We start from the raw sequence: 45,154 nt of genomic DNA on the forward strand, positions 1-45,154 counted from the left end.
GGACTGATAAATGGTATTGGGCAAGTCGTCGGAAGCAGCCTTCGCCAATCGATCTACGAACGCGCAGTTGGTATGGGTTTTCGATTTCCCGTACTTGTACATCCCAGCGCCAGTGTTGATGCGTCTGCTCAGTTGGCGGAGGGTGTACAGGTAATGGCGGGTGCAGTTATACAGGCGGATGCGAGCCTGGGCGTCAACACTATAGTCAATACGAGCGCAAGCGTGGACCATGACTGTAGCGTGGCTGCGCATGTGCACATTGCGCCCGGTGTGACGCTCTGCGGAAGTGTTCAGGTTGCTACTGGCGCGTTCATCGGTGCAGGAGCAACAGTGATTCAAGGATTGGTGATCGGCGAGCACGCCGTTGTTGGTGCCGGTGCGGTGATGGTTCGTGACTTGCCGGCCCGGGGCATTTTATTAGGGCAGACGGCGCGTTGTAGAACTCTGTCGGACGAATAACCATAGAGAAGGTATTAAATGAAGCATTGGGAGTTAACACTCGTCGGACCGGAGTGCTCAATGGAAGAGGCTATCGCCACGCTTGATCGTGTCGCGGTTCGTATCGTTATGGTTGTCGATCAGGATCGTCGCCTGTTGGGCACTCTGACTGATGGTGATGTTCGACGCGCTCTGCTTAAACAGAGGCCATTGGCAACGCCTATCAACCAAATAATGTGTACGACGCCACGGACTGTGGGTCTCGGTTGGAGCAGGGAGCGTATCCTGGCGATAATGGAAACTTATCAGTTGCTCCAGCTTCCAGTCGTGAGCCCTGAGGGGAATGTCATAGGCCTGGAGACATTGCACGATCTGCTGCATAAACCTCGTCGTGATAATCCTGTATTCCTGATGGCTGGGGGCTTTGGAACGCGTTTGCGGCCGTTGACGCAGAACTGTCCAAAACCTTTGTTAAAGGTAGGGGACAAGCCAATCCTTGAATTGATTCTCGAACGGTTTATCAGTTCGGGTTTCCATCGTTTTTTCATATCTACCCATTTCATGCCGGAAATGATACGTGAGCATTTTGGTGACGGTAGCAAATGGGGGGTCTCGATTCGTTATATCCACGAGGAGGTTCCCCTGGGAACGGGGGGGGCTCTGGGGCTATTACCTCATGACGAGATTGACTTTCCACTCTTCATGATGAATGGCGATTTGCTTACTACCCTCAAGTTCGAAAGTCTCCTGAGGTTTCATGAAGAGCATACAGGCTCCGCGACAATGTGTGTGCGTGAGTATGAGCACTGCGTGCCCTACGGCGTTGTTCAGAATGACGGGCACCGCATTCAGTCAATGGTGGAAAAACCGATTCAGCGGTTCTTTATCAACGCCGGGATATACTTGCTTTCTCCTGAATTGGTGAAGAGCGTTGCCCCTGGAACCCGCGTGGATATGCCCACGTTGTTGGAACGGGAAATTGAAGATGGCCGGGACGTCAATATGTTCCCTGTCCACGAATATTGGCTTGATATTGGACGGATGGAAGACTTCTTGAGGGCTCAACAAGAGTTTTCGGGTCTATGAGCGGGCAGCCCACGTATCTGGTCATCGGAAGCGGTAGTATTGCCAAGCGTCATATTGGAAATCTCAAGAAGCTTTTCGCTTCAGCTCGCGTCGGCTGTATTTCTGCGTCTGGCAGGAGGTTATCTGCTGAGGACGTTGGTGAAGATACCCATATTTACGGTTCTATCGACGATGCGCTCGCAGACGACCCGGTGTTTGCGATTATCGCTTCGCCCGCGCCTTTGCACGTGGGGTGTGCTGCTCAATTGCTCAGTCAGAAAGTCCCCGTTCTGATCGAAAAGCCTTTATCCGATTCGCTGGAGCGATTTTCCGATCATCGTGACGTGCTCCTTGCACACAAGGAGCGGATCGAAATCGCCTACAATTTGCGGTTTATGTCATCGGCGCTGAGGTTCAAGGCGCTACTGGATGCGCGCAGTGTCGGTGGGATAAGCAGCATCAGCGTGGATGTTGGACAGTATTTGCCCGACTGGCGCCCCGCCAGTGACTACCGAAAAAACGTATCGGCCCGCCGCGAATTGGGGGGGGGGGTTTTACTTGAGCTCAGCCATGAACTCGATTATCTGGGATGGTTTTTTGGCGAGTTTAAAACGGCCTATTGTGTAGCGCGTAATACGGGGGCTCTGGAAGTTGATGTCGAAGATACAGTGGACGCGCTTCTGGTTCGCACAGACCGGCTAGCGGTGAATGTCCATATGGACTTTCTCCAGCGGGCGCCTGTTCGTACCTGCAAAGTAGTTGGGCAGGAAGGCACGCTGATTTGGGATATTCTCAATAATACTATTACTTTGCACTCTGGTCGAGACGAGCACCGCGTACTGTTTGAAGACGCGAGCTATGACCGCAACACTATGTACCTTGACTTGTTGCGCCACTTCGCGCGAGTAGCGGAAGGTACCGCACTACCTGAAATCGGTCTTGAGGGCGGATTACAAGCGCTCCGACTGATTGAGGCAATGAGAACATCGGCTGCTACTGGCCAGGTCGTCAACATTGGGGATATTCAAGCGTGAGCGTTTACGCCTTCATTTTTGCACGAGGCAACTCGAAAGGGTTGCCGGGAAAAAACATTAAATTGTTAGGTAACCATCCTTTGATTGCTCACTCCATCAGGGTGGCGCAGCAGGTAGTCGGCATCGACAAAATCTTCGTGTCTACCGACTCTGATGAGATCGCGGCCGTTGCGGAGGCATACGAGGCGACCGTGATCAAGAGGCCTGATGAGCTGGCGACGGATACGGCGCCGGAATGGCATGCATGGTGTCACGCAATCAATCATCTTCAGGCGCAGGGGCATAAATTCGATGTATTTGTCAGTTTGCCGGCTACCAGTCCGTTACGTGCGGTAGAGGATGTTGAGCAATGTCTCGCCAGTCTGGATAAGGATTCGGATATTGTTGTAACCGTGACGCCGGCATCCCGCAGCCCTTATTTCAATATGGTTGTTCGTGACACAGAGGGTGTCAGCCAGTTGGTGTGCGCTGCGAATAATATACATCGGCGCCAGGATGCTCCAGAAGTGTATGACATGACCACGGTGGCCTATGTTGCTCACCCAGAATTCATCCTGGCCAATGAGCGCATCTTTTCGGGACGAGTGAAGTCGGTCGTAGTACCGCGTGAACGAGCTGTCGATATAGATGATATTTATGATTTCAAAATTGCCGAAATGCTTCTGGCTGACAGAGAGAAGACCCATGCTAACGAATAAAAAAATATTGATAGCCGGGGCGGGAGGATTGCTCGGCAGCAAGGTATGTGCAGCACTACTGGAAGACGGGGCTCACGTCATCGCGACTGATATCAATGTGGCGTTGATGACAGAGCGGCTGGCACAGCAAGGCGTCGATCTAAACAGTGCATTGCTGACCTGCACAGCGCTCGATCTTAATGATGAACCATTGGTGAAGGCTTTCTTCGCAACTCTCAGTGGCGTCGATGGGGCAGTCAATTGCTCGTATCCGCGAAATAAGCATTACGGCGCCAAGTTCTTCGATGTTACGCTCGCGGACTTCAATGAAAACCTATCGTTGCACCTGGGATCGTCTTTTTTGTTCATGCAGCAGTGCGGCGTATATTTTAAGCGTGAAAAAACACCCTTTTCACTGGTTAACATATCTTCGATATATGGTGTTGTGGCTCCGAAGTTTGATGTCTATAACGATACGCCCATGACCATGCCCGTAGAATATGCGGCCATCAAGTCTGCGCTACTTCACCTCAGCAAATACCTGACCGCTTACCTCGCGGACAGCGGCTTTCGGTCGAACAGCGTGAGCCCAGGGGGGATTTTCGATAATCAACCAGAGCAGTTTCTTCAGCAATACAAGAAGCAAACACTGGGCAAGGGCATGCTTGATATCAGCGATGTGATTGGATCAATCAAATTTTTGCTTTCCGAACACGCTCGTTACGTAAACGGCCAAAATATTATCGTCGATGACGGTTTCAGCCTATAATTTACGCTCAGAAAAGAATAGTAAACTATGTTGAATTTTTTACTGATAGGTGCAGGTCAATTGGGCAGTCGTCACTTGCAGGCGCTTGCGTTATCGAATTTCGCGGATGTGTCTATTCAGGTCGTAGAACCGTCACCGGAAGCTCGCAAGGTTGCTCAAGAGCGGTGGGGGCAAGTTGCTCAGTCTGAATACATTAAATCAATAGCTTTTCTCGCAGACATTGTCGAAGTCCGTAGCGCTATTGATTTTTGCATTGTCGCGACTAACGCCAACTGCCGATTGCAGGTGCTTAAGAATTTGCTGGGTAATACAACTGTTCAAAAGTTAGTTTTTGAAAAGGTACTTTTTCAATCAGTCGAGCAATTGAAGGAGGCTACCCACCTGTTGTCCTCTGTCGAGACCCAAGTCTGGGTGAATTGCCCACGACGGATGTTTCCGATCTATCAGGAGCTTAAAAAGCGCCTTGCGCGTGAGCAGAGTTTGAGTCTGAGAGTGAAGGGCAACAGCTGGGGGCTGGCTTGCAATGCGATTCATTTCATCGACCTGTGGGCGATGCTGGGGGGGCAGGTTGAATATGCGCTCGACATGTCGGGCCTGGACGCAGTGGTTGTTCAGAGTAAGCGCCCTGGCTACAAGGAGGTATCGGGCTCGTTGTCCGGGGGGGCGGGTAAACGAAGCTTTTTGTTGACATCTACCACCCACACAGAAGCAGTTCCGCTCATTATTTGTATAGAAACTGAACACTTCAGTATCGCCGTAAACGAATCTGTCGGGCAGTGCACCGTTGTGACTAAAGAAACCGGGCATAAGGAGATGCTGGAATTTTCGGTTCTCTACCAGAGTCAACTGTCGCATCAGGTTGCAAGGCAGTTACTGTCAAATGAACAGGGTGATTGCGAGTTGACCCCTTTCAGTGAATCCGCTGCATTGCATGAGCCTTTCCTTCGAGGGTTGCTTGAATTCTTCAACAGGCAGGGGGATTACGATCTTTCCCTATGCCCAATCACCTGATCGAGGCTGTTATGATTTTATTAGTTGGTGCAGGTCCCATGGCCGTGCAGTATGCAAAAGTCCTGCAAGGCATGAACAAAGCATTCATTGTTGTAGGGCGCAGCCAGCAATCAGCAAACAACTTCAGTGACAGCGTCGGTGTCCGACCGCTGACCGGTGGAGTCGAGGCTTTTTTTCCATCTGATCAAGCGATTACACACGCGATCATTGCGGTCAGCGTCGAGCAATTGGAGTACACCAGTAAGGTACTTTTAAAAAATGGGGTGAAGAACCTACTTGTGGAGAAGCCGGGCGGCATGACATTGGAAGCTATTGAGCGTATCCAAACGCTGGCCGTGGCCCATAGCGCTACGGTTTATGTCGCTTACAACCGACGCTTTCTCGCATCCGTGATAGCGGCTCGTGAGTTGATTGCTGAAGATGGTGGCGTGACCAGCTTCAATTTCGAAATCACGGAATGGTCCGATACAATTCAGAAAATCTCCAAGGCCGAGGGGGTAAAGGAGAACTGGTTTTTTGCCAATACCAGTCATGTCACCGACCTCGCTTTTTACCTGGGTGGCAAGCCACGGCAGATAGCCACGTTTACAACGGGTGGCCTGCCATGGCACAGCAGGGCCGCTCGATTCTCAGGGGCCGGTGAAACAGCAGATGGCGCCCTGTTTTCATATATAGGGGATTGGCAGGCACCTGGTCGCTGGGCAATCGAGATATCTACTAACAAGCGCAGGTTTATTTTCAAACCTTTGGAAAAGTTACAGGTGCAGCTAATAAATAGTGTTGCAGTGGAAACTCTGGATATCGAAGCTACCTTGGATGCTGAATACAAGCCGGGTTTGTATTTGCAGGTTAAGCATTTTCTGGTTTCGGATAAGACGGGGCTCTGCTCTCTTGAAGAACATCTCGAGAACAGCAAGTTGTATGCACGTATTGCTGCTTATGTCTGAGGTTAATAAAAAGCCTGCCAGGGTACTAAAGTTATGAGGCGGGAAGGGCGCGCTGGCGCCATCAAGTATGTACTGGCTACTTATAGCGAATTCTCACTGGTCGCGTTGCTTACCCTATTTTTTACTAATACGATAAGCCAGCAAGTACTCGCGGATTCCAGTATTGCGTTCATTGTGATTTCCTACAGCACGTTTTTGGCGCTGGGTTTCCACAATGGTGCGATCCGTGATGGAGCAATTAGTAATAGCGTTGAGGAAAAGGAAGATGTTCTGAGGCTTGAGTTATACTTTTCAGCTTTTGTTGCATGTGTCCTCCTGACGGCGGCGATGATTGCGCATCAGAATTTTTACTTGATGGCGGGTCTATTCATAGGTGCGGTGAATCATCTTAAAACGGCTTGTCAAACAGTCTTCAGGCTGTTGGGCAGGGATACACTGCTAAATACATTGAATGTCACTTGGGCGTCGGTGTTCTTTGTGTCGTTTTCATTACTTGCCTGGCTTAGCCAGCACGTCGCGCTAGAGGTGAGGTTCTTCGGAGCTTGGGGAGCATCTGCCGCTTTTGTTATAAGTTTATTTTTTGTTTTCTGCATGATAACGCTCAAGGCATTTAGATACCCGATGATGGCTAGCAAAGGCCTTTTCTTAAAAGTGCTGAATTCTTCGAAATATATGTTTTTGATGGCGAGTGGCTTAGTAGTGCTGTTGACCTCTGATCGTGTGGTGTTAACTATTTTAGGTGCTGCCGAAAAGGTAAGGGCAGACTTCCAGTACGTTGACGTACTGACTAATATTTACTTTCTAGGCATGACGTCGGTTTTGTATTATTTTACGCCAGGGTTGTTGAAACGCTTCAGTGGTGCCGACGCAGTGCGTGATGGTGCATTTGCCGCGATGATGTTGAAATATGTGGCTTACTTGTTAAGTGTCGTCATATTTTTTGCGTTTGCTATCATGGTGTTTTTATTGGTTGTTCATCGATTCAGCTGGGAGCTGGTCGGCATACTCTTATCGATGCTGACGTTGAAGACCGTATTGATCGTCTTGGGTTTTGTATGCAATTTTTACTTGGCTCAACGTTTGGAAAAGGTGTTGGCTGCCGCTTATCTTGGATTGATGGTAGTCGGGCTCTCATTGTCCTTTGTTTATGGTCACTTATTCGTCAATTCAGAAACAATTGTCTTATTGCCCCTGATCAACGCGCTGCTGGTTGGTGCCCTTGTTGTTTTCCTGCTCAAAAGAATAACTACTCAAGGTGCGCATGAAAAAAGTACTTGTATTAACTGACTCCCTGGGTTTGCCTAGATTAAAGCCATCGCTTATCACGGATGAGCAGTGCTGGACCTATCGTCTCGCAGATCATTGCAGCGCAGAGTTTCGCTTCCGCGTGGTCAGTGTGCCTGGCCTGGATACTAATCAATTGATATCCATGGTTGAGGACTATTATCAGTCCATTGACGCGGATGTGATTGTTGTTCAGGTCGGAATTGTTGATTGCTATCCCCGTGCAATTAAGAAAATAGAGTTGTCCCTGTTATTAAGGTTGCCGGGTGTTTTGAACAGATATGTCCATGGGTGGGTAAAACGTAACTATGCCAAGCTTATTACCAAGCGAGGCATTCGGTATGTTCAACTGGATCAGTTCAAAGCCAATCTGCAGCGTCTGCACGAACAGTTTCCACGATCGCAAATATTGGTAGTACCCATTGCGCCTCCCTCCGCGGCGTATATCATGAAGAACCCGTGTATCGAGGCGGCGGTAGCCGAGTACAACGCGGTGCTGAAGGCGAGCTTTCCCAATGGTTTTCTAGCGGATTGCTATCCCAATCAGGTGGGCGACATTTTTTTGAGTGACAATCACCACCTGAATTCCTTGGGGAATGAGCATGTGTATAAAGCAGTGAGTGCGGCTTTGTCTGCTCACCGAGAGCACTAAATATAGGAAGTGGCTTGGCTTATGATATTCCTGGTTGTAGTGTTTATGTTGACGGTGTTTCTGTTATTTAGGAATAAAGAGGTGCTGTGTCCCTCTAACATCGTTTTTGGTAGTTATTTTCTATATTTTGTATTTCCAAGTGTCCTGTTTTATATGTTGGAGTGGGTAGGATGGGTGTATGTCCTACCATGGGGGAAAACGAACGACTGGTCCAAGCTTTCTAATGAGGCTATTTTCTCGTTTGCCTACGTTTTCACATTGTTTTTCTTTTTTACCCGGTTTTTCGAGATTTTTATATCTCAAACTCCGGCGGAAAATTTGTTCCAAAAGTACCGCGTAAGCCCGTCCACTTTGTTTTTTTTTAGCGCAATCATATTGCTCGGTAGCATTTATTTTTTTCAGGTGACGGGGGGGGCAGATGCTTGGTTTGGTAATTACAGCGATACGTATCTGGAAAATAAGAAAGGGTATGGTCTATTAAATTTTCTGTTGATTATGGCTTCGAATTTCTTGGCCTTCGTACTTGGTTTCTACTGGCGAACCCAGCGACGTGTGGGTTGGTTGCTGGTTATATTTGTGTTAGTAGTGTTGGTATTCTGCGGCTTTATTCAAGGTGTAAAAAGTCGGATATTTTATTTTGCGATCTTCTTCAGTGTGCCTTGGCTAAGTGTGGCGAAGCTGACAATAAAGAAAGGTGCGTTAATATTCTTCGGATTCACGCTGGCCTTCAGTTTTGCAATGTATTTCCGTTCAAATGGTTTCTACAGCACGCCAAAAATGCTGCTTGAATATTTCTTGAGCTATTTTAATACAATCTTCTTGCACGATATGATTCTTAGGGATATGTCGCCGGATATCTTTCTCACGGTGAGTTACCCTTTAAACAAATGGTTGACTTTTGTCGGCGTACCGTCTGAAGAGTACATGCATGATATAAGTCGATGGTTAACGTCCATTTATTATCCTGAACAATGGTTTGAAGGCTCGGCTACCCAGCAGTGGCCTATCGAAACAGAGCTGTACTTAAACTACGGCTACTATATTTTTTGGGTGATTCCTATTTTTATATATTCATTGTTTATTTGCGGATTGTATTCGTTGCGGTATCGTCTAGGTCCAGTATGTTTGTTTATTTTTGTTTGTGAATTACTGTTTTTTCTGAGTATGTTCCGTGGAAGTATGTTGCAATGGATTGCGTTGTTTAATATGATGTTTTATGGGGTTTTGCTGTTAAGTGGTCGTTTGCTATTTGTTCGAGTGAATAAAGATGAGTGCTAAAAGTGTTTTCGAGATATCCACGCTGATTTTTCAAGCTTACGTAAATGAGGTGTGTCTTGATCGGGCACTGAAGGAGAAATTTCTTGCGTCCGAGCCCTTTGCTGAAGAACTGCCACTCTATAAGATTATGCCTCTCCTCTCTCTGCGTAAACGTTATGGCAAGCCTGCACTCTGGGCGTTGGCTCTATTGAAATATACGATACTGCCGATGCTGATGCTTGCGTCGTTGAGTAATCTCTTCCTGGCCCTGATATTTTCTACACCTCTGTTCCGTCGTGACGCAGGGCGATTGCCAGGTACGGTGTGTTTGCCTAATACAGCACACCTGAAATTATTCAACTATCTATTCGATGATTTCGATAAACGTATTCGATTTGAGTGTCGTCGGCCTTGGGCGGTATTACAGTATTTGAATGCAAAGGACTATCTATCTGCAGTGGTCATAGCCTGGCGAGTTATAGGGTTGGTTATAGCGCGTGCACCAGAGGAAAAAGTACGGCGTCAGGACCTGATTTTCCATGTTTTGGATCTGCTACCACTTGTATGGTTCTCACTGTTTGTACGTAGGCTTTCACTTCATGACAAGTATATAGTGACCGACTGCAACTTGCAGCGCTGGGACTACGTTGCGACGCACGTAACTAACCAATGTTCAATTATTCAGCATGCTTTCATTCACCCTGATTTGGAATTTGCGCATCCATTTGGTGTGGTTGAGTGTTTGTACATTTTCGATCCCGAGTTCGAGAAAACTTTCTCCCGATATTATCGGTTTGGAAGAACTGGTATTATCACGCCCAAGCTGCAACTTGATGACATGGGTAGCGACAAAGAGGTGCTTTTTTTGGCGTCCTCTTCACCTTATTTACAAGCTGAGATCAATTTTATTGAGCGTGTCAAACGTGAGTTTGATTTTTTTGTGGTGGTCAAGCTTCATCCGCGTCACGTTTACGATGAGTCGGTTTCGCGATTGATTTCCTTGGCCGATTGCGTCGCTGCGCCCACTGTATTTCCAGACTGTGACTATCAGGTCTCTTATGATTCATTTCTGGGATACGAGTACAAAGCGATGGGGAAAAATGTTTTGTTTCTTAAGAATGAGTGTTCCATACAGAAATTCATGGAGCGTCGTAGGGCCAATGGCGAATATTGAATGGAGGGCCTCATGAGCTACCAGATTTGCAAGACGTGCATCATGGACACATCGGATCCCCACATTAGCTTCGATGAGCAGGGCAGTTGTGAGTTCTGTGGAAACTTTCGCACTAATATCCAACCCAACTGGCACGTGGATGCACGGGGTGAGGTTGAGTTGATGAAAGTGGCCGAGCGGATCAAGGTCGCCGGCAAAGGACGCGACTTTGATTGCATAATCGGCTTGAGTGGCGGGCTAGACAGCTCTTACCTTGCATACGTTGCAAAAGAAAAAATGGGGCTGCGGCCACTGCTTTTCCACGTCGACGCTGGCTGGAACACCGATCAGGCGGTCGGCAACATAGAAAAGCTGGTTGACGGGCTGGGTCTTGATCTCTACACCGAGGTCATCAACTGGGAAGAGATGAAAAGTCTGCAGTTGGCCTTTCTCAAAGCTCAAGTTGCTGACCAGGATATCCCGCAGGACACGGCTTTTTTCTCAGGGCTTTACAAGTTTGCGAAGGCGCATAAGATTAAGTATGTGTTGACAGGCGGAAATTTTTCGACTGAGTGCTGCCGTGAGCCAGAGGAGTGGGGGGCCTATCCCGGTATCGACAAGACACTGATTAATGACATCCATAGCCAATTCGGTTCGCGCGAATTGAAAAGCTTCCCGATAGTCGATGTTCTGGCTTACAAGATTTACTACCGATATGTGCTCGGCATGCAGGTTGTGCGCCCGTTGAACTTGCTGCCCTATATCAAGCAAGACGCCGAGGCGACTCTTGAGCGTCTGTTCGGGTGGAAGAGGTTTCAGCATAAGCATCACGAGTCGCGGTTTACGCGCTTCTATGAAGATTACTGGATGCCTCGGAAATTCGGCTATGAGAAGCGTCGCGCTCACTTCTCCAGTCTGATCATGACAGGTCAGATGACACGAGAGGCGGCACTGGACCGTATCTCCCGACCAGAGCTCGACGAGCAGTTTCTTAAGTCAGAGTTTGAGTACGTTGCGAATAAGCTGGATTTGAGCGTCGATGAGCTACAGGCGCTGTTCGACGGCAAGAATAAAACATTCCACGACTACAAGAACAAACGCTTCATGATTGGTCTGGGTGCTCGCGTGCTCGGAGCGCTAGGGCTGGAAAGAAGATTGTTCAGATGATCACTATTATTGATTACGGCCTGGGCAATATTCAGGCCTTTGTAAACGTTTATAAGCGTTTACACATACCGGTAACAGTGGCGCGTTCTGCGCTTGAGCTGCAAGGTGCCTCGAAATTGATCTTGCCAGGTGTAGGTGCATTTGATCATGCCATGGAGCGTTTGAATGCTTCCGGAATGCGCGAAGCACTTGATGAGCTTGTCCTCGTAAAAAAAGTGCCAGTAATAGGTATTTGTGTGGGGATGCAAATTCTTGCGGATGGCAGCGATGAAGGAACGTTGCCAGGCCTCGGCTGGGTGTCGGGGCGCGTCAGGCACTTTCGCTCAGTGCCCGGTTTGGAGCGTCTCGCGCTGCCTCATATGGGTTGGAATGACGTAGAACCGGCGTACCTGAATCCGTTGTTCAAGGGGTTTGAACAGGAGTCGCGCTTTTACTTCCTCCATTCATTCTATTTTGAGTGCGCCCAGCCTTCGCATGCTGCGGCCCGCGCCTCATACGGCCTTGACTTCAGTTGTGCCGTAGCTGTCGATAATGTCTATGGTGTTCAGTTCCATCCGGAGAAGAGCCATCATTTTGGAGTAGGTCTTCTTAAAAACTTCGCGGAACTTTGAAATGTTGAGACCTAGAGTAATTCCTTGTTTGTTGATCCAGGACAGTGGCCTGGTAAAAACCGTGCGTTTCAAAGATCCCAAGTATGTGGGGGATCCGATCAATGCTGTGAAGATTTTCAATGAAAAAGAAGCCGATGAGCTGATCGTTGTTGATATCGATGCGACAGTTAACGGGAAAGAACCCAACTATAAGCAGATCGCGAATTTGGCGGCAGAATGCCGTATGCCCTTGTGCTATGGCGGCGGTATCAGTACGCCGGAACAGGCTCGAAAAATTATTGCGTTGGGCGTGGAAAAGGTCGCCATCAGCTCGGCGGCACTGGCGAACCCACAGCTGGTTACCCGCATTGCCGATGAAATCGGTCGGCAAAGTGTCGTTGTCGTGTTGGATCACAAGAGGCGACTGCTCGGCAAACAGCAGGATGTCTGGACACATAACGGCAAGCGAAATACCAAACGCAGCGTATTGGATGTCGCCGTCGAGATGGAAAAGTTCGGGGCGGGTGAGATTGTTATTAATTCCATCGATAATGACGGTCGAATGAAGGGTTACGACCTTGAATTGGCTGTTGAGCTACGCAAGGCGGTGAGCATTCCCGTTACCATTTTGGGAGGTGGTGGCTCGCTGGAGCATATCGGCGAAGTGATTTCTGCCTGTGGTGTGGTTGGCGTCGCGGCGGGTAGTTTTTTCGTATTCAAAGGTCCATACCGCGCAGTGTTGATCAGTTACCCGAGTGCAGCGCAAAAAGATGCACTGGTGATAGGTGCTTTGAAATCAGACTGATTTTCAGCTCGGCCTTGGCGTATAGAGCTTCGCCTCGCGCCTTCCTGGACATGTTGAAAAGCGCAGGTGGGCGAAGTGGTATAATCCTCGCTTGCGTTGCGCTTTGCTCTCTGAAGGCTGCAGGTGAGCGATGAGGCTGTGACGCGGTGAGGATTGAAGTCTGATTAGTCTCTAGGGGCTCTTTAGTTGCCCGCGAAGTCAATGCTTTTTTGTGAGTCGTGCTCTGACTGATTTAGATTTCATATAAAGGTTTAGGTGAATTATGTTTAATGGAAAAAAACTTCTCATATCAGGCGGTACCGGCTCCTTCGGCAATGCAGTCCTGAATAGATTCCTGGCGACGAATATTGCAGAGATTCGAATTTTCAGCCGTGATGAAAAAAAACAAGATGACATGCGCAAGCGATACCACAATCCGAAGTTAAAGTTTTATATCGGTGATGTGCGCGATTATCAAAGTGTGCTGAACGCTACCCGTGGGATTGATTATATTTTTCACGCGGCAGCGCTCAAGCAAGTTCCTTCGTGTGAGTTTCACCCGATGGAAGCTGTCAAAACCAACGTTATAGGCACCGATAACGTGTTGGAAGCCGCCATTCAAAATGAAATCAAGCGGGTGGTTTGCTTGAGCACCGATAAGGCCGTTTACCCGATTAATGCGATGGGTATTTCAAAAGCCATGATGGAAAAAGTCATGGTGGCCAAGTCACGCAATGTTGACGAATCCAAAACGATCATTTGTGGGACTCGCTATGGTAATGTCATGGCATCCCGCGGTTCGGTAATACCCCTGTTCATTGATCAGATTCGCGCGGGTAAAGCGCTGTCGATCACCGATCCTAACATGACTCGTTTTATGATGACATTGGCGGATGCGGTTGATCTTGTACTTTACGCTTTTGAGCACGGAAAAAACGGTGACCTTTTTGTGCAGAAGGCACCTGCTGCAACTGTCGAAGTGCTCGCGCGCGCATTGACATCCATGATGGGGCAGCCGGAACACCCTATCAATATCATTGGGACCCGTCACGGCGAGAAATTATACGAGGCACTCTTGAGCCGCGAGGAAATGGCGTGTGCCGAGGACCATGGCGACTATTTCCGTATTCCACCGGATTTACGTGATTTGAACTACGGAAAATTTGTGGAGCAGGGCGAGGAAAGAATCTCGACAATGGAAGATTACAACTCTCATAACACAGAGCGATTGGATGTTGAAGGAATGAAAGAGTTGCTGCTCAAGTTGGAGTTCATGCGCGCAATCCAGCGTGGCGAAGCTGACACCCCGGAGGAGTAAGTGATGAAGGTACTGATCACGGGCGCTCAGGGTTTCGTCGCCAGGAATCTCAGCGCTCATCTGCGCGAACGCCACGATATTGAGGTTGTTAATTTCTCTCGGGGTGACAGCGTTTCTTCTCTGGAAGTGATGCTCCGGCAGGTCGATTTTGTGTTTCACCTTGCAGGTGTCAATCGCCCACAGAGCCCTGATGAGTTCAAGACCGGTAATACGGACCTCACCCGCGCAGTCTGTGACGGTATTGTCGCCAGTGGTAGAGAGATCCCGGTGCTTTATACGTCGTCCACTCAAGCTCAGTTGGACAATGTCTACGGCGCGAGCAAGCTGGGCGCGGAGCAAGTGTTGGCGGAATTATCGGCGGAGCACGGAGTGCCGGTGCATATCTTCCGTCTGCCAAATGTGTTCGGTAAGTGGGCTCGTCCTAACTACAACTCTGCCGTCGCAACATTCTGCAATAATATCGCCTGTGGTCTTCCCATCCAGATTAATAACCCAGACGCTGCTGTCACGTTGGTTTACATCGACGATGTCATCGCTCACTTTATTGCAGTAATGGACGGAAAACTGTCTGGAGATCCTTTTGTTGTGGTTCAGCCCACCTATGAAATAACGGTGGGGGCACTTGCGACGCAGTTGGCTGCGTTTCGTGACAGCCGCGAGACACTGGTTACAGAAGCCGTCGGCACCGGGCTAGTGAGAGCGCTCTATTCAACCTATCTGAGCTATGTGCCGCCCGAGCGCTTTACCTACGAGGTTCCCAAGTATGGGGATCCGCGGGGCGTATTCGTGGAAATGCTCAAGACGCGTGACGCCGGGCAGTTCTCTTACTTCACTGCGTACCCGGGAATCACTCGGGGAGGTCATTATCATCACTCAAAGACCGAAAAGTTTTTAGTGATCAAGGGGCAAGCGTGTTTCCGTTTTCGGCATATCGTATCGGGTGAGTTTTACGAGCTGTTCACTTCCGGAGACACACCACAGATTGTGGAAACCGTACCCGGCTGGACTCACGATATTACAAACGTCGGAAATGACGAAATGATCGTCATGTTGTGGGCCAATGAAATATTTGACCGCGAGCACCCGGACACTTACGCGCTGCCCGTGGGCACTGAAGCCTAAATATACGCTCAAGTTGAGGCAGTCATGAAAAAAATGAAAGTTGTAACTGTCGTGGGGACTCGGCCAGAGATCATTCGTTTGTCGCGAGTCATAGATTCGCTGGACAGACATTGTGATCACGTATTGGTCCATACGGGCCAGAACTACGACTATGAACTCAATGAAATCTTCTTTCAGGACCTGGGCATTCGCAAGCCGGATTACTTTCTTAATGCTGCAGGGGTGAGTGGCGCACAGACCATTGGTAATGTGATTATTGCCGTCGACGGTGTGTTGGCAGAAGTCCAACCTGAAGCGCTGCTCGTGCTGGGAGACACCAATAGTTGTATGGCTGTGATTCCCGCCAAACGTCGCAAGATCCCTACGTTCCATATGGAAGCGGGCAATCGTTGCTTTGATATGCGAGTTCCCGAAGAAATCAACCGCCGTATTGTTGACCATACTGCGGATATAAATCTGACCTATAGCACCATTGCACGTGACTACCTGCTGCGCGAAGGGCTGTCCCCGGACATGGTTATCAAGACAGGCAGTCCGATGTTTGAGGTGCTCAATCATTATCGTGCCGGCATCGAAGAATCAGACGTCCTGGAGCGACTGAGCTTGCTGCAAGGCAAGTTTTTTGTCTGCAGTGCGCATCGTGAGGAAAATATCGACTCTGACAAGAATTTCCTCAAGCTGGTCGACGTGCTCAACACCGTTGCCGCTCATTATGATTTACCCATCATTGTCTCAACCCACCCACGGACGCAAAAACGCGTGGATGCGATGGGTATTTCTTTCCATAAAAATGTTCAGCTACTCAAGCCGCTTGGATTCAAAGATTACAACAAACTGCAACTTTCGGCCAAAGCGGTATTGTCCGACAGCGGCACTATCAACGAAGAGTCCTCTATCTTGAACTTCTCCGCATTGAATATTCGCGAGGCACATGAGCGTCCCGAGGGGATGGAAGAGGCTGCGGTCATGATGGTTGGGCTTGAGGTCGATCGTGTTCTTCAAGGCCTCAATATCTTGGAAAGCCAGGGTTCGGGGGATAATCGCACATTGCGACTGGTGGGTGATTACAGCATGCCTAATGTGTCAGAGAAAGTTGCCAGGATCATCCATAGCTATACGGACTATGTGAACCGGATTGTCTGGAAACGCTACTGATGAGTTTATTCAATGCCTGATAACAAACTGAGTATTCTGGTGGTGACGCAATATTTCTGGCCAGAAAATATGCGCATCAACGATCTTGTTCGAGACTTGTCTGAAAGAGGCCATTCCGTGACCGTCCTGACAGGGCTGCCAAACTACCCTGAAGGCGCTGTCGACGCTCGCTATAGCGTAGATCCAGAGAGCTTCATGGCGTACTCAGGCGCAAAGATTGTGCGTGTCCCGTTGGTCCCCCGTGGCAAACGAAGTATCAGCCTGATAATGAACTACCTGTCTTTTTTTACTGCGGCCTCAACCATCGGTGCATGGAAGTTGCGCGCAGAAAAATACGACGCGGTTTTTGTTTATGCGGTGTCTCCCGTTATGGTGGCCATACCCGCCTTGTTGATCGGGCGGATGAAAAAAGCTCCGGTGTTCATTTGGGTGCTGGATTTATGGCCCGAAACCCTTAGAGCTGTCGGAGTGTTACGTCACCCCAGCCTGCTTGCTGTTGTAGGGAAGATGGTGTCTTGGATTTACAATCGTGCGGACTACCTTCTGCTTCAATCCCACGGTTTTCTCGACAACGTGAAGCGCTATTGCACCAAGGACATTGCTCCCGAGCGTCTGGTTTACTTTCCGAGTTGGGCCGAAGATGATTTTTCCGGTGTAACGTCTCCTACGTCATCACTGCTGGCACGTGACGATCAGCTGTTTACCGTATTGTTCGCGGGCAACTTGGGTGAGGCGCAGGATTTTCCTGCGGTTATCGAGGCTGCAAGGGCGCTGAAGGGCAAGGTCGCTGTACGCTGGGTCATCGTAGGTGATGGGCGCATGAGTGATTGGCTTGCAACCAAAGTGAAATCCCATCAGTTGGACAATGTCTTGCTGTTGGGCCGCCACCCGCTTGAGGACATGCCTGCCTTGTTTGCGTCTGCGGATGCGCTGTTGGTTTCTTTGAAGACGAACGATGTTTTCGAGAAAACCATTCCAGGCAAGGTGCAGGCCTACCTAGCCTCCGGTAAGCCCATTCTCGGCATGATCAATGGTGAAGCGGCACGTGTTATTAACGAATCAGGGTCCGGTTTGTCGTGCCCGTCGGGTGATGCCGCGGCGCTTACACGAATAACACTCGAGTTGGCGACTATGAGCGCGAAGCAACTGGAGCGTATGGGCGCTGCCGGCCGTGAATATTATTTGGAACACTATTCAAAGCCTACGTTGTTGGCTCGCTTGGAACAGCTGTTTCGCGGTGCAACGTTACGTAAAGGACGTAAGTAATGTCGCAATCTGTTTTTTTGACCGGCGCGACCGGTTTTGTTGGCAATGCCGTGATGCTGCGCTTGATGCTTGACGGGGCTTCCGTGAAGGCATCTGTGCGCAGTGGTTCAGATCTGAGTGAAGACGGTGTGCATACCGTTGGCTTTGAGTCGTTTGAACAAACCGAGTGGCGCCAGCACCTCACTGGCGTCGATGCGGTGATTCATTGCGCTTCTCGTGTGCATGTGATGAATGATACTGAAACCGATCCGTTGGCCGCTTTTCGCAAGGTCAACGTAGACGGCACGCTGCATCTGGCCCGGCAAGCCGCCGAAGCAGGTGTTCGACGCTTTATCTTCATCAGTTCCATTAAGGTTAATGGTGAGGGCACCCAGCTAGGTAAGCCTTACACCGCGGATAGCCGCCCTGATCCACGCGACCCTTACGGTGTTTCCAAGATGGAGGCGGAGCAGGGCTTGAGGGAGTTGGCGAGCCAGGCTGCAATGGAAGTGGTGATCATTCGTCCGGTATTGATATATGGTCCAGGGGTGAAGGCTAACTTTCTGAATATGATGCGTTGGCTGGACAAAGGTATCCCGCTGCCATTTGGCTCTATACACAACAGTCGTAGCCTGGTGGCACTGGATAATCTGGTCGACTTGATCATCACAACGCTTGCACATCCTCAAGCGGCTAACCAGACATTTTTGGTCAGTGATGGTGAAGACCTCTCGACTACTCAGCTATTGCGCCGTATGGCCATGAGCTTGGGCACGTCGGCGCGGCTTCTACCGGTGCCGGCCTGGGTGCTAACTACAGTGGCCAATACGCTCGGCAAACGATCACTGTCCCAGCGACTGTGTGGCTCCTTGACGGTGGATATCGGCAAAACCCGTTCATTGTTGCAGTGGGCTCCACCAGTGGCGGTGGACAATGCGCTGGACGCTACTGCGAAACATTTCATGGAGCATGAGAAGCGATGACTTCTTGGTGGTTGATTGTTGTCGTTGCTCTAGTGTCTTTTGTGCTGACTGCAGGTCTACGACGTTATGCGCTCGCGCGCAGTATTATCGATATTCCAAATGCCCGAAGCTCTCATTCAATTCCCACTCCACGGGGAGGTGGTGTCGCCATCGTATTGGCGTTCTTGTTGACATTGCCGTTGTTGGGGTGGAGCCACATTGTTTCTTTGGGTGCATTGATCGCCGTAGGGGGAGCAGGAGCACTGATAGCCATTATTGGTTTCATGGACGATCATGGTCACATTGCCGCACGTTGGCGTCTGCTCGGGCACTTCGTCGCTTCTGCCTGGGCATTGTTTTGGTTGGAGGGGCTACCCCCCTTAACGGTCGCTGGCATGACTGTCGATCTAGGCTGGGCGGGCGCTGTCCTTGCTGCCTTTTATCTGGTCTGGATGTTGAATCTTTATAATTTCATGGATGGTATCGATGGGATTGCCAGCGTTGAGGCCATTTGCGCGTGCTTGAGCGCCTGTCTGATCTATTGGGTAAGTGGCTTCGAAAGCCTGATGCTGCTTCCGATTTGCCTGGCGATGGCCGTCGCCGGGTTTCTCTTCTGGAATTTTCCTCCTGCTCGAATCTTTATGGGAGACGCAGGCAGTGGATTTCTGGGAGTTGTCTTGGGTGTTTTGTCAATTCAAGCAGCTTGGGCGTCCCCGGAGTTTTTGTGGTGCTGGTTGATTCTGCTGGGTGTATTCATCGTTGACGCCACGTTCACACTGGCTCGCAGGTGCGCGCGCGGGGATAAGGTTTACGAGGCTCATCGCAGCCATGCCTACCAATTCGCTTCCAGGCGCTATAGGCGGCATATGCCGGTAACGCTGGCAGTCGCAGCGCTTAACTTCTTCTGGTTGCTACCCGTCGCGTTGTGCGTTGTCTTGTGGGGGGTGGACGGCGCATTGGCAACAGCAGTTGCCTACGCACCGTTAGTCGTGTTGGCCGTCAAGTTTCATGCTGGAGCCCTAGAAAGTAACGTCACTGTGGTCAACGGTGAAAGCTGACTAATAGCAAGCCAGAGTTTGACGATAGAAGTAGAATGGCCTGAAAGTAATGAACTGTAGGAGCAGCTAGTGATAGGCGAAGGGACCATGGACACATTACGAACATTATTGTTAGGACTACCACGCCGTAAAAAACGCTTGATCCAGGTTACTACGGATGTGATTGTCGTCTGGGCCGCGTTATGGCTCGCATTCATCGTGCGACTGGGCATCGATGACATGGTCAATCCGTTCATGGACCACATATGGCTGTTCATAGCTGCCCCCGTCGTTGCTATCCCTCTCTTTGTCCGGTTTGGAATGTATCGCGCGGTGATGCGTTACTTTGGTAATGACGCGCTTATTGCCATTATCAAGGCCGTTAGCCTTTCTTCGTTGATTCTCGGGGTGGTCGTTTACTGGTACAGCAACCATCAGAATGTCGTTCCGCGTTCCATCGTCTTCAACTACTGGTGGCTAAGCCTGATTATGGTGGGTGGGCTGAGATTAGCGATGCGCCAGTATTTCCTAGGCGACTGGTTTTCCGCTTCACAGCACGTTCCTTTCACCAATCGTGAAGACAGTTTGCCCCGGGTAGCCATCTACGGTGCAGGAGCGGCGGGTAACCAATTGGTGGCTGCTTTGCGTATGGGCCGTTTAATGCGGCCGGTTGCTTTTATCGATGACGATGGCAGCATCGCCGAGCGTGTGATCTCTGGTCTCCAAGTTTACAAGCCAAGGCATATTCAACGCATGATCGATGCCACGGGAGCTCAAGAGATTTTACTTGCGATTCCCTCTTCCAACAGGAGTCGCCGGCGTGAAATTCTCGGGTTTCTGGAGAGCTTTCCGCTGCATGTACGAAGTGTCCCCGGCTTTATGGACTTGGCCAGCGGCCGAGTTAAAGTAGACGATATTCAAGAGGTCGACGTTGCTGACCTATTGGGGCGCGACCCTGTTCCGGCGCAAGCGGAGCTTCTGGAGCATTGTATCAAGGGGCAGAGCGTATTGGTGACGGGGGCGGGTGGCTCTATCGGCTCTGAGCTTTGTCGGCAGATTATGTCGCTGCGTCCAACCACGTTACTGTTGTATGAGCATAGTGAGTTTAATCTTTACAGTATCCTCTCTGAGCTCGAGCGGCGAATCATCCGTGAGTCCTTGCCTATTAAGTTGCTTCCGATTCTAGGTTCTGTCCGTAATGAGCCCAAACTAATGGGCGTTATGAAGAATTGGAAAGTAGATACGGTATACCACGCCGCCGCGTACAAGCATGTCCCGATGGTCGAACACAACATTGCCGAAGGTATATTGAATAATACGATTGGCACGCTACATACTGCTCAAGCGGCACTTCAGGCCGGTGTCTCTAACTTTGTATTGATTTCTACCGACAAAGCAGTACGTCCGACTAATGTAATGGGCAGCACCAAGCGCTTGGCGGAGCTGACGTTGCAAGCCTTAAGTCGCGAGTTGGCCCCCGTGCTTTTTGGTGATAAGTCTAATGTGTCGCGAGTCAATAAGACGCGTTTTACCATGGTTCGCTTTGGTAATGTCCTGGGCTCTTCGGGGTCCGTAATTCCGCTATTCCACAAGCAGATAAAATCGGGTGGTCCCCTTACCGTCACGCATCCGAAAATAACGCGTTATTTCATGACTATCCCAGAGGCCGCTCAACTGGTTATTCAGGCTGGCTCGATGGGACGGGGCGGTGATGTGTTCGTGCTGGACATGGGAGAACCAGTAAAAATTGTTGAGTTGGCGGAGAAAATGATCCATCTGTCAGGCTTGAGTATTCGTTCAGACAAAAACCCTTACGGTGATATCGCAATTGAGTTCTCGGGTCTGCGACCTGGCGAGAAGCTTTATGAAGAATTACTGATTGGAGACAACGTGGCCGCTACGCGGCACCCCATGATCATGAGCGCTAACGAGGATCACTTATCGTGGGACGTACTGAAAGACAGGCTGGCCGAAATATTGGATGCTGTTGAGCTAGATGATTACACGCGTGTACGGCAACTTCTACGCGAGACGGTGAGCGGCTACTCCCCTGAAGGTGAAATTGTCGATTGGATCTACCAGCAGCGCCGTCTCGAGCCATGAGGCATAAAGGCATATCGTTCAGTCGATTAATTACCTAGAGGTTGGCTTATATTTTTTCGTAATGTTGATCCCCGCAAGCGAGCCGGACGGCACTCTTGTCAAGCTGGTAGATGAACTATTGGACCTGATGCAACGTAAGCGATCCATAAACCCCACCTATCCCAAGGTGGGTCAACGGTTTACCGTGGCTTCTCCGGTGAGCAGTTCCACGGCAGCAAGGCTTCGTAGTCTTCGACCGTCGAGGCATATGGCAACCGCTCCAGTACGTGGCGCAGCCACGTATAGGGCTCCTGGCCGTTGACCTTGGCGGTCTCGACCAAGCTGTAAATCTTTGCGCTGGCGGCGGCGCCGTTGACGGTATCACTGAACAACCAAGCTTTGCGTCCGATCACAAACGGCTTGATCGCTCTTTCAGCGGCGTTGTTGTCGACGGGTAAATAACCCGCTTCGACATAGCGCTCCAGTCGGTTCCAATTATTCGCCAGATAGTGCACAGCCTTGCCTAATGCGCTTTGCGGCGTCACTTGGGATTGGGTCTTAGCCAGCCAGCTTTTCAGTTGGGCCAGGATCGGCAAACTCTTTTCCTGACGAGCGATAAACCGTTGTTCGTCGCTGGCGTCTTTGGATTCGCGTTCGATGCTGTACAGTTTGTTGATCATCGTCAGCGCGATATCAGCCCTCCCGGTTTTACCCTTAGGCTGCACTTTTTGCGCATCCACGAACTTGCGGCGTGCATGCGCCATGCATGCCAGTCGCTCCACGCCCGGCTGCAACGCCAGGGCGTTATAGCCGGCGTAATCATCGGTCATCACATAGCCGCGATAGCTGGCTTTCCAGCAAGCGGTCGCGCATCAAATTCAGCAGTGGCTGGAAGTGTTCGCCGCACTGGATAACCCCCAACGGGCCAAGGTCTGGCGCGGGATGTCGATACCATGGCGGCCCAGCACTTTTTCGAAACGGTAAAGCGGCAAACCGTCCACGTATTTGGTAGTCAGCAGCATCGCCAGCACGCTGGGACTGGCCATACTCTTTTCGATCAACTGAGCAGGCTTGTCAGCCGTGACCGGTGCAGTTTCACAGCCCCGGCAACCGTAGACCTTGCGGATGTGCCTGATGACACGGATCTGCATCGGCACGATGTCCAGTTGTTCGCTGGTTTCTTCGCCGATGGCGTGTTTGCGGCAACCGCAGGCGCAGGTCAGTTCGTGTTCAGGCAGTTCGTGGATGATTTCGATACGCGGCAGATCGGCCGACAACGGCTTGCGCTTGCCACGGCGCGGCGTCGGCGCAACGGCTTCTTCGTCAGGGTCATCAACGAGCGGCATCGGCTCGCTTTCGGGCTCGTTGAACAGCGCCAGTTGCGGCGTGTTGGGCTCGACAGTCTGTTTGGACTTGCGCCCGAACAAGCGGTCGCGCAGCAACTTGATCTGCTCTTTCAGGTCGACGATGTGGGTTTGATAAGCCTGGGCCACTTCTTCCTGGCGACTGAGTGCCTCAAGCAGCAGTTGCTTGAGCAAAACAGGATCATCAGGAAGGTCGTCGGGCAGGGAAATCATGGCCCGGATTATACCGGGTCAGGCTACGTAGCGTGGGGTCAAAACCTGATGAGGGCGGTTGCGCCAAAGGTCAAAACCGTCGAGCAACCAGTTCAGTTCCTGGACGCTCAATACGATGGCTTCGTCGGTGACGTCGGGCGAGGTTTTGAAACGCTCGGATTCCAGGCGCTTGAGCCAAAGACAGAAGCCGTTGCGCTCCCAATAGAGGATTTTCACCCGGTGCGGGAGCGATTCAGAAAAACGAAAAGTACCGGGTTGAAGACGGCCACCTTGATATCCAGCTCGACCAGGGCGGCCAGGCCGTCGATGGATTTTCGGAAGTCCACGGACTTGGGGTAAAGGTAAACTTTTTCGAGTTTGGCGTCGGGACGCATCATGAGGTGCTGGCTCCAGAAAGAGATCGGGAGCGCAGCATCGGGCTTCAATGGGCGGCTTTGAATGTGTGGGTGATAGATCGGTTACAATCAATCGGCGTTCTTGTTTCTGTGTTTCCCGGGATTCCGCGAAGAACCTAAAAAAACCGGCCACCAAGGACCGGTTTTTTATGCATCCCCCGCGAAAACTTGAATCGCCACGGATCTTCACGAATGTGATGCGTCATACCTGGGGGATGCGGCGGAAATCTTGGACTACTTGGAGGTAGTTCATGTATTCATACGAAGACCGTATCCGAGCGTTCAAGCTCTACATCAAACTGGGCAAGCGAATCGGGGCAACTATTCGTCAGTTGGGCTTCCCGACGAAGAACTCTTTGAAGAGCTGGCACGCAGAGTATGAGCGATGCCTCGACCTGCCGCGTAGCTACGAGAACTCGAAGTCGAAGTACTCACTGGCCCAAAGGGAAAAGGCTGTCGGGCACTATCTCGAATACGGTCGCAACATCGCCGCTACCATCAAGGTGTTGGGCTACCCCGCGCGGGATTCGTTGTGTGCCTGGATTTACGAAATGCACCCCGAGTTGCATACGCGTATTGTCGGTGGATCAGACGGGTTAGCCCGGCCGCCAGCAGTGAAGCAGGCAGCGGTCATCGCGCTGTGCACTCGAAAAGAAAGTGCGAAAGCCCTGGCTCAAAAGCTGGGCGTGTGCAGGCCGACCTTGTACAACTGGAAAAACCAGCTGCTCGTCCCAGAGGCATCCCCATCCATGAAGTGTCAGCTTGAAACCTCATCGTCACCGGAACGAGAGGAGTTGCAGCGGCAACTCGAATCTCTCCAGCTCAATGTTCGCCGTTTGCAGCTTGAACATGACCTGTTGATGAGGGCGAATGAACTCATAAAAAAGAAACGGGCATCAACCGGCAAGTCCTGACCAATCGGGAGAAGACATTGCTGGCTGATGCCCTAAGGCAGAGGTACTCCTTGCTAGAGCTGCTTGACGCGTTGGGTTTGGCCCGAAGCTCCTATTTCTATCATCGAGCCCGAATGCAGGTCGCGGAAAAGTACACCGAAGTGCGTCGTACCATGGCGGACATATTCGAGCGCAATCATCGTTGCTATGGCTACCGTCGGATGCGAGCTTCGTTGAGCAGGCAGCGTGTGCGCCTTTCAGAGAAGGTGGTGCAGCGCTTGATGAAGCAGGAGTGCCTAGTCGTCGCCAAGCCGAAACGGCGTCGATACGGTTCCTACCTCGGGGAGATCAGTCCGGCGCCGGAAAACCTCCTCAACCGCGACTTCACGGCCCTAGCTCCGAATGAGAAATGGCTGACCGACATCTCGGAGTTCCAGATCCCGGCCGACAAGGTGTACCTGTCCCCCATGATCGACTGCTTCGATGGGAAGGTAATCAGTTGGTCGATCGGCACGCGTCCCGATGCCGAGCTTGTGAACACGATGCTGGATGCCGCTGTCGAAACGGTGGTCAGCAACGATAAACGGCCTGTTGTTCACTCCGATCGTGGCGCTCACTACCGCTGGCCCGGCTGGTTATCGCGCATCGCTGATGCGAAGCTGATTCGTTCGATGTCGCGCAAAGGCTGCTCACCTGACAACGCGGCTTGTGAAGGTTTCTTCGGCCGACTGAAAACGGAGCTGTTCTATCCTCGCAACTGGCAGTCAACGAGCATCGAGCAGTTCATTCAGGCCTTGGATTCGTACATTCGCTGGTACAACGAGAAACGAATCAAGATTTCCCTGGGCGCTCTCAGCCCCGTTGAGTATCGTGAGAGACTGGGCCTCGCGGCATAACCAGTCCAATTTTTTGTCCGCATCCCCACTGGGTCAGTTTTCGGTCAGCGGCAACAGCCAAGCTTATCAAACTTAAAGAATGGCTATTTTTTGGCGAGTGCGGAGTTTCTCAAAGTTTGAAGTTGATAATAAGGATGAAAGCGGTAAGCGATTAAGGGCTGATAGAGGTCTAGCAAAAGGCGTAAAGCTCATGTGTGTACCTCTGGAGGTTTTTCAGATAAAAGCGGGGGGATTGAAGTTTAGGCGACGCGGCTCATGAAGGTTGGGCTGTGTTTCAGGGGCAAGGCGTTGTGGTCGAGTTTATAAGTGCTGCTGGCACTGGGGGCATTAAAGGTTGTGCTCGTAGCTCGTCGGGCTTCAAGGTTACCTTACAGCAATGAGTTTTCTTTTCTGTTGCTCAAAATAAAACCGCTGATAGACTGCACCTCTTGCTTGCATTCGAAGGGTGGTGGTTGTGAGTCCGTTAAGTTCTAGGTGTGTTACGTATTTCGACTGCTTGAGATTTTTATTGGCTCAAGTAGTAGTTATAGGTCACGGGTTTGGATTTTTTTTCGGCTATTGGGGTGGTTTTTTTCCATCCAAGGCCCCTTATATTCAGTCAGTTGCAGTTGTTGGGTTCTTTTTTGTTTCGGGGTTTCTAATATGTCGGAGTGCAATGGCGAATATAAGGCATAAAGGCGGCGACTATATGCGTTATTACGTTGATAGGTTGTCGAGAGTGTATGTAACTCTTATTCCGTGTTTAATTTTTGTTTTTTTGGTGGATTTATTATTCTCTTTTCAATTTTCAGATTTTGAGTTGGGGGTTAACTTAACATTCAGCACATTTTTCAAAAATTTACTTCTTATCCCATCCATGCCGTTCGGAACAATGAGGCCGATATGGAGTTTGATGTTTGAGTGGTGGATATATATCCTTTTCGGTGGAATTGTGTTTTTCCGAAAAAATTGGATTTTTTCGGCAATATGCATTGGGATTGGTGGCTATTATACTTTTAGGGTCAATGCGAAAGGAGAAGCTGGTCATCTAGAGTTGATTTGGATGGCGGGGGCTGTTGCATCTTTGGTTTTTGAGCGTATTAGGAAATATGAGTACTCCCGATATATTGCTTGGGCGTCTCTGTCGTTTGCAATAATTATTTATTTTTTGACGTGTGATGCTTATAATATTTTTGCCGGTTTGCTTTTCTCATCTGGCTTGCTGTTTATAGCTGTTCATTTTAATGGCAGTGAAGTGTCTTTTGATTCAAGAGTTTCGTGGTGTTTCAATAAATTGGCAGGTTATAGTTTTACGTTGTTTTTGACGCATTATACTGTGCTGTACTGGTTGCATAAGATGGGGGCCTCAGGAGCGGTTGGTTTGTTTCTAGCGTTCGTTCTCGCGAATATAATTGCTTTTATCATTGCGTCGGTTACTGAGAATTATCATAAGCATGTCTCGGCAAAGGCTCTGAGCTTCATTGCAGGTATAAGAGAAAGGATGCCGGCGCGATAGAGTTTCGTGTAAACGATGTGGTGTTATTTCTATGCCTATCTATCTTCGTCTTATCGAGCCGAGCATTGAGAATGCTGACACGCAATCAGGGCGTGGCAGAGAGAAAGGTCAGTGATTTTTTGGAGCGATTGAGTGCAACAACTGCTTAGTCTTCAAGGGTGGGCAGGCTTTGACCTGCTCGCGCGTGGGAGGTATGAGTTGATGTTCGATGAAATTCCGTGGGGCAAAAATGGGGCAAACCGGACGCCAACCAATGCCATTTAATGCCAAATGAACGAATGACCACGACATGTCAAAAAGCCCTAGCCCTTATTTACGAGGCTATAGGGCTTTTTGCGTTGGTACTCCAACACAATCGGGGTGTTACATATCGATCTCTTCGAGCTTGAAGTACCGAGTGCCAGCTTTGAGGGTGGTAAAAGTCGTGCACTCACAATACGGTTGGGTGTGTAGTGGTCTAATGAAACCGGACACCCATTTAGGCGAGAATGCTCGCCAGATCGAGGTGTCAGATGACCAAACAACGCCGCTCCTTTACTCCTGAATTCAAGCGTGAGGCTGCCGACCTTGTGCTCAAACAAAACTACAGCTACATCGAAGCCAGCCGTTCACTCGGCATTGGTGAGTCGGCATTGCGCCGCTGGGTTGACCAGATTCAGAAAGAACATAAAGGCATCACTCCGCAGAGCAAGGCACTGACGTCGGAGCAGCAAAAAATTCAGGAGCTGGAAGCCCGGATTGCTCGGCTTGAGCGAGAGAAATCAATACTAAAAAAGGCTACCGCGCTCTTGATGTCGGAAGATCACGAGCGTTCGCGCTGATTGACCAGTTGAGCGCCCATGAGCCGGTTGATTGGCTGTGCAAGGTGTTTGACGTCACTCGCTCGTGTTACTACGCCCAGCGCCTGCGGCGCCGCACGCCCGATGTTGAACGGCTTCGATTACGTAGTCGCGTCAGTGAGCTGTTCTCGCAAAGTCGCAGCTCTGCGGGCAGTCGTAGCATTCTGTCGCTGATGCGTGAAGACGGTGAGCAACTCGGTCGATTCAAAGTGCGTAGCTTGATGCGCGAGCTTGATTTAGTCAGCAAACAACCCGGCTCCCATGCCTACAAACGAGCAACAGTAGAAAGACTGGATATCCCGAACACATTGAACCGCGAGTTCGACGTGCCAGCGCCCAATCAAGTCTGGTGCGGCGATATCACCTACATTTGGGCGCAAGGAAAGTGGCATTACCTGGCTGTCGTCTTGGATCTTTGTACGCGTCGGATCGTGGGTTGGGCGCTGTCGGAAAAGCCAGACGCTGAGCTGGTGATCAAAGCGTTGGATATGGCCTACGAGCAGCGTGGCAGGCCTTCGGATCTGCTATTCCACTCGGACCAAGGATCGCAATATGCAAGCCGACTCTTTCGCCAGCGGTTGTGGCGATACCGCATGCGCCAGAGCATGAGTCGACGAGGAAACTGCTGGGATAACGCACCGATGGAGCGCGTATTTCGCAGCTTGAAAACAGAATGGATACCGACCGTGGGCTATCGAACTGCGCAGGAAGCACAGCGCGATATCAGCCATTTTTTGATGCATCGCTACAACTGGATTAGGCCTCATCAATTCAACGATGGGTTGGCTCCAGCGCGGGCCGAGGCAAAACTTAACGTCGTGTCCGGGATTAGTTGACCACTACAGACACTCTCTCCCTCTCCGTTTTCACACCCTGTTACTCAGCAATTTTTGACTCCCTCCAGTCATCGACTAGTTTAGAAAAGCAGCTTCGGAAAAGCTGCTTTTCCCTCATCAATGTCATGGAGCGTCACAATGCAAAACACCTACCTCACCTCCCTAATCTTCGCCTTCCTCACCACCCTCTCCGTCACCACCACCGCAGCTCCCTCCATCAAACCTGAAGCCCCAACCCCTATCACCGCCCAGATGACCCAGGCCGAGCAATCCGCCAAGGTCAACCTGAATGCCGCCGACGCCGAAACGCTGCGTCGTGACTTGTTCGGTATCGGTGCCGCTAAAGCCAAGGCGATCGTCGCTTATCGCGAAAGCAATGGTCCGTTCACGGCGGTGGATGAGTTGTTGGAAGTGAAGGGTATCGGCAAGGCGTTGCTGGAGAAGAATCGCGATAGGCTGGCCATCAACTGATCCCCCCGAGAGGCCGGTCATTGATCGGCCTTTTTATCCTCCGGGTTTTGCGTTTTCAGGCTTTTGCGCACGACGTCCATGATCCGTCTCGCCGATTGAGGGTCTTCAACACTCCTGGCCAGTACTAATGCGCCCACCAGTGTCGACATCATCACCAGGCTGTCTGCATCGCAACGCCCCTCTCCCAATGCCGTTTCTATTTGCTTGAGCCTTGCGTCGAGCACCTGGTCCGTTGTCGCACTGGGTTGGCCTCTCAGCCCCAGTTCTGAACACATCGTTGGCAGCGGGCAGCCCTGGTCCGGGGAGGTCAGGTGCCATTCCGACAGGTAACTGTCGATAAACGCGCCCAGCGGCTGCTCCTGGCTGAACAGCATGTCGCAATGGGCATCCAGGTCCGCAGCCGCCGCCTGTAGGGCAGTCTCGACCAATTCGCCCTTGGATTTGAAATGCGCGTAAAAGCCGCCGTGGGTCAGGTTCAGCGCTTTCATCAGTGGCTGCAGGCCGGTGGCGTCGATGCCGTCGCGGCGAAAGCGTGCAGACGCTTCCTTGATGATGCGTTGGTGGGTCTGGGCTTTGTGGTTTTGTGAATAACGCATAGGGCAGCCTCGGTTGCAGGCTGGCATTTTAACCAACTTGAGCTTTTTTACACTTTCGTCGGCGTTTAGGGCGTTGGCATGAAATGTGATTACGTCTAGACGGAAGATTGTTCAACAATCGTGAGGTGGTCATGACGCTCAGTTTGTCTTTAGCCGATCAGATTGCCCTGGAACTGCGTGCCGACATTATTGGCGGGCGGTTATTGCCGGGCATGGCATTGGTCGAGGTGGATCTGGTCAGGGCCTACAGTGCGTCGCGTAATACGATTCGCGAAGCGTTGCACCGTCTGGGGCAGGAGGGGTTGACCCGTTATGTGCGCAACAAGGGCGTTATGGTCCGGCGGTTGGAGCGGGAGGAAGTCTGCGACCTGTTTGTAGTCCGCCGCACTCTGGAGCTGCAGGCCATCGCCCAAAGCAGCGCCTTGACGCACGATCAATCCGAACGCATGCAAAACGCTATCGACGCCACCACCCTGGCCCGTGAGCGCGAGGATTGGCGCGCCGTGGCCACCCACAGTTTGCTGTTTCATCAGCACATTGTCGGGTTGATGCGCAGCCCTTTGTTCGATGAGTTTTTCGCCCAGGTCATCGCCCAACTGCGTCTGGTGTTCTGTGCCGCGCCCGATGAACAACGGTTCCAGTCGCCCTGGTTGGAGCGTGATCGTGAGCTTTATCAATTGCTGGTCAAGCAGGACAAACCGGCGGCAGGGGAGGCGATGAGCCTGTACCTGGATGATTCGGAACGCCTGTCGTTGGCCCTGTTTAATCATCCCTGATCGAGGATCTGCATCATGTACAAAGACTATCCGGCCGCTTATCAGGTCAGCAAAGGCTCGGCGCTGCAGGTCGATACAGCGTTCTATGAACGGATTCGCAACAACGCGGATCAACGCACGCTGATCGAGCAGTTTGAAGTGCCGATTCGTACGGGCAGGGCGTGGAAGGTGCCCGCCGGGCATGTGTTTCGTGTCACCACGCCGGTGGGCCCGCAGGTGGGGGACTTTAACGTGTGGAACGCCAACGATCCCCGTGAACGCCTGTGGGCGGCGCGCACGCGCCAACTGCAGGGCGCTCATGTGAGCACCCATGATCGGCTGTGGTCGAACCTGCCGTTTCTGCGTCCCCTTGTGACCATCACCGATGACAGCCTGGCCAGTTACGGCATTGATGAGCACGGTGGCCGCCTGCACGATCTGCTCGGCACGCGCTGCGATCCTTATGTGAACCGCATGCTCACGGGCGAGGACTTCCACCACCATTGCCACTCGAACCTGACCCGCGCGGTTTTACCCCACGGTCTGACGGAATTCGACGTGCATGACGTGTTGAATATTTTCCAGTGCACCGGCCTCAATCATGACGACATGTACTTCATGAAAGCCTGCCCGGCGCAGAAGGGCGATTACCTGGAGTTCTTTGCCGAGATTGATTTGCTCTGCGCGCTGTCGACGTGCCCGGGCGGGGATTTGTCGCTGCCGATGTGGGGGCCGGATGCGCAGGACCCGCTGACGGTGTGCCGTCCGCTGGGAGTGGAGGTTTACCGGTTGGAAGATGAGTTGCTGAACGGCTGGAGCCAGCCGGAGCGTGCTGCCTATAAGGGGCAGCACGGTTTGCAGATTGCCAAGGCGGATTGGGAGTAAACGGTCCTAGCGGTCCTGCGCGTCCTTGGAGTCCGCCTGGGCGTTGCGCTCGGCCACGCGCTTGCGTTGTTCGTCGGTGAGTTCCACCTTGTTGGCGCTGTCACGCAGCATCATCAGTCCACCAACGATCGACCCGATCGCAACTACCATAATCAACCACGCATACCACGGCATAACGCTCTCCTTGAGGCAGATTGCCGTGGGAGGTTTTTCCCACGGTAATAACTGCTTTGAGTTACAGGCTTTCTGAGTAGTTCAGTGTAGGCCTGTTCCGCCTCAAAACCTTAGAGCCCGGTCAACATTGCATCTGCCGGTGCATCGGCACGGTCCTGCGCGGTCATCTGGAAGTAGATGAAACCTACAGCCATAAAGCCGAGGAAGATCAGCCCGATCAGCGTGTTGAACCACGCCATGGCCACCAGGCACACCACAGCCAGCACCAACGCAATGCCGGGCACGATCGGGTATCCCGGCGCGCGGAAGGTACGTTCCAGCAGCGGTTCGGTCTTACGCAGTTTGAACAGGCTGAGCATGCTCATGATGTACATCACGATGGCGCCGAACACTGCCATGGTGATCATCGCCGCGGTCAGGGTCATCCCACCGAGGTTGATCAGGCCGTCGCTGTAAATGGCGGCGATGCCGACCACGCCGCCAGCGATGATTGCCCGGTGTGGTGTCTGAAAGCGCGACAATTTGGCGAGGAAAGATGGGAGGTAACCGGCGCGGGCCAGGGCGAAGAACTGGCGCGAGTAGCCCAGGATAATGCCGTGGAAGCTCGCCACCAGGCCGAACAGGCCGATCCACACCAGCATGTGCAGCCAGCCGGAGCTGTCGCCCACCACGGTTTTCATCGCCTGCGGCAGCGGATCGTTGATGTTCGACAGGGTGCGCCAGTCGCCGACGCCACCGGCGAAGAACATCACGCCCATGGCCAGGATCACCAGGGTCAGGATGCCGCTGATGTAGGCCTTTGGAATGGTGCGTTTCGGATCTTTCGCTTCTTCGGCCGCCATGGCCGCGCCTTCGATGGCCAGGAAGAACCAGATGGCAAACGGAATCGCCGCGAACATCCCGGCAATCGCCGGGGCGCCGAAGGTGTCGGAACCGGCCCAGCCATTCAAGGCAAAGTTGCTGAAGCTGAACGCGGGCGCGACCACCCCCATGAACACCAGCAATTCAGCGACGGCGAGCACGCACACCACCAATTCGAAGGTTGCAGCGAGTTTCACGCCAAGAATGTTCAGGCCCATGAAGACGATGTAGGCACCGACGGCCGCGTGTTTGGGGTCCAGGGCCGGGAACTGCACATTCAGATAGGCGCCGATAGCCAAGGCGATGGCAGGCGGAGCGAAGACAAACTCAATCAGTGTGGCGAGGCCCGCGATCAAGCCGCCTTTCTCACCAAAGGCGCGACGACTGTACGCAAACGGCCCGCCTGCGTGAGGAATGGCGGTAGTCAGCTCGGTGAAACTGAAGATAAAGCAGGTGTACATCGCGGCGACCATCAACGAGGTCACCAGGAAGCCCAAGGTCCCGGCCACGCCCCAGCCGTAGCTCCAGCCGAAGTATTCCCCGGAAATCACCAGCCCGACGGCAATGCCCCATAAATGCAGGGTGCCCAAGGTGGGTTTGAGTTGTGTGTTCATCGTGCTGCGCTCCCTGAACGGTTTGGAATGATTCAAGGTGTTGCAGCGGCCATGCCAGCCTGAGAATCATTGTCGTAAAGCGGCGCAACTGTCGTGTGGGGGACGGTTTGGCGTTTGAAATTTGCCGACGTTGCACCAGATAGGTGCGGCGGTGACGGTGCCGACGCTATCGGGAGCAAGCCCCCTCCCACAGGTTGACTGGCGCTCGGCATGACAACTCGGTCAAGTGTGGGAGGGGGCTTGCTCCCGATAGCGCCCGCCCAGACGCTGGAAACCCGCAGTGTAAACCCCGCATAAACCCACTCTTTACGCCATCTTTACGCCCCGCCCACCCCGTCGCTCTCGTTCCTTTACGCCACTCCTGCCGACAATTGCCCCACACGCGGCACTCGCCGCTAAACGGAGAGACTTCCATGAGCGTTCTGGACGGGGTGTCACTGCTATTGGCCGTGGCGCTGTTCATTTATCTGCTGGTTGCGCTGTTACGCGCGGATCGGAACTAGGAGCTGGCCATGCACAGTTATGACTATTGGCTGATCATTGCCTTCTTTGCCGTGGTACTGGTACCGGCGCCGTTCCTGGGGCGGTTCTATTACAAGGTAATGGAAGGCCAGCGTACCTGGCTCAGCCCGGTGCTGGGCCCGGTCGAGCGCGTGTGTTATCGCGTCGCCGGGGTGGATCAGGAGCAGGAGCAAAGCTGGCAGAAATACATGCTGGCCTTGCTCGCGTTCAACCTCGCGGGTTTTTTGCTGTTGTTCGCGATCCTGCTGTTCCAGGACTATCTCCCACTGAACCCGCAGAAATTGCCGGGGCAGGAATGGACGTTGGCCTTCAATACGGCGGTCAGCTTCATGACCAACACCAACTGGCAGTCCTACAGCGGTGAGGCGTCCCTGAGCTACCTCAGCCAGATGGCCGGCCTGACGGTGCAGAACTTCGTCAGTGCGGCTACCGGCTTGGCCGTCCTGGTCGCGCTGTGCCGTGGGATCGGTCGCAAATCCACCAAGACGCTGGGTAACTTCTGGGTCGACATGACCCGCGCCACCCTCTACGGCCTGTTGCCGTTGTGCCTGGTGCTGGCGTTGTTCCTGGTGTGGCAGGGCGTGCCACAAACCTTCGCGCACTACGTCGATGCCGTGACGATGCAGGGTGTGGACCAAGTCATCCCCCTGGGCCCGGCGGCCAGCCAGATTGCGATCAAGCAGTTGGGCACCAACGGCGGCGGCTTCTTCGGGGTCAACTCGGCGCATCCGTTCGAAGACCCGACGGCCTGGGCCAACCTGTTTGAAGTGGCATCGATCATCCTGATCCCGGCGGCATTGGTATTCACCTTTGGCCACTACGTGAAAGACCTGCGTCAGAGCCGCGCCATCCTGGGGTGCATGCTGGCGCTGTTCCTGATCGGCGGCGCGACTTCGCTGTGGTCCGAATACCAGCCCAACCCGACCCTGAACAACCCCGCCGTGGAGCAAACTGCACCGCTGGAAGGTAAGGAGGCGCGCTTCGGTACCACCGGCACGGTGTTGTGGTCGGTCACGACTACGGCGGCGTCCAACGGTTCGGTCAACGGCATGCAAGACAGCCTCAGCCCTCTTAGTGGCATGGTGGCGCTGGTCAACATGATGGTGGGCGAAGTGATCTTCGGCGGTGTCGGCGCCGGTATGTACGGCATGTTGCTCAACGTGTTGATCGCGGTGTTCCTTGCCGGCCTGATGATCGGCCGCACTCCGGAGTACTTGGGCAAGAAGCTACAGGCCAAGGAAGTGCAATTGCTGGTCGTGACCCTGTTGGTGATGCCTGTCGGCGTGCTTGTTCTCAGCGCCATCGCCGCCAGCCTGCCGGGGCCGGCCAGCGCCATCAGCAACCCAGGCCCCCACGGGTTTAGCCAGTTGCTCTATGCCTACACCTCGGCGGGTGCCAACAACGGCTCGGCGTTTGCGGGCCTCAGTGCCAACACACCGTTCCATAACCTGATGCTCGGCCTGGGCATGTTGATCGGCCGTTTCGGCTACATCCTCCCGATACTGGCCCTGGCCGGCAGCCTGGCGATGAAGAAGACCGCACCGATTGGTCAGAACAGCTTCCCGACCCATGGTCCGCTGTTCGTGACCCTGTTGACCGTGACCATTTTGCTGGTGGGCGGCCTGACTTTCCTGCCGACGCTGGCGCTGGGGCCTATCGCTGAACACTTGAGCATGGGTTTCTAAAAAGGGGATATGAAAATGAATATGCCTGCAAAAAACGCGGCCCCGGTCAAAACCCAGGAACCCGCCAAAACCGCCATCTCCGCCTTGTGGCGCCCGGCGCTGGTCCAGGCGTTCGTCAAGCTGGACCCGCGCCAGCTGCAACGTTCGCCGGTGATGCTGGTGGTCGAGCTGACCGCCATCCTCACCACCGTGTTGTGTTTTGTGCCCGACACCGCCGTGCCGACGTATGTGGCTGTGCAAATCGCCATGTGGCTGTGGTTCACCGTACTGTTCGCCAACTTTGCCGAAGCCTTGGCCGAAGGGCGCGGTAAGGCCCGCGCCGATAGCCTCAAGGCCGGCAGCGAAGGCCTGAGCGCGCGCCGTAAGGAAGCCGATGGCAGCTTCAAGGTCGTGCCGGCCACCAGTCTGCGCAAAGGTGATGTGGTACGTGTCGCCGCCGGGGAAATGATCCCTGGTGACGGCGAGGTCATCGAAGGCATCGCAGCGGTCAACGAAGCGGCGATCACCGGTGAATCCGCACCGGTGATCCGCGAGTCCGGCGGCGACCGCTCGGCCGTCACCGGCAACACGCGGCTGGTGTCGGACTGGCTGATGATCCGCATCACCGCCAACCCCGGCGAGTCCACCCTGGACCGCATGATTGCCCTGGTCGAAGGCGCCAAGCGTCAGAAAACCCCCAACGAAGTCGCGCTGGATATTCTGCTGATCGGCCTGACCCTGATCTTCCTGCTGGTGGTCGTGACCTTGCAACCATTCGCCCACTTCGCCAATGGCAGCTTGCCGCTGGTGTTTTTGGTCGCACTGCTGGTGACGCTGATTCCTACCACCATCGGCGGCTTGTTGTCGGCCATCGGTATTGCCGGCATGGACCGCCTGGTGCGCCTCAATGTGATCGCCAAGTCCGGCCGTGCCGTGGAAGCGGCCGGTGACGTGCACGTGTTGCTGCTGGACAAAACCGGCACCATCACCTTTGGTAACCGTCGCTGCTCGGCGGTAGTGGCGGCACCGGGTGTCAGCGGCAAGGACTTGGCCGAAGGCGCGCTGCTGGCGTCCCTGGCGGACGACACGGCAGAAGGCAAATCCATCGTCGAATACCTGCGGGCTCTGCACCCGCAGGCCGAGCCATCCCTGGATGAGCTGACCGCCGTACCGTTCAGTGCCGAAACCCGTTTGTCCGGTGTCGACTACCAGGGCCGCGTGTTCCGCAAAGGCGCCGTGGATTCGCTGCTGGCGTTTATCGGCCAGCCACGCGGCGATCTGCAACCGGCATTGTCACGGGAAATCGACAAGATCGCCCAGAGCGGCGGCACGCCATTACTGGTGTGTGCCGACGGCAAATTACTCGGTGCAATCCACTTGAAGGACGTGGTCAAGCCCGGTATCCGCGAACGTTTCGCCGAGTTGCGCAAACTGGGCATTCGCACCGTGATGGTCACCGGTGACAACCCGCTGACGGCCGCTGCGATTGCTGCCGAAGCCGGTGTGGATGACGTGCTGGCCGAAGCGACCCCGGAGAAAAAACTCGCGCGCATCCGTCATGAGCAAAACGACGGCCGCTTGGTGGCGATGTGCGGCGACGGTGCCAACGACGCCCCGGCACTGGCTCAGGCGGACGTCGGCATGGCGATGAACGACGGCACCCAGGCCGCCCGCGAGGCCGCCAACATGGTCGACCTCGACAGCGACCCCACCAAGCTGCTGGACGTGGTGCAGATCGGCAAGGAGTTGCTGGTGACTCGCGGCGCGTTGACCACCTTTTCCATCGCCAACGACGTGGCCAAGTACTTCGCGATCCTGCCGGCGCTGTTCGCCTCGATCTACCCGCAGTTGGGCGTGCTCAACGTGATGCATTTGCAGAGCCCGCAGAGCGCGATTCTCTCGGCCATTGTGTTCAACGCGCTGATCATCGTCGTGCTGATCCCCCTGGCGCTACGTGGTGTACGCGTACAGGCCGCGAGTGCGGCGGCGTTGCTGCGGCGCAACCTGCTGATCTATGGCCTGGGCGGGCTGCTGGTGCCGTTCGCGGGCATCAAGGCGATCGACATGCTGCTGACGGCGCTGCACCTGGTTTGACCCGATGCCTGTGGGCACCATCCCCGTGCCCACAGGTTGCAATGACCGAATTGAGGAGTTTGAAATGTCCAACATAATCCGCCCGGCCTTGAGCCTGCTGGTGCTCATGACCCTGATCACCGGCGTCGCCTACCCACTGGTGGTAACCGGTGTCGCCCAAGTCGCCTTCCCGGATCAGGCCAACGGCAGCCTGGTGCGCGATGCCAGCGGCAAGGTGCGTGGCTCCAGTCTGATCGCCCAGGATTTTACCGGTGACAGCTGGTTCCATCCGCGCCCTTCGGCGGGTGCCTTTGCGACGGTTTCCAGCAGCGCCAGTAACCTTGCTCCAAGCAACCCGGCCTTGGCCACCCGCGTGTTTGATGATGCGAACAAGCAGTTGGTGCCCAGCCAGGGGCCGGTGCCTTTGGCGTCGTTGACTACCTCCGGCAGCGGTCTTGATCCACACTTGCCACCCCAGGCGATTGCCTATCAACTGGCACGGGTGGCTGCTGCGCGAAATGTGCCGGTGTCGACCCTGCAACGGTTGATGGATGAACATATCGAAAGCCCGCTGGTGGGGCCGCCTGTGGTGAATGTGCTGGCGCTGAACATGGCCCTGGAAAAACTCTGAACCCTGTGGGAGGGGGCTTGCCCCCGATAGCAGAGTGTCAGTCAACACAGGTATCGACTGAACCACCGCTATCGGGGGCAAGCCCCCTCCCACATTGGATTTTCTCTGGGTCTGAACAATTGAAGGAAACCCCAGCATGAGCGACTCCGGCCGCGCCGATGCCCTGTTAGCCGATCTACCCCGGGACGGCCGTGGCCGGCTCAAAGTTTTCCTCGGCGCCGCGCCGGGTGTGGGCAAGACCTACGCCATGCTCCAGGCTGCCCACACCCAACTGCGCCAGGGCGTCAAACTGATCGCCGGGGTGGTCGAAACCCATGGCCGCGCCGAGACCGAGGCCTTGCTCAGTGGCCTGCCGCAACAACCGTTGCTGCGCAGCGAATACCGTGGCGTGATGCTCGAAGAGATGGACCTCGACGGCCTGCTCGCCGCCAAGCCCAAGCTGGTGCTGGTGGATGAGCTGGCCCACAGCAACGCTCCCGGCAGCCGCCATGAAAAGCGCTGGCAAGACATCCAGGAACTGCTCGCCGCCGGCATCAACGTGTTTACCACGGTCAACGTCCAGCACCTGGAAAGTCTGAATGACCAGGTCCGCGGCATCACCGGGGTGCAGGTCCGCGAAACCCTGCCGGATTGGGTGCTGCAAGAAGCCGACGAACTGCTGCTGATCGACCTGCCGTCCCGTGAACTGCTGGAACGTCTGCGCGACGGTAAGGTGTATGTGCCGGAGCAGGCCCGCGCAGCCATCGATGCATTCTTTACCCAGACCAACCTGATGGCCCTGCGCGAGCTGGCGATGCAGACCGCCGCCGCCCATGTTGACGACGATTTGGCCCAGGGCTATCGCCAGCTCGGCCAGGCGGCTCCGGCGGTGCGCGGTCGATTGTTGGTGGGCGTGGGTGGCGACGCGCAAGCCGAGCGCCTGGTGCGCCATGCCAGTCGCGTCGCCCAGCGCCGGCACTTGCCGTGGAGCCTGGTGCATATCGATAACGGCGGCGCGCGGGATGAGCAAGCACGCCTGCGCCTGCAAAATGCCCAGCAACTGGCCGAGCGTCTGGGTGGGGAAGTGGTGCTGCTGCGGGCGGGGGAGGTGGCCAAGACGTTAATCCAGCACGCCGCCGAACGCCGCGCCAGCCTGCTGTTGGTAGGGCAGTCGCGAATGGGCTGGCGGCGTCGCTTGTTCGGTGGCGGCTTGGCGGCGCGTTTGTTGCGTAATGCGCGTGGCTTGGAAATCAATGTCCTCGACAGTGACGACGTTCCCACGGCACCACGCTTGCCGGATGTGCGTGGGTTGGTGTGGTTCGATTACGCCTTGGCCGTGGTGGCGACCATCATCGCCGCCGGCGTAGCCTGGGCCGTGTCCAGCGTATTGCCGCTGCCGAATATCTCGCTGGTGTTTCTCGCCGCCGTGTTGCTGGTGGCGGTGCGCAGCAGCTTGGGTCCGTCCCTGGTGTGTGCGGCGTTGTCGTTCCTGACGTATGACTTTCTGTTCATTCCGCCGAAATTTTCCTTTGCCATCCAGCGTGAAGAAGACGTGCTGACCCTGTTGTTCTTCCTGCTGATGGCGGCACTGACCGGCAACCTTGCCGCGCGCCAGCGGCGCCAGTTGCAGGCGTTGCGCGACACCCAGGAAGAAACCAGCGAGCTGCTCGACCTGTCGCGAAAACTCACCGCCGCCACCGACCGCCAGGCGGTGATCAGTGCCGCCGCCCACCACTTGGAAGGCTGGAGCGACCTGGATCTGTGCCTGGTCAATCGCGACGGCCAGGGCGGCTGGAAGGTCGAGACCGGCGGCCCGCTGACCTTCACCGAAGCCGAGCGAGCTGCGGCCGATTGGGCCTGGCAGCATGACCAGCCGGCAGGCATGGGCACCGGCACCTTGCCGTTTGGGCGCTGGTGGTGGTGGCCGTTGTCGGGTGAAGAAGGCCCGCTGGGGTTGCTCGGCGTCAGTGCCAAACCCGGCCTGGAATTGAGCGGCCAACGGCGTCGCCTGCTGACCGCCTTGAGCCAGCCTCTGGCCCAGGCCCTGGCGCGCGCGCAGCTGGCCCAGGAGCTGGAATCCGCACGTTTGCATGGCGAAACCGAACAACTGCGCAGCGCCTTGCTTGCGTCGGTGTCCCACGATTTGCGCACACCGTTGACCTCCATGCGCGGCAGTATCGACAGCCTGCTGGCGCTCGGCGAAGCCATCCCCTTGGAGGATCGCCGCGAGTTGCTCGAAGGCACCCGCGATGAAGCCGAACGCCTGGATCGCTATATCCAGAACCTGCTGGACATGACGCGACTGGGCCATGGCGCGTTGAAGCTGGCGCGGGACTGGGTGTCGCCTGGCGATATTGTCGGCAGTGCGCTCGGGCGTTTGCGCGCGGTGCTGGCGCCGCTGCAGGTGAGCACCGATGTGCCGACGGAGTTGCCGTTGCTCTATGTACATGCCGCGTTGATCGAACAGGCACTGGTCAATGTATTGGAAAACGCCGCGCGCTTTTCACCGCCCCAAGGTCGATTGCAACTCAGTGCCGGCGTGTCAAATAACCAATTGTTTTTCGCTGTGGCGGATGAGGGGCCGGGTATTCCTGAGGATGAGCGGGCGAAGATCTTCGATATGTTCTACACCGCCGCACGCGGTGATCGAGGCGGGCAGGGCACCGGCCTGGGCTTGGCGATCTGCCAGGGCATGGTCGGCGCCCACGGTGGGCATATCAGCGTGACCGATGGCATTGATGGGCGCGGTACCTGTATCACCTTGTTCCTGCCATTGCCGACACAGCCTGGCCTGGAAGGCGAGGCGTGAGCTACCCTGTTTTCTCTACGGATGTTGATTGGACGCCATGAGCCAGACCGCGACGATTTTAGTCATTGATGACGAACCGCAAATCCGCAAATTCCTGCGCATCAGCCTGGCTTCCCAGGGCTACAAAGTGATCGAGGCCGGTACCGGCAACGAAGGCCTGGCCCAGGCGGCGTTGAGCAAGCCCGACTTGCTGGTGCTCGACCTGGGCCTGCCGGACATGGACGGCCAGCAGGTATTGCGCGAGTTTCGTGAGTGGTCGACGGTGCCGGTGCTGGTGCTGTCGGTGCGGGCCAGCGAAGGGCAGAAGGTCGAAGCCCTCGACGGTGGCGCCAATGATTATGTCACCAAGCCCTTCGGCATCCAGGAGTTCCTGGCCCGCGTGCGTGCCTTGTTGCGCCAGGCGCCGGTGGGCGAAGCCCAGGAAGCGGCGTTGCAGTTTGGCTCGTTGACCGTGGACCTGGCCTACCGCCGCGTGCTGCTGGATGGCGTCGAAGTGGCGCTGACCCGCAAGGAATACGCAGTGCTGGCACAACTGGCGCGGCATCCGGGACGGGTGATCACCCAGCAGCAACTGCTCAAGGACATCTGGGGGCCGACTCACACCGAAGACAGTCACTACCTGCGGATTGTGGTGGGGCATCTGCGCCAGAAGCTGGCGGATGATCCGACCCAGCCTAGGTTTATCGTGACCGAGGCTGGAGTGGGGTATCGGTTGTTGAATGCCTGAGGCGATCTGTCAGCTTCACTCTCTATCTCTCTGTGGCGAGCGGGCTCTAGCGACAAGGCTGTCTCAGCGCTGCTCACTCTCATAGCGATCCAGTGTGTCGCTGGCAATTTCCCGGCCCAGCGCGATCAACTCCGGCGCCTTATAGAACTCGAAAAACCGGCACACCCGCTTCGGCACGTTGATCAGCACATCCGGCGGGTAGCCCGCGATCTTGTACTGCGCCAGCGATGTCTGCATCACCTCGAAACTCTGGTTGATCAGGTCCAGCAGTGACGCCGGGCCGACGTTATCGATGATGAATGAGCCGGTGGCCGACTTCGGTGCCCCAGGCTTTTCCGGGGCGGCGGCGGGCTGCTGGGATTCGGGTTCGGCCGACTCCAGCCACGGATTGATCTCGGCCGCCTGGGCCTGCAAGGCTTCCTGCTCAAGTTTCATCAGCTGCTCGGCCTGCTTGCGGCGAAACGGCAGGTGCGAACCCAGTGATTTCGCCAGGCTGTTGAAGCGGCTCTTGAACGCCGGCGGGCGCTGGATCACCGGCAAATGGTAGTGTTTCTGGTTGGTGGCGTTGAGGTTGACCGCGATGATCAGGTCACAGTGGCTCGACACCACCGGCACGATGGGCAGCGGGTTGAGCAGGCCGCCGTCCACCAGCATGCGGTTGCCTTGCATCACCGGGGTGAACAGGCTGGGAATCGCCGCCGAGGCGCGCATGGCCTGGTGCAGGCAGCCTTCCTGGAACCAGATTTCCTGTTGGTTGGTCAGGTCGGTGGCGACGGCGGTGTAGGGGATGCGCAGCTCTTCGATATTGATCTCGCCGACGATCTTGCGGATTTGCCCGAAGACCTTTTCGCCGCGAATCGCCCCAAGGCGGAAACTCACGTCCACCAGGCGCAGCACGTCGAGGTAGTCGAGGCTTTCAATCCAGTTTCGATACTCGTCCAGTTTGCCTGCGGCGTAGATCCCACCCACCACGGCACCCATGGAGCAACCGGCGATACAGGCGATGTCGTAACCGCGCCGTTCGATTTCCTCAATCACCCCGATATGCGCGTAGCCCCGGGCCCCGCCGGATCCCAACACCAAGGCAACACGTTTCTTCATGGTCGATGTCCTTCATAAACGGGTGCCCACAATGCACCTATTTTAGGGGCGGCTTCAATCTTCGTTGTGCCTGGTAATATTTTTCAAGAATAGCGCCCAGGCTCGGGTATGCTCTGGCAATAGGTACTACCGATTTCAGGCTAAGGACAGGCACTTTTTCTTGTAGGCAACGTCTACACCGTACGACTGTTTTTCTTTATTTTGAGGTGTCATCGATGAAAGCCTGGATGTGTGTGCCTGTGATCATGTTGGCCCTGGCGGGTTGCGCCGGGAAAACCGCATACCGCGACAGCTGTGGCTCGCAATTGGATGCCGCCTGGAAAGAGCTCGACCTGGCCAAGGCCGAAGGCTTTGCCGGCACCGTCAGCTACTCCAAGGCTTTGTCTTTATTGACGGGCGCCAAGACCCAGCAGCAGTTTGAAGCGTTTGAAGGCTGCTCCAACAAAGCCGAGAAGGCACGGTTCTATATTCGTGAGTCGCGCGCCGGGCGTTGATCCTCGCGTCGAGTAGGATTTTTCATCGAAAAGTGAGGGCGGAATGTCAGCTTTGGTCGATCAGTTAGTCGCTCAGGTCATTGGCCTGGAAGTAGGGTTACTGAGCTGCCAGGCTCGCCTTGCCGCCGTCACCGACGATGAAGCCCTGCATGACCTGCGCACCACTGTGCGCCGTCTGCGCAGCCTGTTGCGCCCGTTGCGCGGACTGCCAGGTGTCGAACAGCTCGAATTGGCCGCCAGCACGGTCGGCCAGTTAACGACGCCGCTGCGTGACCGAGAGGTGCTGGCGGCGTATTTGCATCAGCATGGTTATCACGAGGCCGCTGACCGGCGCCTGCGCCTGCAACCCGAAGCCTATCGCCAGGTGGCGCAAAGCCCGGAAGTCGTGCATTTGCTGCTGATTCTTGACGCATTCCCGCGTTTTATCCGTGCCTCTGAACACCAGAAATTGCTCCATGGCTTGCGAACGCGCATCGAGAAACGCCTGGCCAAGCAATGGCAAAAACTTGATCAGGCGTTGAAGGATCCCAGCCACGATCGCCACCGTTTGCGCTTGCTGATCAAGCGTGTGCGCTACGCCGCCGAGGCTTACCCGCAACTGGATAAGTTGCCCGCCAAGGCCATGTCGCGCCTGAAAAAGGCCCAAGCGGCATTGGGTGATTGGCATGACTGCTGGCAATGGTTGGCCCAGGCCGAACATCAAGCCGATCTGCAGCCCTGTGTTGCGATATGGCATCGCACCATGGCCAACGCCGAAGGGCAGGCGGATCGCGTGCTGGACAAACTCAGCGCGGATTGTTTCTAAATCGGTCCGGCTTTTGGCCGGAATAAGCGCTGTACCTTCCTCGCCCGCTGGTTAAGATCACACATCTTTTTTTTTGATGTGAGGTCGCCATGCGCTTTAGTGATTTACTCGACGCTGCCCGTAGCAACCCGCTGGAGATCACCATTCCCGCCGAGTGGGCTCAGGGCCGAGCGTCCTTTGGTGGCCTGGTCGCTGCGTTGCAATACGAAGCCTTGCGCGCCGAGGTGCCGATGGACCGCCCATTGCGTTCGCTGGCGATCACCTTCGTTGGCCCGGTCGCGCCCGATGTACCCGCCAGTTATCAAGTCGAAGTGTTGCGTGAAGGCAAGGCGGTCAGCCAGTTGCTCGGTCGCGTCGTGCAGAACGGCGAAGTGGCGACGCTGGTCCAGGCAAGTTTTGGCGCATCCCGAGAGTCGGAAATCGATGTGGCGAGCGAACCGCCGCCGACGTTCAAGCACTGGGATGAATGCCAGGAACTGCCCTATATCAAAGGCGTCACGCCTGAATTCATGCGCCACTTGGCGATGCGCTGGAGCGTTGGCGGTTTGCCGTTTACCGGAAATAAATCCCGCGAGATGGGCGGTTGGGTTCGCTTGCGCGGTGATGTGAAGGAGGAACCGCTGACCGAAGCGCACATCCTCGCCCTGGTCGACGCCTGGCCACCTGCGCTGCTGCCGCACCTGAAAAAGCCCGCACCGGGCAGCACCCTGACCTGGACCATCGAATTTATCCAGCCGTTGCAGAATCTGACGACCCTGGACTGGTGCCAGTACCACGTCAGCATTGAACATGCGCGCGACGGCTACGGTCACGCCGCCGCCGCGCTGTGGAGCCCAACCGGCGCATTGATCGCCCTCAGCCGCCAGACTGTGGTGGTCTTTGCCTGATCTTCAGTGGCGGTGGCGCAGCCGCCAGGCACGCCACCAGCCACCGCTCAACACAAAGCGCGGGAACGTCAGGAACTGCTCGACCACCAGGCGCTGTACTGCGTCTTTACGATCACTGAACGGCTCACTGGCCTCGGCTTCCAGGCTATGGCCATGACGCTGCAACGCCAGGCCGGCGAGGATGCCGACTACGCCAATGGCGAAACTGGCCAGGCTCAGGCTGAACACTCCGGACACAATCAACAGAAACCCGATGATAAACAGCGGCACGGCAATCAGGTGCAACGCCAGGTTGGTCGGGTGCTGATGGTTTTGCGGGTAGTTACGCCATTGCCAGGCGGGGAGATTGGGATGACGTTTGCCCATGATGGTGAACCCTCTGTCCGTTGAAATAACATGGGGAGAGTTTAGGTGGGGGTGGGCGGG

43 protein-coding genes and 1 pseudogene (1 of these 44 cut by a window edge) are annotated in these 45,154 nt (G+C 54.4%); 36 read left to right on the forward strand and 8 right to left on the reverse strand.

Going from position 1 to position 45,154, the window contains the following annotated elements; translation table 11 throughout:
- The 21 genes from AB1462_RS25370 to AB1462_RS25470 form a co-directional block, all read left to right on the forward strand.
- Positions 1-459 carry the 3' portion of an acetyltransferase gene (locus tag AB1462_RS25370; RefSeq protein ID WP_367248184.1) on the forward strand. 210 nt of this gene lie to the left of the window's left edge, so 459 of the gene's 669 nt are visible here — the last part of the coding sequence; its start codon lies off the left edge, out of view; it ends in the stop codon at positions 457-459.
- Positions 460-477: 18 nt separating this feature from the next.
- Positions 478-1,524, forward strand: a complete 1,047-nt coding sequence (locus tag AB1462_RS25375) for a nucleotidyltransferase family protein (protein WP_367248185.1) — start codon at positions 478-480, stop codon at positions 1,522-1,524.
- The gene (locus AB1462_RS25380; protein WP_367248186.1) at positions 1,521-2,537 is read left to right on the forward strand and encodes a Gfo/Idh/MocA family protein; all 1,017 of its coding nucleotides are present in this window, start codon (positions 1,521-1,523) and stop codon (positions 2,535-2,537) included. The genes AB1462_RS25375 and AB1462_RS25380 overlap by 4 nt, the downstream gene beginning before the upstream one ends.
- Positions 2,534-3,235 (forward strand): acylneuraminate cytidylyltransferase family protein, encoded by a 702-nt coding sequence (locus AB1462_RS25385; protein WP_367248188.1) that lies wholly within the window; start codon positions 2,534-2,536, stop codon positions 3,233-3,235. The genes AB1462_RS25380 and AB1462_RS25385 overlap by 4 nt, the downstream gene beginning before the upstream one ends.
- Positions 3,222-3,983 (forward strand): oxidoreductase, encoded by a 762-nt coding sequence (locus AB1462_RS25390; protein ID WP_367248189.1) that lies wholly within the window; start codon positions 3,222-3,224, stop codon positions 3,981-3,983. Before AB1462_RS25385 ends, AB1462_RS25390 begins: the two co-directional genes overlap by 14 nt.
- 27 nt (positions 3,984-4,010) lie before the next feature.
- Positions 4,011-4,994: a Gfo/Idh/MocA family oxidoreductase gene (locus AB1462_RS25395; protein WP_367248190.1), complete on the forward strand. Its 984-nt coding sequence runs from the start codon at positions 4,011-4,013 to the stop codon at positions 4,992-4,994.
- Positions 4,979-5,941, forward strand: coding sequence for a Gfo/Idh/MocA family oxidoreductase (locus AB1462_RS25400; protein ID WP_367248192.1), 963 nt, complete (start codon positions 4,979-4,981; stop codon positions 5,939-5,941). Before AB1462_RS25395 ends, AB1462_RS25400 begins: the two co-directional genes overlap by 16 nt.
- Before the next feature lie 33 nt (positions 5,942-5,974).
- Entirely contained in the window at positions 5,975-7,228 is a 1,254-nt protein-coding gene (locus tag AB1462_RS25405; RefSeq protein ID WP_367248193.1) for a hypothetical protein, read from the forward strand.
- Entirely contained in the window at positions 7,203-7,877 is a 675-nt protein-coding gene (locus tag AB1462_RS25410) for an SGNH/GDSL hydrolase family protein (protein WP_367248195.1), read from the forward strand. The genes AB1462_RS25405 and AB1462_RS25410 overlap by 26 nt, the downstream gene beginning before the upstream one ends.
- Before the next feature lie 153 nt (positions 7,878-8,030).
- Complete coding sequence (locus AB1462_RS25415; protein WP_367248197.1) at positions 8,031-9,155, forward strand: hypothetical protein; 1,125 nt, start codon at positions 8,031-8,033, stop codon at positions 9,153-9,155.
- Complete coding sequence (locus AB1462_RS25420) at positions 9,145-10,308, forward strand: hypothetical protein (RefSeq protein WP_367248198.1); 1,164 nt, start codon at positions 9,145-9,147, stop codon at positions 10,306-10,308. Before AB1462_RS25415 ends, AB1462_RS25420 begins: the two co-directional genes overlap by 11 nt.
- Before the next feature lie 12 nt (positions 10,309-10,320).
- On the forward strand, positions 10,321-11,454 hold the full coding sequence (locus AB1462_RS25425) for an N-acetyl sugar amidotransferase (RefSeq protein WP_367248200.1): 1,134 nt from the start codon (positions 10,321-10,323) through the stop codon (positions 11,452-11,454).
- A complete protein-coding gene (gene hisH / locus AB1462_RS25430; RefSeq protein ID WP_367248201.1) occupies positions 11,451-12,065 on the forward strand; it encodes an imidazole glycerol phosphate synthase subunit HisH in 615 nt (204 codons plus the stop codon). Before AB1462_RS25425 ends, hisH begins: the two co-directional genes overlap by 4 nt.
- A 1-nt stretch (position 12,066) precedes the next feature.
- On the forward strand, positions 12,067-12,849 hold the full coding sequence (locus AB1462_RS25435) for an AglZ/HisF2 family acetamidino modification protein (RefSeq protein ID WP_367248203.1): 783 nt from the start codon (positions 12,067-12,069) through the stop codon (positions 12,847-12,849).
- A 262-nt stretch (positions 12,850-13,111) separates the two neighbouring features.
- A complete protein-coding gene (locus tag AB1462_RS25440; RefSeq protein ID WP_367248204.1) occupies positions 13,112-14,146 on the forward strand; it encodes a polysaccharide biosynthesis protein in 1,035 nt (344 codons plus the stop codon).
- Between the two features lie 3 nt (positions 14,147-14,149).
- Entirely contained in the window at positions 14,150-15,268 is a 1,119-nt protein-coding gene (locus tag AB1462_RS25445) for an NAD-dependent epimerase/dehydratase family protein (RefSeq protein WP_367248205.1), read from the forward strand.
- Positions 15,269-15,292: 24 nt separating this feature from the next.
- Positions 15,293-16,423, forward strand: a complete 1,131-nt coding sequence (gene wecB / locus AB1462_RS25450; RefSeq protein ID WP_367248206.1) for a non-hydrolyzing UDP-N-acetylglucosamine 2-epimerase — start codon at positions 15,293-15,295, stop codon at positions 16,421-16,423.
- A gap of 12 nt (positions 16,424-16,435) precedes the next feature.
- A complete protein-coding gene (locus AB1462_RS25455) occupies positions 16,436-17,689 on the forward strand; it encodes a glycosyltransferase family 4 protein (protein WP_367248208.1) in 1,254 nt (417 codons plus the stop codon).
- A complete protein-coding gene (locus AB1462_RS25460; RefSeq protein ID WP_367248209.1) occupies positions 17,689-18,651 on the forward strand; it encodes a UDP-glucose 4-epimerase family protein in 963 nt (320 codons plus the stop codon). Before AB1462_RS25455 ends, AB1462_RS25460 begins: the two co-directional genes overlap by 1 nt.
- A complete protein-coding gene (locus AB1462_RS25465; RefSeq protein WP_367248210.1) occupies positions 18,648-19,688 on the forward strand; it encodes a glycosyltransferase family 4 protein in 1,041 nt (346 codons plus the stop codon). Before AB1462_RS25460 ends, AB1462_RS25465 begins: the two co-directional genes overlap by 4 nt.
- Positions 19,689-19,775: 87 nt before the next feature.
- Entirely contained in the window at positions 19,776-21,770 is a 1,995-nt protein-coding gene (locus AB1462_RS25470; protein ID WP_367248212.1) for a polysaccharide biosynthesis protein, read from the forward strand.
- Between the two features lie 179 nt (positions 21,771-21,949).
- Here the strand turns inward: AB1462_RS25470 and AB1462_RS25475 are convergent, their stop codons facing one another.
- The 3 genes and pseudogenes from AB1462_RS25475 to tnpB all read right to left on the reverse strand — a co-directional run bounded on the left by AB1462_RS25475 (position 21,950) and on the right by tnpB (position 23,703).
- A complete protein-coding gene (locus tag AB1462_RS25475) occupies positions 21,950-22,579 on the reverse strand; it encodes an IS66 family transposase (RefSeq protein ID WP_367248213.1) in 630 nt (209 codons plus the stop codon).
- A gap of 48 nt (positions 22,580-22,627) precedes the next feature.
- Positions 22,628-23,326, reverse strand: a complete 699-nt coding sequence (locus AB1462_RS25480) for an IS66 family transposase zinc-finger binding domain-containing protein (RefSeq protein WP_367248214.1) — start codon at positions 23,324-23,326, stop codon at positions 22,628-22,630.
- 18 nt (positions 23,327-23,344) lie between these two features.
- Positions 23,345-23,703 (reverse strand): annotated as a pseudogene (gene tnpB, locus AB1462_RS25485) (IS66 family insertion sequence element accessory protein TnpB).
- Positions 23,704-23,972: 269 nt separating this feature from the next.
- Here tnpB and AB1462_RS25490 point away from each other — a divergent pair.
- The 4 genes from AB1462_RS25490 (at position 23,973) to AB1462_RS25505 (ending at position 29,151) form a co-directional block, all read left to right on the forward strand.
- Positions 23,973-25,510 (forward strand): IS3 family transposase gene (locus AB1462_RS25490; RefSeq protein ID WP_367248216.1). Its coding sequence is split into 2 segments (ribosomal slippage): positions 23,973-24,609 and positions 24,609-25,510, totalling 1,539 coding nucleotides; the frame shifts between segments, so codons are not numbered across the junction.
- Positions 25,511-25,964: 454 nt separating this feature from the next.
- A complete protein-coding gene (locus tag AB1462_RS25495; protein ID WP_367248217.1) occupies positions 25,965-27,005 on the forward strand; it encodes an acyltransferase family protein in 1,041 nt (346 codons plus the stop codon).
- A gap of 512 nt (positions 27,006-27,517) precedes the next feature.
- Positions 27,518-28,680 (forward strand): IS3 family transposase gene (locus tag AB1462_RS25500; RefSeq protein WP_367248218.1). Its coding sequence is split into 2 segments (ribosomal slippage): positions 27,518-27,773 and positions 27,773-28,680, totalling 1,164 coding nucleotides; the frame shifts between segments, so codons are not numbered across the junction.
- Positions 28,681-28,818: 138 nt separating this feature from the next.
- A complete protein-coding gene (locus tag AB1462_RS25505; RefSeq protein ID WP_090407389.1) occupies positions 28,819-29,151 on the forward strand; it encodes a ComEA family DNA-binding protein in 333 nt (110 codons plus the stop codon).
- 17 nt (positions 29,152-29,168) lie between these two features.
- Here AB1462_RS25505 and AB1462_RS25510 read toward each other — a convergent pair whose 3' ends face one another.
- Positions 29,169-29,747 carry a TetR/AcrR family transcriptional regulator gene (locus AB1462_RS25510; protein ID WP_367248219.1) on the reverse strand — a complete coding sequence of 193 codons (579 nt, stop codon included), beginning with the start codon at positions 29,745-29,747 and terminating at the stop codon, positions 29,169-29,171.
- Positions 29,748-29,878: 131 nt separating this feature from the next.
- Between AB1462_RS25510 and AB1462_RS25515 the strand changes: the two genes are divergently transcribed.
- Positions 29,879-30,523, forward strand: coding sequence for a GntR family transcriptional regulator (locus AB1462_RS25515; RefSeq protein WP_090410102.1), 645 nt, complete (start codon positions 29,879-29,881; stop codon positions 30,521-30,523).
- A gap of 15 nt (positions 30,524-30,538) precedes the next feature.
- Positions 30,539-31,387, forward strand: coding sequence for an urea carboxylase-associated family protein (locus AB1462_RS25520; RefSeq protein WP_367248220.1), 849 nt, complete (start codon positions 30,539-30,541; stop codon positions 31,385-31,387).
- A gap of 6 nt (positions 31,388-31,393) precedes the next feature.
- Here the strand turns inward: AB1462_RS25520 and AB1462_RS25525 are convergent, their stop codons facing one another.
- On the reverse strand, positions 31,394-31,561 hold the full coding sequence (locus AB1462_RS25525; protein ID WP_082143258.1) for a DUF2897 family protein: 168 nt from the start codon (positions 31,559-31,561) through the stop codon (positions 31,394-31,396).
- Between the two features lie 110 nt (positions 31,562-31,671).
- On the reverse strand, positions 31,672-33,036 hold the full coding sequence (eat, locus tag AB1462_RS25530) for an ethanolamine permease (RefSeq protein ID WP_053132546.1): 1,365 nt from the start codon (positions 33,034-33,036) through the stop codon (positions 31,672-31,674).
- A gap of 413 nt (positions 33,037-33,449) precedes the next feature.
- On the opposite strand from eat, the gene kdpF reads away from it, so the two are divergent.
- The 6 genes from kdpF to AB1462_RS25560 all read left to right on the forward strand — a co-directional run bounded on the left by kdpF (position 33,450) and on the right by AB1462_RS25560 (position 41,441).
- Positions 33,450-33,539, forward strand: coding sequence for a K(+)-transporting ATPase subunit F (gene kdpF / locus AB1462_RS25535; RefSeq protein WP_003218754.1), 90 nt, complete (start codon positions 33,450-33,452; stop codon positions 33,537-33,539).
- Positions 33,540-33,548: 9 nt separating this feature from the next.
- A complete protein-coding gene (gene kdpA / locus AB1462_RS25540; protein WP_090407377.1) occupies positions 33,549-35,243 on the forward strand; it encodes a potassium-transporting ATPase subunit KdpA in 1,695 nt (564 codons plus the stop codon).
- A gap of 15 nt (positions 35,244-35,258) precedes the next feature.
- Positions 35,259-37,316, forward strand: coding sequence for a potassium-transporting ATPase subunit KdpB (kdpB, locus tag AB1462_RS25545; protein ID WP_186731572.1), 2,058 nt, complete (start codon positions 35,259-35,261; stop codon positions 37,314-37,316).
- A gap of 64 nt (positions 37,317-37,380) precedes the next feature.
- Complete coding sequence (kdpC, locus tag AB1462_RS25550; protein WP_367248221.1) at positions 37,381-37,926, forward strand: potassium-transporting ATPase subunit KdpC; 546 nt, start codon at positions 37,381-37,383, stop codon at positions 37,924-37,926.
- Positions 37,927-38,062: 136 nt separating this feature from the next.
- Positions 38,063-40,714, forward strand: a complete 2,652-nt coding sequence (locus AB1462_RS25555) for a DUF4118 domain-containing protein (RefSeq protein WP_367248222.1) — start codon at positions 38,063-38,065, stop codon at positions 40,712-40,714.
- A gap of 37 nt (positions 40,715-40,751) precedes the next feature.
- Positions 40,752-41,441: a response regulator gene (locus tag AB1462_RS25560; protein WP_367248224.1), complete on the forward strand. Its 690-nt coding sequence runs from the start codon at positions 40,752-40,754 to the stop codon at positions 41,439-41,441.
- Positions 41,442-41,504: 63 nt separating this feature from the next.
- On the opposite strand, the gene AB1462_RS25565 is transcribed toward AB1462_RS25560, so the two are convergent.
- The gene (locus AB1462_RS25565; RefSeq protein WP_003172684.1) at positions 41,505-42,542 is read right to left on the reverse strand and encodes a patatin-like phospholipase family protein; all 1,038 of its coding nucleotides are present in this window, start codon (positions 42,540-42,542) and stop codon (positions 41,505-41,507) included.
- A 215-nt stretch (positions 42,543-42,757) separates the two neighbouring features.
- On the opposite strand from AB1462_RS25565, the gene AB1462_RS25570 reads away from it, so the two are divergent.
- The 3 genes from AB1462_RS25570 (at position 42,758) to AB1462_RS25580 (ending at position 44,728) form a co-directional block, all read left to right on the forward strand.
- On the forward strand, positions 42,758-43,036 hold the full coding sequence (locus AB1462_RS25570; protein ID WP_003172685.1) for a hypothetical protein: 279 nt from the start codon (positions 42,758-42,760) through the stop codon (positions 43,034-43,036).
- Positions 43,037-43,079: 43 nt separating this feature from the next.
- Positions 43,080-43,841, forward strand: coding sequence for a CHAD domain-containing protein (locus AB1462_RS25575; protein ID WP_090407365.1), 762 nt, complete (start codon positions 43,080-43,082; stop codon positions 43,839-43,841).
- An 89-nt stretch (positions 43,842-43,930) separates the two neighbouring features.
- Entirely contained in the window at positions 43,931-44,728 is a 798-nt protein-coding gene (locus AB1462_RS25580) for an acyl-CoA thioesterase II (protein ID WP_259193555.1), read from the forward strand.
- A gap of 3 nt (positions 44,729-44,731) precedes the next feature.
- Here the strand turns inward: AB1462_RS25580 and AB1462_RS25585 are convergent, their stop codons facing one another.
- A complete protein-coding gene (locus tag AB1462_RS25585) occupies positions 44,732-45,094 on the reverse strand; it encodes an Mpo1-like protein (protein WP_259193554.1) in 363 nt (120 codons plus the stop codon).
- Positions 45,095-45,154 lie beyond the last annotated feature (60 nt).

Origin of the sequence: Pseudomonas sp. SB113, assembly GCF_040754745.1 — a bacterium.
Taxonomy (GTDB): domain Bacteria; phylum Pseudomonadota; class Gammaproteobacteria; order Pseudomonadales; family Pseudomonadaceae; genus Aquipseudomonas; species Aquipseudomonas grimontii.

Coding starts and splice junctions, on each gene's coding strand:
- AB1462_RS25580 (WP_259193555.1), top strand. CDS start 43,931: ATGCGCTTTAGTGATTTACTCGACGCTGCCCGTAGCAACCCGCTGGAG.
- AB1462_RS25560 (WP_367248224.1), top strand. CDS start 40,752: ATGAGCCAGACCGCGACGATTTTAGTCATTGATGACGAACCGCAAATC.
- kdpB (WP_186731572.1), top strand. CDS start 35,259: ATGAATATGCCTGCAAAAAACGCGGCCCCGGTCAAAACCCAGGAACCC.
- AB1462_RS25515 (WP_090410102.1), top strand. CDS start 29,879: ATGACGCTCAGTTTGTCTTTAGCCGATCAGATTGCCCTGGAACTGCGT.
- AB1462_RS25455 (WP_367248208.1), top strand. CDS start 16,436: ATGCCTGATAACAAACTGAGTATTCTGGTGGTGACGCAATATTTCTGG.
- kdpA (WP_090407377.1), top strand. CDS start 33,549: ATGCACAGTTATGACTATTGGCTGATCATTGCCTTCTTTGCCGTGGTA.
- AB1462_RS25465 (WP_367248210.1), top strand. CDS start 18,648: ATGACTTCTTGGTGGTTGATTGTTGTCGTTGCTCTAGTGTCTTTTGTG.
- AB1462_RS25510 (WP_367248219.1), bottom strand. CDS start 29,747: ATGCGTTATTCACAAAACCACAAAGCCCAGACCCACCAACGCATCATC.
- AB1462_RS25570 (WP_003172685.1), top strand. CDS start 42,758: ATGAAAGCCTGGATGTGTGTGCCTGTGATCATGTTGGCCCTGGCGGGT.
- AB1462_RS25575 (WP_090407365.1), top strand. CDS start 43,080: ATGTCAGCTTTGGTCGATCAGTTAGTCGCTCAGGTCATTGGCCTGGAA.
- kdpC (WP_367248221.1), top strand. CDS start 37,381: ATGTCCAACATAATCCGCCCGGCCTTGAGCCTGCTGGTGCTCATGACC.
- AB1462_RS25585 (WP_259193554.1), bottom strand. CDS start 45,094: ATGGGCAAACGTCATCCCAATCTCCCCGCCTGGCAATGGCGTAACTAC.
- AB1462_RS25565 (WP_003172684.1), bottom strand. CDS start 42,542: ATGAAGAAACGTGTTGCCTTGGTGTTGGGATCCGGCGGGGCCCGGGGC.
- AB1462_RS25460 (WP_367248209.1), top strand. CDS start 17,689: ATGTCGCAATCTGTTTTTTTGACCGGCGCGACCGGTTTTGTTGGCAAT.
- AB1462_RS25555 (WP_367248222.1), top strand. CDS start 38,063: ATGAGCGACTCCGGCCGCGCCGATGCCCTGTTAGCCGATCTACCCCGG.
- AB1462_RS25425 (WP_367248200.1), top strand. CDS start 10,321: ATGAGCTACCAGATTTGCAAGACGTGCATCATGGACACATCGGATCCC.
- AB1462_RS25400 (WP_367248192.1), top strand. CDS start 4,979: ATGCCCAATCACCTGATCGAGGCTGTTATGATTTTATTAGTTGGTGCA.
- AB1462_RS25410 (WP_367248195.1), top strand. CDS start 7,203: ATGAAAAAAGTACTTGTATTAACTGACTCCCTGGGTTTGCCTAGATTA.
- AB1462_RS25390 (WP_367248189.1), top strand. CDS start 3,222: ATGCTAACGAATAAAAAAATATTGATAGCCGGGGCGGGAGGATTGCTC.
- AB1462_RS25440 (WP_367248204.1), top strand. CDS start 13,112: ATGTTTAATGGAAAAAAACTTCTCATATCAGGCGGTACCGGCTCCTTC.
- AB1462_RS25520 (WP_367248220.1), top strand. CDS start 30,539: ATGTACAAAGACTATCCGGCCGCTTATCAGGTCAGCAAAGGCTCGGCG.
- wecB (WP_367248206.1), top strand. CDS start 15,293: ATGAAAAAAATGAAAGTTGTAACTGTCGTGGGGACTCGGCCAGAGATC.
- AB1462_RS25470 (WP_367248212.1), top strand. CDS start 19,776: ATGGACACATTACGAACATTATTGTTAGGACTACCACGCCGTAAAAAA.
- eat (WP_053132546.1), bottom strand. CDS start 33,036: ATGAACACACAACTCAAACCCACCTTGGGCACCCTGCATTTATGGGGC.
- AB1462_RS25395 (WP_367248190.1), top strand. CDS start 4,011: ATGTTGAATTTTTTACTGATAGGTGCAGGTCAATTGGGCAGTCGTCAC.
- AB1462_RS25405 (WP_367248193.1), top strand. CDS start 5,975: ATGAGGCGGGAAGGGCGCGCTGGCGCCATCAAGTATGTACTGGCTACT.
- AB1462_RS25415 (WP_367248197.1), top strand. CDS start 8,031: ATGTTGGAGTGGGTAGGATGGGTGTATGTCCTACCATGGGGGAAAACG.
- AB1462_RS25480 (WP_367248214.1), bottom strand. CDS start 23,326: ATGATTTCCCTGCCCGACGACCTTCCTGATGATCCTGTTTTGCTCAAG.
- AB1462_RS25375 (WP_367248185.1), top strand. CDS start 478: ATGAAGCATTGGGAGTTAACACTCGTCGGACCGGAGTGCTCAATGGAA.
- AB1462_RS25525 (WP_082143258.1), bottom strand. CDS start 31,561: ATGCCGTGGTATGCGTGGTTGATTATGGTAGTTGCGATCGGGTCGATC.
- hisH (WP_367248201.1), top strand. CDS start 11,451: ATGATCACTATTATTGATTACGGCCTGGGCAATATTCAGGCCTTTGTA.
- AB1462_RS25475 (WP_367248213.1), bottom strand. CDS start 22,579: ATGACCGATGATTACGCCGGCTATAACGCCCTGGCGTTGCAGCCGGGC.
- AB1462_RS25445 (WP_367248205.1), top strand. CDS start 14,150: ATGAAGGTACTGATCACGGGCGCTCAGGGTTTCGTCGCCAGGAATCTC.
- AB1462_RS25435 (WP_367248203.1), top strand. CDS start 12,067: ATGTTGAGACCTAGAGTAATTCCTTGTTTGTTGATCCAGGACAGTGGC.
- AB1462_RS25420 (WP_367248198.1), top strand. CDS start 9,145: ATGAGTGCTAAAAGTGTTTTCGAGATATCCACGCTGATTTTTCAAGCT.
- AB1462_RS25505 (WP_090407389.1), top strand. CDS start 28,819: ATGCAAAACACCTACCTCACCTCCCTAATCTTCGCCTTCCTCACCACC.
- kdpF (WP_003218754.1), top strand. CDS start 33,450: ATGAGCGTTCTGGACGGGGTGTCACTGCTATTGGCCGTGGCGCTGTTC.
- AB1462_RS25380 (WP_367248186.1), top strand. CDS start 1,521: ATGAGCGGGCAGCCCACGTATCTGGTCATCGGAAGCGGTAGTATTGCC.